Origin of the sequence: Schaalia naturae (assembly GCF_042665795.1) — a bacterium.
GTDB classification, from domain to species: Bacteria; Actinomycetota; Actinomycetes; order Actinomycetales; family Actinomycetaceae; genus Pauljensenia; species Pauljensenia naturae.
This window is the reverse complement of record NZ_JBHTEF010000001.1, coordinates 3,036,087-3,093,437: the sequence shown is the minus strand read 5'-3', so window position 1 is coordinate 3,093,437 and position 57,351 is coordinate 3,036,087. Positions and strand designations below refer to the sequence as shown.

Annotated in this window: 47 protein-coding genes and 1 tRNA gene (2 of these 48 running past the window's edge); 12 read left to right on the top strand and 36 right to left on the bottom strand. The window is 71.4% G+C overall.

The annotated features are described in order from the left end of the window. A protein-coding gene (locus tag ACFQWG_RS13565) for an FAD-dependent oxidoreductase (RefSeq protein WP_380971027.1) crosses the window boundary here: on the bottom strand, positions 1-1,299 show its 5' portion. Its footprint begins 225 nt before the window's first position; the window shows 1,299 of its 1,524 coding nt (coding positions 1-1,299); the start codon lies at positions 1,297-1,299; the stop codon falls past the left edge of the window. A gap of 337 nt (positions 1,300-1,636) precedes the next feature. On the opposite strand from ACFQWG_RS13565, the gene ACFQWG_RS13560 reads away from it, so the two are divergent. Then, positions 1,637-3,862, top strand: coding sequence for a bifunctional metallophosphatase/5'-nucleotidase (locus tag ACFQWG_RS13560; protein ID WP_380971025.1), 2,226 nt, complete (start codon positions 1,637-1,639; stop codon positions 3,860-3,862). A 262-nt stretch (positions 3,863-4,124) separates the two neighbouring features. On the opposite strand, the gene ACFQWG_RS13555 is transcribed toward ACFQWG_RS13560, so the two are convergent. The 17 genes from ACFQWG_RS13555 to ACFQWG_RS13475 all read right to left on the bottom strand — a co-directional run bounded on the left by ACFQWG_RS13555 (position 4,125) and on the right by ACFQWG_RS13475 (position 23,951). After that, complete coding sequence (locus tag ACFQWG_RS13555; protein ID WP_380971023.1) at positions 4,125-5,138, bottom strand: polyprenyl synthetase family protein; 1,014 nt, start codon at positions 5,136-5,138, stop codon at positions 4,125-4,127. Continuing rightward, positions 5,135-6,697, bottom strand: coding sequence for an NADH-quinone oxidoreductase subunit NuoN (nuoN, locus tag ACFQWG_RS13550; protein WP_380971022.1), 1,563 nt, complete (start codon positions 6,695-6,697; stop codon positions 5,135-5,137). Before nuoN ends, ACFQWG_RS13555 begins: the two co-directional genes overlap by 4 nt. Continuing rightward, on the bottom strand, positions 6,694-8,349 hold the full coding sequence (locus tag ACFQWG_RS13545; protein ID WP_380971020.1) for an NADH-quinone oxidoreductase subunit M: 1,656 nt from the start codon (positions 8,347-8,349) through the stop codon (positions 6,694-6,696). The genes nuoN and ACFQWG_RS13545 overlap by 4 nt, the downstream gene beginning before the upstream one ends. 17 nt (positions 8,350-8,366) lie before the next feature. Continuing rightward, entirely contained in the window at positions 8,367-10,358 is a 1,992-nt protein-coding gene (gene nuoL / locus ACFQWG_RS13540; RefSeq protein WP_380971018.1) for an NADH-quinone oxidoreductase subunit L, read from the bottom strand. Positions 10,359-10,371: 13 nt separating this feature from the next. Beyond that, positions 10,372-10,671: an NADH-quinone oxidoreductase subunit NuoK gene (gene nuoK / locus ACFQWG_RS13535; protein ID WP_291496058.1), complete on the bottom strand. Its 300-nt coding sequence runs from the start codon at positions 10,669-10,671 to the stop codon at positions 10,372-10,374. After that, the gene (locus ACFQWG_RS13530; protein WP_380971015.1) at positions 10,668-11,744 is read right to left on the bottom strand and encodes an NADH-quinone oxidoreductase subunit J; all 1,077 of its coding nucleotides are present in this window, start codon (positions 11,742-11,744) and stop codon (positions 10,668-10,670) included. The genes nuoK and ACFQWG_RS13530 overlap by 4 nt, the downstream gene beginning before the upstream one ends. Further along, positions 11,741-12,379 carry an NADH-quinone oxidoreductase subunit NuoI gene (gene nuoI, locus ACFQWG_RS13525; RefSeq protein WP_380976136.1) on the bottom strand — a complete coding sequence of 213 codons (639 nt, stop codon included), beginning with the start codon at positions 12,377-12,379 and terminating at the stop codon, positions 11,741-11,743. The genes ACFQWG_RS13530 and nuoI overlap by 4 nt, the downstream gene beginning before the upstream one ends. A 97-nt stretch (positions 12,380-12,476) precedes the next feature. Beyond that, positions 12,477-13,835: an NADH-quinone oxidoreductase subunit NuoH gene (gene nuoH, locus ACFQWG_RS13520; protein ID WP_380976134.1), complete on the bottom strand. Its 1,359-nt coding sequence runs from the start codon at positions 13,833-13,835 to the stop codon at positions 12,477-12,479. A 14-nt stretch (positions 13,836-13,849) separates the two neighbouring features. Then, complete coding sequence (locus ACFQWG_RS13515) at positions 13,850-16,426, bottom strand: NADH-quinone oxidoreductase subunit G (protein ID WP_380976125.1); 2,577 nt, start codon at positions 16,424-16,426, stop codon at positions 13,850-13,852. Next, complete coding sequence (gene nuoF / locus ACFQWG_RS13510) at positions 16,423-17,724, bottom strand: NADH-quinone oxidoreductase subunit NuoF (protein ID WP_380976123.1); 1,302 nt, start codon at positions 17,722-17,724, stop codon at positions 16,423-16,425. The genes ACFQWG_RS13515 and nuoF overlap by 4 nt, the downstream gene beginning before the upstream one ends. After that, entirely contained in the window at positions 17,721-18,464 is a 744-nt protein-coding gene (gene nuoE / locus ACFQWG_RS13505; RefSeq protein ID WP_380976121.1) for an NADH-quinone oxidoreductase subunit NuoE, read from the bottom strand. The genes nuoF and nuoE overlap by 4 nt, the downstream gene beginning before the upstream one ends. After that, complete coding sequence (locus ACFQWG_RS13500) at positions 18,461-19,813, bottom strand: NADH-quinone oxidoreductase subunit D (RefSeq protein ID WP_380976119.1); 1,353 nt, start codon at positions 19,811-19,813, stop codon at positions 18,461-18,463. Before ACFQWG_RS13500 ends, nuoE begins: the two co-directional genes overlap by 4 nt. Beyond that, positions 19,813-20,532, bottom strand: coding sequence for an NADH-quinone oxidoreductase subunit C (locus ACFQWG_RS13495; protein ID WP_380976117.1), 720 nt, complete (start codon positions 20,530-20,532; stop codon positions 19,813-19,815). Before ACFQWG_RS13495 ends, ACFQWG_RS13500 begins: the two co-directional genes overlap by 1 nt. After that, positions 20,529-21,083, bottom strand: coding sequence for an NADH-quinone oxidoreductase subunit B (locus ACFQWG_RS13490; protein WP_380976115.1), 555 nt, complete (start codon positions 21,081-21,083; stop codon positions 20,529-20,531). The genes ACFQWG_RS13495 and ACFQWG_RS13490 overlap by 4 nt, the downstream gene beginning before the upstream one ends. A 20-nt stretch (positions 21,084-21,103) precedes the next feature. Further along, positions 21,104-21,463, bottom strand: coding sequence for an NADH-quinone oxidoreductase subunit A (gene ndhC / locus ACFQWG_RS13485; RefSeq protein WP_291496044.1), 360 nt, complete (start codon positions 21,461-21,463; stop codon positions 21,104-21,106). A 79-nt stretch (positions 21,464-21,542) separates the two neighbouring features. Beyond that, complete coding sequence (locus tag ACFQWG_RS13480; RefSeq protein WP_380976112.1) at positions 21,543-22,826, bottom strand: geranylgeranyl reductase family protein; 1,284 nt, start codon at positions 22,824-22,826, stop codon at positions 21,543-21,545. A 471-nt stretch (positions 22,827-23,297) separates the two neighbouring features. Then, complete coding sequence (locus tag ACFQWG_RS13475) at positions 23,298-23,951, bottom strand: class I SAM-dependent methyltransferase (RefSeq protein WP_380976362.1); 654 nt, start codon at positions 23,949-23,951, stop codon at positions 23,298-23,300. Positions 23,952-24,068: 117 nt separating this feature from the next. On the opposite strand from ACFQWG_RS13475, the gene ACFQWG_RS13470 reads away from it, so the two are divergent. Continuing rightward, a complete protein-coding gene (locus ACFQWG_RS13470) occupies positions 24,069-25,379 on the top strand; it encodes an isochorismate synthase (RefSeq protein WP_380976110.1) in 1,311 nt (436 codons plus the stop codon). Positions 25,380-25,492: 113 nt separating this feature from the next. Here ACFQWG_RS13470 and ACFQWG_RS13465 read toward each other — a convergent pair whose 3' ends face one another. The 6 genes from ACFQWG_RS13465 to ACFQWG_RS13440 all read right to left on the bottom strand — a co-directional run bounded on the left by ACFQWG_RS13465 (position 25,493) and on the right by ACFQWG_RS13440 (position 34,264). After that, complete coding sequence (locus tag ACFQWG_RS13465; protein ID WP_380976109.1) at positions 25,493-27,247, bottom strand: trypsin-like peptidase domain-containing protein; 1,755 nt, start codon at positions 27,245-27,247, stop codon at positions 25,493-25,495. Positions 27,248-27,338: 91 nt separating this feature from the next. Then, positions 27,339-29,126, bottom strand: coding sequence for a thiamine pyrophosphate-binding protein (locus ACFQWG_RS13460; RefSeq protein ID WP_380976107.1), 1,788 nt, complete (start codon positions 29,124-29,126; stop codon positions 27,339-27,341). Then, a complete protein-coding gene (locus ACFQWG_RS13455) occupies positions 29,123-30,223 on the bottom strand; it encodes an o-succinylbenzoate synthase (RefSeq protein WP_380976105.1) in 1,101 nt (366 codons plus the stop codon). The genes ACFQWG_RS13460 and ACFQWG_RS13455 overlap by 4 nt, the downstream gene beginning before the upstream one ends. Positions 30,224-30,261: 38 nt before the next feature. Beyond that, positions 30,262-32,508, bottom strand: a complete 2,247-nt coding sequence (locus ACFQWG_RS13450; protein WP_380976103.1) for a beta-galactosidase — start codon at positions 32,506-32,508, stop codon at positions 30,262-30,264. Positions 32,509-32,629: 121 nt separating this feature from the next. Beyond that, a complete protein-coding gene (gene argF / locus ACFQWG_RS13445) occupies positions 32,630-33,676 on the bottom strand; it encodes an ornithine carbamoyltransferase (protein WP_380976101.1) in 1,047 nt (348 codons plus the stop codon). A 72-nt stretch (positions 33,677-33,748) separates the two neighbouring features. Beyond that, complete coding sequence (locus ACFQWG_RS13440) at positions 33,749-34,264, bottom strand: hypothetical protein (protein ID WP_380976099.1); 516 nt, start codon at positions 34,262-34,264, stop codon at positions 33,749-33,751. Positions 34,265-34,336: 72 nt separating this feature from the next. Between ACFQWG_RS13440 and ACFQWG_RS13435 the strand changes: the two genes are divergently transcribed. Next, positions 34,337-35,377, top strand: a complete 1,041-nt coding sequence (locus ACFQWG_RS13435) for a 1,4-dihydroxy-2-naphthoyl-CoA synthase (RefSeq protein WP_380976097.1) — start codon at positions 34,337-34,339, stop codon at positions 35,375-35,377. Between the two features lie 204 nt (positions 35,378-35,581). Here ACFQWG_RS13435 and ACFQWG_RS13430 read toward each other — a convergent pair whose 3' ends face one another. Continuing rightward, entirely contained in the window at positions 35,582-37,018 is a 1,437-nt protein-coding gene (locus ACFQWG_RS13430) for a L,D-transpeptidase family protein (protein ID WP_380976361.1), read from the bottom strand. A gap of 242 nt (positions 37,019-37,260) precedes the next feature. Here ACFQWG_RS13430 and ACFQWG_RS13425 point away from each other — a divergent pair, with 242 nt between their 5' ends. From ACFQWG_RS13425 to ACFQWG_RS13415, 3 genes are all read left to right on the top strand, one after another. Next, entirely contained in the window at positions 37,261-38,628 is a 1,368-nt protein-coding gene (locus tag ACFQWG_RS13425) for an AMP-binding protein (protein WP_380976095.1), read from the top strand. Positions 38,629-38,637: 9 nt separating this feature from the next. Further along, positions 38,638-39,534: a 1,4-dihydroxy-2-naphthoate polyprenyltransferase gene (locus ACFQWG_RS13420; RefSeq protein WP_380976093.1), complete on the top strand. Its 897-nt coding sequence runs from the start codon at positions 38,638-38,640 to the stop codon at positions 39,532-39,534. A gap of 98 nt (positions 39,535-39,632) precedes the next feature. Next, positions 39,633-40,151, top strand: coding sequence for a hypothetical protein (locus ACFQWG_RS13415; RefSeq protein WP_291496022.1), 519 nt, complete (start codon positions 39,633-39,635; stop codon positions 40,149-40,151). A gap of 93 nt (positions 40,152-40,244) precedes the next feature. Here ACFQWG_RS13415 and ACFQWG_RS13410 read toward each other — a convergent pair. Beyond that, a tRNA-Ser gene (locus ACFQWG_RS13410) sits at positions 40,245-40,329 on the bottom strand. 245 nt (positions 40,330-40,574) lie between these two features. Then, entirely contained in the window at positions 40,575-41,726 is a 1,152-nt protein-coding gene (locus tag ACFQWG_RS13405) for an acyl-CoA dehydrogenase family protein (protein ID WP_380976090.1), read from the bottom strand. Between the two features lie 219 nt (positions 41,727-41,945). Here ACFQWG_RS13405 and ACFQWG_RS13400 point away from each other — a divergent pair, with 219 nt between their 5' ends. Then, on the top strand, positions 41,946-42,599 hold the full coding sequence (locus tag ACFQWG_RS13400; RefSeq protein WP_380976088.1) for a LytR C-terminal domain-containing protein: 654 nt from the start codon (positions 41,946-41,948) through the stop codon (positions 42,597-42,599). Between the two features lie 26 nt (positions 42,600-42,625). On the opposite strand, the gene ACFQWG_RS13395 is transcribed toward ACFQWG_RS13400, so the two are convergent. After that, the gene (locus ACFQWG_RS13395) at positions 42,626-44,035 is read right to left on the bottom strand and encodes a uracil-xanthine permease family protein (protein WP_380976086.1); all 1,410 of its coding nucleotides are present in this window, start codon (positions 44,033-44,035) and stop codon (positions 42,626-42,628) included. 280 nt (positions 44,036-44,315) lie between these two features. Between ACFQWG_RS13395 and ACFQWG_RS13390 the strand changes: the two genes are divergently transcribed. Both ACFQWG_RS13390 and ACFQWG_RS13385 read left to right on the top strand, forming a co-directional pair. Further along, positions 44,316-44,681: a hypothetical protein gene (locus ACFQWG_RS13390; RefSeq protein WP_380976084.1), complete on the top strand. Its 366-nt coding sequence runs from the start codon at positions 44,316-44,318 to the stop codon at positions 44,679-44,681. Between the two features lie 113 nt (positions 44,682-44,794). Then, positions 44,795-45,529 carry a glutamine amidotransferase gene (locus tag ACFQWG_RS13385; RefSeq protein ID WP_380976082.1) on the top strand — a complete coding sequence of 245 codons (735 nt, stop codon included), beginning with the start codon at positions 44,795-44,797 and terminating at the stop codon, positions 45,527-45,529. Between the two features lie 16 nt (positions 45,530-45,545). Here the strand turns inward: ACFQWG_RS13385 and ACFQWG_RS13380 are convergent, their stop codons facing one another. The 6 genes from ACFQWG_RS13380 to ACFQWG_RS13355 form a co-directional block, all read right to left on the bottom strand. Then, complete coding sequence (locus ACFQWG_RS13380) at positions 45,546-46,343, bottom strand: hypothetical protein (protein ID WP_380976080.1); 798 nt, start codon at positions 46,341-46,343, stop codon at positions 45,546-45,548. Between the two features lie 100 nt (positions 46,344-46,443). Then, positions 46,444-47,406, bottom strand: coding sequence for a variant leucine-rich repeat-containing protein (locus ACFQWG_RS13375; protein ID WP_380976078.1), 963 nt, complete (start codon positions 47,404-47,406; stop codon positions 46,444-46,446). Between the two features lie 128 nt (positions 47,407-47,534). Beyond that, positions 47,535-48,299, bottom strand: coding sequence for an anaerobic ribonucleoside-triphosphate reductase activating protein (locus ACFQWG_RS13370; protein WP_380976359.1), 765 nt, complete (start codon positions 48,297-48,299; stop codon positions 47,535-47,537). Positions 48,300-48,326: 27 nt separating this feature from the next. Beyond that, a complete protein-coding gene (locus ACFQWG_RS13365) occupies positions 48,327-50,183 on the bottom strand; it encodes a ribonucleoside triphosphate reductase (RefSeq protein ID WP_380976076.1) in 1,857 nt (618 codons plus the stop codon). 346 nt (positions 50,184-50,529) lie between these two features. Further along, positions 50,530-51,102 carry a DoxX family protein gene (locus ACFQWG_RS13360; protein WP_380976074.1) on the bottom strand — a complete coding sequence of 191 codons (573 nt, stop codon included), beginning with the start codon at positions 51,100-51,102 and terminating at the stop codon, positions 50,530-50,532. Between the two features lie 745 nt (positions 51,103-51,847). Further along, a complete protein-coding gene (locus ACFQWG_RS13355; RefSeq protein WP_380976072.1) occupies positions 51,848-52,894 on the bottom strand; it encodes a phosphatase PAP2 family protein in 1,047 nt (348 codons plus the stop codon). A gap of 203 nt (positions 52,895-53,097) precedes the next feature. On the opposite strand from ACFQWG_RS13355, the gene ACFQWG_RS13350 reads away from it, so the two are divergent. Then, positions 53,098-53,604 (top strand): YbjN domain-containing protein, encoded by a 507-nt coding sequence (locus ACFQWG_RS13350; protein ID WP_380976070.1) that lies wholly within the window; start codon positions 53,098-53,100, stop codon positions 53,602-53,604. After that, entirely contained in the window at positions 53,601-54,098 is a 498-nt protein-coding gene (locus ACFQWG_RS13345; RefSeq protein WP_380976068.1) for a YbjN domain-containing protein, read from the top strand. The genes ACFQWG_RS13350 and ACFQWG_RS13345 overlap by 4 nt, the downstream gene beginning before the upstream one ends. Positions 54,099-54,152: 54 nt before the next feature. On the opposite strand, the gene ACFQWG_RS13340 is transcribed toward ACFQWG_RS13345, so the two are convergent. Further along, positions 54,153-54,824, bottom strand: a complete 672-nt coding sequence (locus tag ACFQWG_RS13340; RefSeq protein WP_380976066.1) for an ABC transporter ATP-binding protein — start codon at positions 54,822-54,824, stop codon at positions 54,153-54,155. Further along, positions 54,821-55,885, bottom strand: coding sequence for an FtsX-like permease family protein (locus ACFQWG_RS13335; RefSeq protein WP_380976065.1), 1,065 nt, complete (start codon positions 55,883-55,885; stop codon positions 54,821-54,823). The genes ACFQWG_RS13340 and ACFQWG_RS13335 overlap by 4 nt, the downstream gene beginning before the upstream one ends. 273 nt (positions 55,886-56,158) lie before the next feature. On the opposite strand from ACFQWG_RS13335, the gene ACFQWG_RS13330 reads away from it, so the two are divergent. Further along, a protein-coding gene (locus ACFQWG_RS13330) for a DEAD/DEAH box helicase (RefSeq protein ID WP_380976357.1) crosses the window boundary here: on the top strand, positions 56,159-57,351 show its beginning. The gene runs 1,273 nt beyond the window's last position; 1,193 of the gene's 2,466 nt are visible here — the first part of the coding sequence; the start codon lies at positions 56,159-56,161; its stop codon lies off the right edge, out of view.

Below are 57,351 nucleotides of genomic sequence, written 5' to 3'. Positions count from 1 at the left end.
CTGCTGCTCGTAGGCGTCCAGCAGCTCCCATCCCTGCCAGGTTGTGAAGGCGACGCCGCGCTCCTCCAGCAGACGGACCATGGCGTCGTGGCCCACCGCGGCGGTCCCGGCGTGCAGGCGACCCTGCTCCGCGTCCTCCACCAGGTGCGCGATCGTCTGCTGGGCGTCCGACTTCGTGGAGCCGATGAGGCCCACCGGTCCGCGTTTGACCCAGCCGGTGGCGTACAGGCCGGGGATGGCGTCCCCCGGGTCCGCGCCGGGCCGCCTGAGGACACGGCCCTCGGCGTTGGCGATGACGCCCCTGCGCTCGTCGAAGGGGACCCCCGGCACAGGGGAGGAGAAGTAGCCGACGGCCCGGTAGACGGCCTGGACGGGCCACGTCGTGCGCACGCCGGTGCCCCGGACGGACCCGTCCCCCGTGAGCTCCGTGCGCTCCGTGACGAGGGCGCGAACATGCCCGTCCTCGTCGGCGAGGACCTCGACCGGGGCTTGGAAGAGGTGGATGTGGATGCGGCGGCTCGCCGCGCGTTCGGAGGGATCGACAGAGGCGTAATTCGTCAGCGTCTTGACGACCTGGCGCTGCTGGTTGGACTCGCGCAGCGCCTTCTCGGAGCCCTCGTCGAACTCGAAGTCCTCCTCGTCGACGACGACGTCGACATCGGGGACCTTGCCGAGCTCCCGCAGCTCCAGGGGGGTGAACTTCACCTGCGCGGGCCCGCGCCGACCGAAGATATGGACGTCCGTGACCTGGTTGTCCGCGAGACCCTCGGCGACGTTGGCCGGAATCTCCGTGACCATCATGTCCTCCACGTGCTTCGACAGCACTCGCGAGATGTCGAGGGCGACGTTGCCGACCCCGACGACCGCCACCTCCCGCGCGGCCAGCGGCCAGGTGCGCGGATAGTCCGGGTTCCCGTCGTACCAGGAGACGAAGTCGGCTGCGCCGTAGCTCTCGGGCAGACCGATGCCGGGGATGCGCAGGGGAGCGTCCCGATCGGCGCCGGTGGCCAGGATGATCGCGTCGTAGTGGTCACGGAGGTCCTCGATCGAGACGTCACGTCCGATCTCGACGTTCCCCAGCAGACGGATGTCCCCGCGTTGGAGGATCTTGTACAGCGCCACGATGATCTGCTTGATGCGCGGGTGGTCGGGCGCCACACCGTATCTGACGAGTCCGTAGGGGGCGGGCAGCCGTTCGAACAGGTCGATGTTCACGTCCAGACCGGATTTAGACAGGATGTCCGAGGCGTAGATTCCGGCTGGGCCCGCGCCGATCACGGCGACGTTCAAAGTGGTCACGCGTCAGTTCCTCTGCTCGTACTCGATGCCGCCTCGGGGCCCTCCCCCGCCGCCCGGTGACAGATCCCCCGCGGGCGGCCGACACACAGCCCGTCCATTCTACCCAGGACCGGTCGCGCGCAGCCGAGGGCCGCCTCACCCTCTCGTCGCCGCCCGCATCGCCGCGCGTCCGCCTGCCCGTCCGGAACGAACAGGACAGAGACAGCGGGGACCAACGTCCCGACAATTCCTGAATGGCGCATGGGTCCGGCGACCGGGGATATAGGGTCGAGAATCACTCGTGACAGCGCAGATGCGCCACGAGTGATTCCCTCAACACCTGACGATCGGACACACAATGAGCGTCAAGAGCTGGAGAGCGCCCGCCACCGCGTGCGCTCTCCTGGCAGCAGCGGCAATGACGACGACGGGACTGACCCCCGCACTGGCCGCCGAGACAACCCCCACGGACACATCGCAGTCCGGCACCGTCGAGGTCTCGACGGACGCCGAGGCGCCGGAGTCCGGCCTCACCCAGGCCGCGCCCACCAATGCGCAGACGCCTGTCGCGCGGGCGAACGAAGACGTGGATCCCAACACACTGACGGTGCTCAGCACCACGGACACCCATGGTCACATCTATGACTGGGACTACTACACCGCACAGGTCCCGCAGCCGAAGAAGGGGGTCCGGCAGGACGTCGGCCTGGCGCGCCTGAGCACCGCGATCCAGCAGATCCGCGCCGACCGCGGCGCCGGCTCGGTCCTGCTCTACGACTCCGGCGACACGATCCAGGGCACGCCGCTCACCTACCTGGCGGCCATGCAGCCGGACAAGCTGGAGACGGCCTCAGGCTCCGACGTCCACCCGATGGCGCAGGCCTTCAACGACCTGGGCTACAACGCGGGATCTCTCGGCAACCACGAGTTCAACTACGGGCTGGACACGCTGCGCGCCTACGAGGAGGACCTCGACATGCCGCTGCTGGGCGCCAACGTCATCGACGACGCGACGGGCCAGCCGGCTTTCACCCCCTACGTCATCAACCACGCCACGGTCGCCGGCCACGACGTCAAGGTCGGCGTCCTGGGCCTGGTGACCCCCGGCGTGCGGATCTGGGACAAGGCGAACGTCTCCGGCAAGCTCCTCTTCGAGGATCCGACCGAGGTCGCCCTCAAGTACGTGCCCGAGATGAAGGCGGACGGCGCCGACATCGTCATCATCGCGACCCACACGGGCCACGGCGACGCGCAGGACTGGGAGCCCAGCGATCTCCAGGAGAACACCGCGCAGTTCCTCACGACGAAGGTCGACGGCGTCGACATCGTCCTGGGCGGGCACACCCACCAGGACGTCCCCGGCACCGTCACCCACTCGCCCGACGGGTCCCCGGTCCTCTACACCCAGTCGTGGATGTGGGCCCAGGTGCTCTCCGACATCAAGATCCCGCTGACGTTCTCCAGCGATGACGCGGACGCCACGGTCGGCATCGACTGGCCCACCAAAGCGGACGGCTCCTCCGACGATGCCGCCATCGCCAACTGGGTCTCGAAGGACTACGCCCGTGACCTCACCGACGACACGCTGCTCACCGATGATCCGATCCTCCAGGCGGATCACGGCGCCACTGTGGACTACGTCAACACGAAGGTCGCCACGGCGACGGAGGACATGTCCGGTGCGGACTCCCGCTGGAAGGACACTCCGATCATGGACTTCGTCGGCAAGGTGATGACGGACGTCGTCTCCGCCGACATCGCCGACGGCAAAGGCCTCACCGACGCCTTCCAGCCCTCGGACGCGAACCTGCCGGTCGTCGCGCAGGTGTCCCCCTTCTCCCGCGACGCGTTCTTCCCGAAGGGCGACGTCACGATCAAGGACATGGCCGGCCTCTACATCTACGAGAACACGTTGATGGCCTCCCGGATCACCGGCGCGCAGATGAAGGACTACCTCGAGTTCTCGGCGATGTACTTCTGCCGGACCGAGGTCGGCGCCACCTTCGACCCGGAGACGTGCACCGGTGCTCCGCGGCCCTCGCTCACGCGGGGTGCGGATCCCACTCAGGGGATCCCGGACTACAACTACGACGCCCTGACCGGGGTCGACTATCTCATCGACGTCTCCCAGCCGGTGGGTTCCCGCATCGAGAACCTCACGTATGAGGGAAAGCCGGTGGCCGACGACGATCAGTTCATCCTGGCCATCAACAACTACCGGCAGTCCGGTGGTGGCGACTACGTGAGCTACGTCGGCGACATGCCGCTCGTCTACGACGCCCAGAAGGAGATCCGCCAGGAGATGATCGAATACGCCCAGGACAAGGGTGTCATCGATCCTGCCGATTTCTTCGTCGACAACTGGCGGATCACGACCGCCCCCTACGTCGCCCCGACACCGGAGCCCTCCGACACGCCCACGGACCAGCCGACCACGCCGGCGCCGTCCACGTCCGGTTCGGCCTCTCCCGCCGGAGGGCTGGCCTCCACGGGCACGGATGCCGGAGTCCTGGCCATGCTCGCGGTGCTGGTGGCCGCGATCGGCGCCAGCGTGACCGTGTCCGTCCGCCGCCGCCGCAGCTGACGGCCCGTCGACGCAGGTGCGGGGTCCAAGTCGTGTCCGGGCATCGGGAACGCGCCCAGTCGAGTGCTGAGTCCGCGCCTCGCCGTCGGTGACGAGGGCGGCGCCCCCGGGAGGCTCGATCCCCCTGGGGGCGTCGTCCATTCCGGGCCCCCGCGAACGGGCGCGCGGTTCGAGCACCGACGGGCGTCCGCTTCGGGGCCAGCCCGGCCCAGCCATGCGGAGAACCTCGTCGATCCCGACTGGCGTGAACACGCGGGCCGCGTCAGGCCACGCGCTCGACCATGAGCCTCGCGAAGGAGATCAGCGCGGTCCGCGGCTCGCCCTCCGGCAGGGGGTCGAGGCTCTCCACGGCCGCCAAGGCCCACCCGCGCGCCATGCCGCGCGTCTCCGCCACGACGCCGTGGGTGCGCAGGCGCTCGACCACCGAGGCCAGCGCCTCATCGGAGTCCAGGTCCCCCTCGAGGTCCGACAGGATCGCGCGGCCCTCCGCGTCCAGCGTCCCCTCGCTCGCATGCCTGCGCAGCAACAGGACGGGCAGCGTGTCGACACCCTCGCGCAAGTCCGTGCCGGGGGTCTTCCCCGAGGTCTCGCCGGATGACACGAGGTCCAGCACGTCGTCGGCGATCTGGAAGGCGACGCCGACCTTCTCCCCGAAGTCCGCGACCACCTGCGCATACTCCCGCGGGGCATGCGCGTGGTACGCGCCGAAATGGGCCGCTGCGGACAGCAGGGACCCCGTCTTGTCCGCCAGCACCTGGACGTAGAAGTCGACCGGGTCGTCGCCGGGCCGGGGTCCGAAGGTCTCGTTGAGCTGGCCGAGGCACAGTCTCTCGAAGGTCCGCGAGTGGTGCGCCACGGACTCCGATCCCAGCGTCGCGATGAGCCGGGACGCCCGCGCGAAGAGGATGTCACCCGCCAAGATCGCGCGGTTGTTGCCCCACAGGTGCTGCGCCGAGGGGACGCCGCGCCGCGTCGGAGCGGAGTCCATGACGTCGTCGTGGTACAGGGACGCGATGTGCGTGAGCTCCATGGCGGTGGCGGCGGCGATGACCTGGTCGGACAGCGCCAACTCCGGCGATCCCAGCTGGGCGCACACGAGCGTGAGCAGCGGCCGGATCCTCTTTCCCCCGGCCTGCGCGAGGTGCGCCGTCAGGTCGTCGACGAGATCGCGGGAGCCCGCGACGGACCGGTGGAGCAGGGCCTCCACGGCATCGAGGCCGGGCGCGATCGCGGCCTCGAGGGCGGGGACGTGCAGATCGGGAGGAGTGAGTGTCACGGCAGGAGTATGACCACCTGATTCAGCAGGGATAGGACCGGGTTCGGGAAGACACCCAGCACGATCGTACCCACCGCGCACACCGCGATGGCAACTGCGGACAGCCCCTCCGACGTCACGACCACCGTGCGGCCCGTCGGCTCCGTGAAGAACATCAGGCGCACCAGGCGGAAGTAGAAGAACGCTGTGACCACCGAGCAGGCCAGGGCGATCCCCACCAGCCAGCCCAGCCCGCCGGCGAACCCGTCGGAGAAGATGACGAACTTGCCCACGAACCCGGCGGTCAGGGGGATCCCCGCGAAGGACAGCAGGAAGACGAGCATGGACCCCGCCACCCACGGGGAGCGCTTGCCCAGGCCCGCCCAGCGGTCCAGGGCGGTGACCTCTCCGCCGGTCGAGCCCTCGGCGTCCGCCGATCGCACGAGGGTCACGACGCCGAAGGCTCCGACCGTGGCCACCGCATACCCCAGCGCGTAGAACAGCACCGATCCGGCGGAGCCCTTCTGCAGGGACAGGATGCCGATGAGGATGAAGCCCGCGTGGGCGATCGAGGAGTACGCCAGCATGCGCTTGACGTCGTCCTGGACCACGCCGGCGAAGGTGCCGACGACGATGGTCAGCCCCGCGATGACGGCCAGGACGGGCAGCAGGTTCCAGGACAGGTTCCCGGCCACCACCTGGTAGAAGCGCAGCATCGCGGCGAACGCCGCCACCTTCACCGCGGCCGCCATGAAGCCCGTCACCGGCGTCGGAGCGCCGGTGTAGACATCGGGCGTCCAGGCGTGGAACGGCACCGCCGCCACCTTGAACAGCAGCCCGACCATCACCAGCAGGGAACCGGCGACGACCAGCCAGTCCATGCCGTTCGTCGTCGGCAGGGCGGTCGCGACCTCGGAGATCGTCAGGGACCCCGAGTACCCGTACAGCAGGGCGGAGCCCATGAGCAGGAAGGCGGAGGCGAAGGCGCCCAGCAGGAAGTACTTGAGGCCCGCCTCCTGCGACAGCTGCCGGCGCCGGCGGGCCGTGGCGGCCAGGATGTACAGGGGCAGCGACATGACCTCGAGGGCCACGAAGAGCGTGACGAAGGAGTCCGCCGCGGGGAACACCATCATGCCGCCCAGGCTGAACAGGGTCAGCGGGAACATCTCGGAGCGCTGGTAGCCCTTGGACAGGGTACGCTCCTCGTCTCCCGATCCCGGGCGGTCGGAGGGCTGGCCCGCGAAGGCGCCGTCGCCGACCTGCGTGCGGTCGGCCATGACGAGGATCGCGACGACGCCCACGACCGCCAGGATGAACTGCGCGGCGAGGGTGAGCGGATCCTCGACGTACTCCCCGAGGGTGGAGGGCTCGGCCTGGACCCATCGCACGGCGGCGGCGATCGCCGCCCCCAGCGTGGCGAGCAACGCGACGCCGATCCCGATCGGACGGCGCAGCCGCTGGGGCGCGAAGGACTCGACGAGGACGCCCACGACGGCAGCGCCCAGCACGATGAGGACCGGGGACAGCGACGCCCACCCGATCGTGGGCGTGGCGAAGTCGGCGGTGCTGAACAGGTTCACTTCGTGCTCCCTTCGCCAGCGCCCGCCTGGGTGCCGGCAGACTGTGCGTCGACGATCGTCCCGTCACCGACGAGGGCGGCTCCCGCGTGCGAGGCCACCGGCTCCGCCTGGGCGACGGCCGGCGTCTCGACGGCCGCGGCGGCCTCCTCGGCCACCGGCGTCAGCGACCCGACCAGCGGGGCCGACCAGATCCCCAGGACCGCCATCGCGGCGATCAGGGGGGTGGCGACGAGCTTCTCGCGCCCGTCCATGTCGGGCAGCGCGTCCACCCCGGGCTTCTTCGGTCCGGTGAAGATCTTCTGGTAGGGCAGCAGGATGTACAGGGCCGCCACGACGACGCCGAGGACCGCCAAGACGGCGAGCAGCACGTTGACCTTGTAGGTGCCCATGAGGACGAGGAACTCCGGCACGAACCCGGACAGTCCCGGCAGCGCGATCGACGCGAGCCCCGCGACCAGCCAAGTGCCGGCGATCAGCGGCGTCACGCGCTGCATGCCGCGGTAGTCCGCGATCTGGCGGGACCCGCCGCGCTCGGTCAGGAAACCGGAGATGAGGAACAGCGCAGCGATCGACACCCCATGGGCGACCATGTAGAACATCGCGCCGGTGAGGGCCACGGACGATCCGATGAAGATGCCCAGCACCATGAACCCGAAGTGGGACACGGAGGTGTAGGACACCAGGCGCATGACGTCCTTCTGCCCGATGGCGGCGAGCCCGCCCCAGAGGATCGACAGGACCGCCAGGGCGCACAGCACCCACTTCGCCGAGACCGCGGCATCAGGGAACAGGCGAAGGCACAGGGTGATCATCCCGAAGGTGCCGATCTTGTCCAGGACGCCGACCAGCAGCGTCGAGGTCCCCGGCCGCGAGACGGCGGCCGTGTCGGGCAGCCATGTGTGGACGGGGACCATCGGGGCCTTGATCGCGAAGGCGATGAGGAAGGACACGAAGATGCCCATCTGCAGGCCGGAGCCGAATCCGGGGGCCACCTGAGAGGCCGTGTCCAGGCGGAACAGGGTCTCGCCCGGGGCCGTGTCGGGGGCGTAGGCGGCGAACGCGACGAGCCCGCCCAGCATGGCCAGGCCGCCTGCCAGCGAGTACAGGAGGAACTTGATCGCCGCGTGGCGGCGGACCTCCGGGTCCCCCACCCCGTAGCGTCCGATCATGAAGTAGAGCGGGATCAGCATGCCCTCGAAGGCGATGTAGAACAGGACGATGTCGAAGGCGCCGAAGATCACGATCATGAAGGTCTCGAGGAGGAGCACCAGAGCCGAGTAGGCCCCGGCATCGCCGGGCGAGTCCGCGTCGTCCTTCCAGCCCGCCAGGAGCACCAGCGGCACCAGGGCGGCCGCGAGGATGATCATCACCAGGCCCAGGGCGTTGACGCCGAGCGCCCAGGACACCCCGATCTGGGGGATCCAGCGCGCCGACTCGACCATCTGGTAGGTGGAGGCCTGCGACCAGTCGAAGGCCGCGGCCGCCGCGACGATGACGAGCGCGAGCTCGACGACCGAGACCCCCAGGGCGATCTGGCGGCCCCGTCGGCGCAGAGCGGGCACGAGCCCCACCAGCGCCCCCGCGACCGCAGGCAGGGCGACGAGCAACGTCAGCCACGGGAAGGAGGCATCGGTGAATGCGGTGATTTCCATGAGTTCTCCTCCCGCCCTCACAGCATGAAGCTGAGGACGATGGCCAGGGCGACGACCACGCCGCCCAGGATGTAGGACGCGTAGGCGCGCACATACCCGGTCTGGGTCGCCGCAACCGCCTTGCCGGTGCCGCGGGCGACCGTCCCGAGCCCCTCGGCGGCGCCGTCGACGACCACGCGGTCCCCGACCGTCGCCGCCTCGACCAGGGCGACGCCGGGAGCCATGAACAGGCTCTCGTTGACCGCGTCCTGGTAGAGGTCGTTGCGCGCCGCGACCGTGAGCGCGTTGCCGGCGGGCACCGCGACCGGCACCTCGGAGGCCCCGTACCTGCGCCAGGCGATCCAGGCGCCGGCGAGCACGAGCACGAGCGTGGCGATCTGGATGACGATCTCGGGGAGGACGGGCTCCCCGTGCTGCAGGGTCCCGATCGCGGGCGTGAGCCAGTCCGTGAACGCCCCGCCGATCGACAGCGCCCCGCCGATGACGACCGCGCCGATCGCCAGGATGATCATCGGGACGGTCATCAGCGGCGAGGACTCGTGCGGGTGCACGGGAGCGCCCTCGGCCTCGGTGGTCCAGCGGGCCTTGCCGTGGAAGATCATGAAGAACAGGCGCGACATGTAGAACGCGGTGATCCCGGCGCCGGCCATCGCGACCAGGCCGTACACCCAGCCGATCCAGGGCGCGCTGGCATCGCCGAAGGTCGAGGCCGAGAACGCGGCCTCGATGATCTTGTCCTTGGAGAAGAACCCGGAGAACGGGGGCACCCCGAGGATCGCCAGCCAACCCATCATGAAGGTGATCCACGTGGTCGTCATGGCCGTGCGCAGCGCGCCGAAGCGGCGCATGTTGACCTGGTCGGACATCGCGTGCATGACGGAACCTGCTCCGAGGAACATCAGCGCCTTGAAGAAGCCGTGGGTGAACAGGTGGAAGATCGCGAACGCCCATCCGATCGGCCCGAGGCCCGCGCCCAGCATCATGTAGCCGATCTGGGACATCGTCGAGGCCGCGAGGACCTTCTTCATGTCGTCCTTCGCGGAGCCGATGATCGCCCCCAGGAGCAGGGTGATCGCGCCGACGATCGCGACGGCGGTGGCCGCCGCCGGGGCGGCCAGGTAGACCGCTCCCGAACGCACGATGAGATAGACGCCGGCGGTGACCATCGTCGCCGCGTGGATGAGCGCGGAGACCGGGGTGGGGCCCGCCATCGCGTCGCCGAGCCAGGCTTGGAGGGGGAACTGCGCGGACTTGCCGCAGGCGGCCACCAGCAGGAAGACGCCGATGATCGTCGCCTGGGCCTGCGGGAGCGAGCCGACGGACCCGGCGACGTCCGCCATGTCGAGCGTGCCCAGGGACGCCACCATCGCCATCATCGCGACCAGCAGGCCCATGTCGCCCACCCGGTTCATGATGAAAGCCTTCTTCGCGGCCGTGGCGTTCTCGGGAACCTGGTTCCAGAAGCCGATGAGCAGGTAGGACGCCAGGCCCACGCCCTCCCATCCGACGAAGAGGACCGCGTAGGAGTCCGCGAGGACCAGGGTGAGCATGGAGCCGATGAAGAAATTGAGGTAGGCGAAGAACCGGCGGCGGTCCTCGTCGTGCTCCATGTAGGCGACCGCGTACACGTGGATGAGGGAACCGACCAGGGTGACCAGCATGACGAAGGTCATCGACAGCGGATCGACCAGCAGCCCGACCTCGACGTGGACGTCTCCGGCGGGGATCCAGGTGAACAGGTGGGAGTCGAGGCGCCGCCCGGCGGGGTCCGCGCCCAGCAGCTGGACGAGGATGACGACGCCGATGACGAAGGACGCCCAGGACGCGGCGACGCCCAGCCAGTGGCCCCACCTGTCGGAGCGGCGCCCCAGCAGGAGCAGCACCAGCGCGGAAGCGAAGGGGATGGCGATCATCAGCCATGCCAGGGAGGCGGCTCCCGTGGCCGCTGTGAGATCCGCCGCACCGTCGACGGCAGGCGCACCCGCGAGGGGGAGGTTCAAGAGCGACATGTGTGTTCCTCCCTCAGTTCTTCAGCAGGTTGACGTCGTCGACGTTGGTCGTGTTGCGCGAGCGGAAGATCGTGACGATGATCGCCAGCCCGACGACGACCTCCGCCGCGGCCACGACCATGACGAAGAACGCCATGATCTCGCCCGCGACATCGCCGTTGATCCGTGCGAAGGTCACGAACACCAGGTTCGCGGAGTTGAGCATGAGCTCGACGCCCATCAGCGAGATCACCGCGGATTTGCGCACCAGGACGACGGCCGCCCCGATGGAGAACAGCACCGCGGCGAGCCCCAGGTACCAGCCCAGAGTCACTTCTCCTCCTCCTTCGCGTCCTCGGAGGGCACGGCCGTGTGCGCCGCGCTCGCCCCCGGTCCGCTCACGTGGTCGGTACCGGGCCGGCCGGCATCGAGATGCTCGTGCTCGTCCTCGGCGAGGATCGCGGGGCCGGTGGGCTCCGCGGACGTGAGGGGACGCGCGGCCGGCTGGCGCAGGCCGCCGGGAGCCGAGGGCCCGGGCATGCCCCAGGCACCCGAGCGCGGCACGGACTCCGTGGCGGCGGCGCCGTGCAGCGCTTCGCTGGTGTCCCCGGCGCGCTCCAGCTGCAGGGACTCCGCGACCTCGGGAGCCACCTGCGACAGGGACCGGTCCAGGCCGCGCACGCGCAGCACGCGCGGGACCGACTCCTCGACGGGGCCCATCGTGGCCCCGGAGATGGCCGGCACGTCGACGGCGTTCGTCTCCGCGTACACACCGGGGGCGGGCAGCTGCCCGATCCGGCGTCCGGATTCCTTGAAGGCGCGCATCTTCGCCTCGACCGTCGCCCGCTGGCTGATGGACGGGCCCAGGCGGTCGGTGTGGGTCAGCAGCATCGCGCCGATCGCGGCCGTGATGAGCAGGGTGCCCGCGAGCTCCATCGACAGCCAGTGCTTGGAGAACAGCGACGCCGCCAGCGAGGTCACCGGCTCGTTGGAGTAGGGGTCGCCGGACAGGCCGACGGCGCTGGAAACGGAGGTGTGGGCGAGGATCCCGATGAGGATGACAGCCAAGCCCAGCGCCCCGATGACGGCGCCGACGATGTTGCCACGGCGCTGGCGCTGATACTCATCGGAGGCCCCGACGCCGATCATCATGAGGACGAACAGGAACAGCATCATGATGGCGCCCGTGTAGACGACCACCTGGACGGCGCCCAGGAAGGGGGCGCCGAGCGCGAAGTAGAGGACGGCCAGGCCGAGCATGACGGTGATCATGCTGATCGCCGCGTAGGCGGCCTTCTTGAAGAAGAGCACGCCCAGAGCGCCGCCCACCATGAGGACCGCCACGCACCAGAACAGGATCACCTCCCCCGTGCTGCCCATCGCGGGCCAAGAGGCCATGGGGTTCACAGCTGAGCCTCCTCAGATGTCGTGGAGACGACCTCCGCGGTCGCCAGGGACGGGTCGTCGGGACGGTGCTCGCGCACCCAGTCGACCTGGGACTGCGTCACCCCGCGCACCGCGCCGCGGTAGTAGTCGCCGTCCGAGAGCCCCTCCGCCATCGGGTGGGGCGGGGCGAGCATGCCGTCGGACAGGGGGACCAGGAGGTCCTTCTTCTCGTAGATCTCGGTCTCGCGCGTGTACTCGGCCAGCTCGAAGTCGTGGCCCATGGTCAGCGCCCGGGTCGGGCATGCCTCGATGCAGAACCCGCAGAAGATGCAGCGCAGGTAGTTGATCTGGTACACGTTGCCGAAACGCTCGCCAGGGCTGTACTGGGCGTCCGGAGTGTTCGAGGCGGCCTCGACCAGGATCGCGTCCGCCGGGCACGCCCAGGCGCACAGCTCGCAGCCGATGCACTTCTCCAGTCCGTCCGCATAGCGGTTGAGCTGGTGGCGGCCGTGGAAGCGCGGCTGGACGAACGGCCCCTCGAAGGGGTACTGCTCGGTGACCGTCGGAGAGAAGAACGAGGTGATCGTCACGCCGTAGCCGGCCAACGGGGCGAGGAACTCGCCCAGCGGGCCGCGCGGGTCGTGCTCGTAGAGCATCTCGTCGCGCCCGGCGGAGGGCCGGTCGACCTCGGCGTCCCGGCTCGGGGAGCCGGCCACGTCCCGGCCCTTCCCCGCCTCGTCGCGCGTGGTGTCCTCAGTCATCGGAGTCCTCCTCAGTGACGGTGCCGGTCGTGTTCGCCGCCCCCGTCGTCTCCGTGGCCACGGCTGCCACCGGGGCCCGGCCCGCACGGGGGGAGGCCGGGAGCACCTGCCCGGGCAGCGGCGGCACCGGGAAGCCGCCGGCGAAGGGGTCGAAGGGCGCCTCCGCCTCGTCCTGCTCGGCTGCTTCCTCGGCCTCCTCCTTCTTCGCCTCGCCGCGGTCCCACAGCCACATGACGAGCATGACCACGATGAACAGCGCGACGATGACGCCGAGGAGCTGAGGAAGCGTCAGGCTCACCCAGGAGGTGACACCGCGCAGGAGCGCGACGGCCACCACCCAGGCGAGCGACACCGGGATGAGGCGCTTCCAGCCGAAGGCCATGAACTGGTCGTAGCGGATGCGCACGAGCGTGCCGCGGGTCCAGATGATGAGGAACATGAAGAACCACACCTTGAGGATGAACCACAGCATCCCCCACCAGCCATCGTTGATCGGGGCGATGTGGCTGAAGGGCCACGGGGCGTGCCAGCCGCCGAAGAACATCGTCGTGGCCACCGCGGAGACGTTGAGCATGTTGATGTACTCGGACAGGTAGTACCAGCCGAACTTCATGCCCGTGTACTCCGTTATGTGGCCGGCGACCAGCTCGCCCTCAGCCTCGGGGAGGTCGAAGGGAAGCCGGTTGATCTCGCCGACCGCCGAGATGCAGTAGATGACGAAGGCGGGGATCAGCGGGATGAACCACCACAGGCGCCCCTGGTCCGCCACGATCTCCGAGGTCGACATCGATCCCGTCATGAGGAAGACGGAGACCAGGGCCAGCCCCATCGACAGCTCGTAGGAGATCACCTGGGCGGAGGAGCGGACGGCGCCGTACAGGGGCAGGGTCGAGTGCGCCGACCAGCCGCCGAGCACGATGCCGTACAGGCCCAGCGAGGTGATCGCGAGGATATAGAGGGTCGCCACCGGCATGTCCGCCAGCTGCAGCGGCGTGGAGTGGCCGAACATCGAGACGTTCGGCCCCATCGGGATGACCGCCATCGTGGAGAAGGCGCAGAACGCGGCCAGCGTCGGCCCCAGCCAGTACAGGAACTTGTCGGCGCGCTCCGTGGAGCGGATGTCCTCCTTGAAGAGGAGCTTGACAGCGTCCGCGACCGCCTGGAACAGGCCCAGCGGGCCCGCGACGTTCGGGCCGGGGCGCGTCTGCATGCGGCCCAGGCCGCGGCGCTCGACCCACAGCGCCATGAGGACGCTGACGATGAGGTAGACGACGATGAAGACCGCCTTGATGAGGGTCAGCCACCACGTCTCCTGCGAGAAGTCCGCGACCGTGTAGTCGGGGACCGCCATGGGTTCGACGAGATTCACCGGGCCACCTCCGCTGTGGCACTCAATGCCACCAGGGACCCGGCGGCCCCCAGCGACTCATGGACGAACGATCCCTGCGAGCATTCGGGCACCCACACGACGTGGTCGGGCAGATCCGCTGGCTCCGCGGGGAGTGTGATCGAGCCGCGGTCGGTGGACACGGTCAGGCGGCCGCCCTCCTCGACCCCCGCCTCGGCCAGCGTCCGGCTCGAGGCCAGGGCCACCGGGCGGCGGGCCGATCCCGCCAGCCACGGCGCGCCGTCCTGGAGCCGTCCGGCGTCGAGCATGGGCTTGTGCGTGGCGAGCACGGCCTGGCCCTCCGCGATCGCGGCGGGAGGCCGGGCGTCGACCAGGTCGAACGCGGGACGCGCACCCGACCAGTCCATCAGGGGGTTGACCTCGTCGTACAGGTCGGTCAGCGTCTCGACCCCCAGGTCGACCCCGAACTCCCCGGCGAGGCGCGACAGGACGTCGCGGTCGGTCAGCGAACGGGCGGAGACAGCCTGGCCGAACGGGCGGAGACGGCCCTCCCAGTTGATGAAGGTCCCGTTCTTCTCCAGCGGCGGGGCCACCGGCAGCACGACGTCGGCCAGCTCCGTGACCTCGGAGGCGCGCACCTCCAGGGAGACCACGAACCCGGCGGCGCGGACCGCCTGGGCCGCGGCGGCGGGGTCCTCGAAGTCGCGCAGGTCCACGCCGCCGACCACGAGAGCACTGACATCGCCCGTCGCGGCGTCCGCGAGGATCTGGGCGGCGTCCCTCCCGCGTCCGGCGGGCAGGCCGTCCCAGCCGAGCGAGCCGCGGGCGTCCTCGTCGTCGAGGGGGCGTCCGAAGGGCAGCAGCCCCGGGAGCAGACCCGCCTCGACGGCGGCGCGGTCCCCGGAGCGGCGCGGCACCCACTGCAGGCGGGCGCCGCTGGCGTCGGCCAGGCGCGCTGCGGCGGACAGCAGGCCGGGCACGCGCGCGGCGCGCTCGCCGACCAGGATGACGCCGGAGTCGGACAGCGCCCCCAGGAGCGCCGCGTTGGCGCCGCCCTCGGCGATCGAGGCGACGACCTCGATCTCGGTGCCGGGAGCCGCGCGGAGGACCTCGGCGGACAGTTTCGCGGAGCCCGCGCTCGTGAAGGGCGCGACGGTGGCGACCTTCACGGAGCCGGCGAGCACGCCCTTGCGCAGGCGCAGGAAGATCGAGCCGCACTCGTCCTCGGGCTCCAGGGCGACGAGCAGCACCTGGCCCGTCCTCTCCAGGTCGGCATAGGTCACGCCCAGGCCGGAACCCGCGACGCGGGAGGCCAGGAATTGGCGCTCCTCCTCGCTGTGGGAGCGGGCGCGCGCGTCGACGGAGTCCGTGTGGAGGACGGTGCGCGCGAACTTCGACCATGCCCAGGCGTCCTCGAAGGTGAGGCGCCCGCCGGGCAGGAGGCCCGCGCCGCCCTTCGCGGCGGCTTCCTCCAGGCCGCGGCGGGCGCGGTCCAGGGCGTCGGACCACGAGGTCGAGACGAGCTCGCCGCCCTCGCGCACCAGAGGCATCGTCAGGCGGGACTCCTTGTCCCACTCGAAGGCGAAGCGGTCCTTGTCGGTGATCCACTCCTCGTTGACCTCCGGGTCGTTGCCCGCCATCCGCCGGACGACCTCGCCGCGCCGCACGTCGATGCGGATGGCGGAGCCGGAGGCGTCCTGCTCGCTCACCGAGGGCGTCGACACGAGGTCGAAGGGGCGCGAGCGGAACCGGTAGCTCGACGCCGTGAGCGCGCCGACCGGGCAGATCTGGATGACGTTGCCGGAGAAGTAGGAGGCGAAGGCGCGTCCCGACTGGTCCCTGGCCGACTCGGGGAGGTCCCCGCCGTCGAAGGAGTCGAGGATCCCGGCCTGGCCGAAGGGACCCGAGATCTCGGCGGCGCGCATGCCCTGCGCCTTCGGGTCGTGGAAGCCCAGGACCTGCGTGTCGAAGGCGCCGATCTGCTCGCCGACGAACACGTGGTCGTCCGTGGGGGCCGTCCCGCCGCCCCGGCCCTGGAGATCGATGAAGGCGTCGCCGGCGATCTCCTTGCCGAAGCGCACGCAGCGCTGGCACAGGATGCAGCGCTCCCGGTCCAGGAGGATCTGGCTGGTCAGGCGCATCGGCTTGGGGTAGGTGCGCTTGGCGTCCGCGAAGCGGGACGTCCCGCGCCCCTCGGTCATCGCCTGGTTCTGCAGCGGGCACTCCCCGCCCTTGTCGCAGATCGGGCAGTCCAGCGGGTGGTTGATGAGGAGGAACTCCATCACGCCGTGCTGGGCCTTGCGGGCCATCTCCGAGGTGTGCTGGGTGCGCACGACCATGCCCGGGCTGACGGTCTGCGCGCATGAGGGCTGGGGCTTCGGCATGAAGCGGAGCTCGCCCGTCTTGCGGTCGGGCATGCCGACCTCGACGAGGCATTGCCGGCAGGCGGCCACGGGCTTGAGCAACGGGTGGTCGCAGAAGCGCGGGATCCGGATCCCGGCCTGCTCGGCCGCCCGGATGACCAGCGTCCCCTTCGGGACGCTCAGGTGGACGTCGTCGATGGTGACGTCGACCAGATCGGCGGCCTCGCTCATCGGACACCTCCTCGCTGGTAGTTGGCGGACGCCTCGTAGGGGAACAGCTCGCGCGCGGGCGTGGTCAGCCCGGCCTCGAACTCGTCGCGGAACTTCGCGATGCCGGACCTCACCGGGGTGGCCGCGGCGTCCCCCAGAGCGCAGAAGCTGCGTCCGGCGATGTTGCCCGCGATCTCCTCCAGGAGGTCGACGTCGCCGGGAAGCCCCTGCCCCCTCTCCAGGCGCAGCAGAATCTGCTTGAGCCAGTAGGTCCCCTCACGGCACGGGGTGCATTTGCCGCAGGACTCGTGCTGGTAGAACTCCACCCATCGCGTCACCACGCGCACGACGGAGGTGGTCTCGTCGAAGACCTGCAGCGAGCGGGTGCCGAGCATGGATCCGGCGCCGACGACGGACTCATAGTCCAGGGGCACGTCCAGCTCCGCCTCCGTGAAGATCGGGCTGGAGGACCCGCCGGGCGTCCAGAACTTCAGATGGTGGCCCGGGCGGATGCCGCCGGCCATGTCGAGGATCTCGCGCATCGTGATGCCGAAGGGGGCCTCGAACTGGCCGGGGTGGGCGACGTGGCCGGAGAGGGAGAAGATGCCGTGGCCCTTCGACTTCTCCGTGCCCATCGAGGCGTACCACTCGGCCGACTCCCGGAAGATCTCGGGGACCTGGCTGATGGTCTCGACGTTGTTGACCGCGGTGGGACGGGCGTAGAGGCCCTCGGCCGCCGGGAAGGGGGGCTTGAGCCTGGGGTGTCCGCGGTGTCCCTCCAGGGAGTCCAGGAGCGCCGTCTCCTCGCCGCAGATGTAGGCTCCGGCGCCGGCGTGCGCGGTGATCCGCAGGCCGCCCAGAAGCCCGGCGTCCTCGGCCTCCTTGATGGCCGAGAGGAGCCGGCGGTAGGCGTGGGGGACCTCGCCCCGCAGGTAGACGAACGCGTGATGGCAGTTGAGCGCCCGCGACCCGATGATGACGCCCTCGACCAGGGCGTGGGGGTTCGCCATGAGCAGGGGGACATCCTTGCAGGCGCCCGGCTCGGACTCGTCGGAGTTGACCACGAGGTAGCGGGGCAGGCCGTCGTCGGGAGGCAGGAAGGACCATTTGAGGCCGGTCGGGAACCCGGCGCCTCCGCGACCGCGCAGGCCCGCGGCCTTGACGACGTCGATGATCTCGGCGGCCGTCATCGTGTTCGCGCGGGCCAGTCCCTCGTACCCGCCGCGGCTGCGGTACGACTCGAGCGTCCAGGACCGATCCTCGCCCCATCCGCGGGTGAGGATGGGCGTCAGGGTGGACGGTGCGGAGTAGGTGGTCACTTCTCCCCCTCCTTGGTGGTGGACGAGGGCGACGCCGTCTCGCCGGCGCCGGCCCCGGCGGTCGCCGCGGGTTCCTCGGCGGGCACGGGAGCCGTCCAGCCGTTCCCGTCGGCGATGCCCAGTCCCAGGGTGGAAGCCTCCCCGGCGCTCGGCCCCTCGTCGACGTGCCCGTCGAGGAATCCGGCGAGGACGTGTTCGTTGTGCCGGAAGGTCGGCACCGTCTCGGGGCCCCGGGTCGGTCGCAGCGGGCGCCCGGCCTCGATGTCGTCGACGAGGGCGACCGCCGAATCCGGCGTCTGATTGTCGAAGAACTCCCAGTTCACCATGACGACCGGCGCGTAGTCGCAAGCCGCATTGCATTCGAGGCGTTCCAGTGTGATCCTGCCGGACTCGCTGGTCTCATCCGTGCCGATGCCGAGGCGCTCGGAGACGGCCTCCCAGATGTCGTCGCCGCCCAGCACGGCGCACACGGCGTTCGTGCACACGCCGACCAGGTAGTCGCCGGTGGGATGGCGCTTGTACTGCGTGTAGAACGTCGCCACCGCCGAGACCTCGGGGCGGGTGATCCCCAGGATGCCCGCGCACAGCGCGATGCCGTCCGCGCTGACGTAGCCGTCCTCGGACTGGACCAGGTGGAGCATCGGCAGCAGGGCCGAGCGCTCGTGGCCGCTCGGGTACCGCGCGATGATCTCGGCGGCCTCACTGCGCAGGCGGGCCTCCGCCTCAGGGGTGTAGCTCATCGGTCGACGCCTCCCAGGACCGGGTCGATGCTGGCCAGACACATGATGAGATCGGCCAATTGACCGCCCTCGGCCATCATGGCCAGGGACTGCAGGTTGTGGAACGAGGGATCCCGGAAGTGCGCCCGGTAGGGGCGCGTCCCCCCGTCGGAGACCAGGTGGACGCCGGCGATCCCCTTCGCGTGCTCGACGAGTTGGTAGGCCTGCCCGGCGGGCACGTGGAAGCCCTCGGTGACCAGCTTGAAGTGGTGGATCAGGGACTCCATGGACTGCCCCATGATCGTCGAGATGTGCTCGAGCGAGTTCCCCTGCCCGTCCGTGGCGACGCTGAGCTGTGCGGGCCAGGCGATCGCCGGGTCGTCGACCATGACGGGCTGCCCCTCGGTGGCCTCGAGGCGGTCGAGGACCTGGTTGACGATGCGCAGCGACTGGTAGCACTCGTCGAAGCGGACCATCGCGCGGTTGTAGCAGTCGCTCTTGTCATAGGTCGGGACGTCGAACTCGTAGTCCTCGTACCCGCAGTAGGGCCTCGTCTTGCGCATGTCCAGCGGCAGGCCCGCGGCCTTCGCGATCGGGCCGGTCACGCCGAGCGCCGTGATCGCGGACAGCGGCAGGTAGCCGATGTCGATGAAGCGCTTCTTGAAGATCGGGTTCTGCAGGGCCAGGTCCTGGAGCTGCCCGACGTCGTGGCGGACCTTCGGCAGCTTCTCGCGGATGTAGTCGACCATGCCCTGGGGCAGGTCCTGGGCGACGCCGCCGGGGCGGATGTAGGCATGGTTCATGCGCAGGCCCGTGATGCGCTCGAAGATCCGCAGGATCTCCTCGCGCCCGCGGAAGCCGATCGTCATGAAGGTCGTGCCGCCCATCTCATTGCCCGTGGAGGCGATGGCCACGATGTGGGAGGCGATCCGGTTGAGCTCCATCATGAGCACGCGGATCAGCGTCGCCCGCTCCGGGACGTCGCCCGTGATCCCCAACAGCTTCTCGACCGCCAGGCAGTACTCGACCTCCTGGAAGAACGGGGCGACGTAGTCCATGCGGGTGCAGAACGTCACCCCCTGGGTCCACGTGCGGAACTCCATGTTCTTCTCGATGCCGGTGTGCAGGTAGCCCGTGTCGACGCGGACCTGTCGCACGACCTCGCCGTCGAGCTCGACGATCAGGCGCAGCACCCCGTGGGTCGAGGGGTGCACCGGACCGAGGTTGACGACGACTCTCTCGGTGGAGATCTTCTGGATCTCCGTGAGGACGTCCTCCCAGTCGCCGCCCTGGGCGAGGACCTCGGGGACCTCGTCGACGTCGATCGACCCCGTGCCCGGCGTCGCGTGGAATTGGTACTTCTCGCTCATCAGTTGTACGACCTCCGCGTGTCGGCCGGCGGGACGGTGGCGCCCTTGTACTCGACCGGGATTCCGCCCAGGGGATAGTCCTTGCGCTGGGGATGGCCGACCCAGTCGTCCGGCATGGCTGTGCGCGTCAGGCTCGGGTGCCCGTCGAAGACGATGCCGATGAGGTCCCAGGTCTCGCGTTCCTGCCAGTCGTTGCCCGGGTAGACGTCGACGATGGAGGGGATGTGCGGGTCGGAGTCCGGGCAGGTCACCTCCAGGCGCAGGAAGCGGTTGTGCGTCACGGACAGCAGCGGGTAGGTCGCGTGGAGCTCGCGCCCCGTGTCGGCCGGGTAGTGGACGCCGTCGGTCCCCAGGCAGAACTCGAAGCGCAGGTCCTGGTCGTCGCGCAGGTGGCGGGCGACGGTCGCCAAGTGCTCGCGGACGATGAAGAGGACGAGCTGGTCGCGGTCCACCACGACCTTCTCGATGACCTCACCCGGAGTGAGGCCGTCGGCGCTGAGCAGCTCCTCAAGGATATCGACCACGCCGTCGAACCATCCGCCGTAGGGCCGGCCCGTCTCCCCTGGCAGCGTGAAGGCCTGCTGGAGGCCGCCGAATCCCGTGGTGTCCCCGGCGTCGTGGACGCCGAAGCTGCCGTGGCGCACGGCGATCGTCTCCGGGGCGGCGGGGGATCCGGGAGCGGCCGGGCCGGCCGAGGATGCGGGGAGGTTGTCGCTCATGCGAGCAGTCCCTTCATCTGATGGGTCGGGGTGGCGGCCAGGGCCGCGGCCTCGGCCTTGCGGGCGATGGCGGCGCGGTCGGCGCCCAACGGCTCCTTGGCGATCTGCTCGCGCAGGGTCAGGACGGCGTGGATGAGAGCCTCGGGCCGGGGGGGGCATCCAGGCAGGTAGACATCGACGGGCACGATATGGTCGCACCCCTGGACGATCGCGTAGTTGTTGAACATCCCGCCTGAGGAGGCGCAGGCACCCATCGAGATCACCCACTTCGGCTCCGGCATGGCGTCGTAGGTGCGCCGGATGACCGGAGCCATCTTGTGGGACACGCGGCCCGACACGATCATGAGGTCGGAGTGGCGCGGCGAGGCGCGGAAGACCTCCAGCCCGAAGCGCGACATGTCGAAACGCGGGGTCCCGGCGGCCATCATCTCGATGGCGCAGCACGCGAGCCCCATGGTGACGGGCCACTGGCTGTGCTTGCGCGCCAGCCCGAGCACCTTCTCCACACTCGTCAGCGCCACACCCGAAGGAAGGCTCTCCTCAATGCCCATGTCCGTTCCTCCCCTCCTTCTCAGTAGTCCAGGCCGCCGCGACGCCACTCGTAGACGTACGGCACGGTGATCAGCGCGATGAACGTCAGCATCGCGCCGAGCCCGAAGGGGCCGACCTGGTCGAAGCTGACCGCCCACGGGTACATGAAGACGACCTCGATGTCGAAGATGATGAACGTCATCGCCACCAGGTAGTAGCGGACCGGGAAGCGGCCCTCCTCGATGTGCTGGGGGCCAGGGTCGATCCCGCACTCGTAGTTCTGGCTCTTGTACTTGTTGCGAACCTGGGGGCCGATGATCGTCGACAGCCCCAGCCCGCCGATCGCCACGACCAGCGCGGCCGCCAGCATGATCAGCAACGGCACATAGGGATTGGTCATCGTTCCTCCCGTGACAATCGGTTGGGCTCCGGGGCAGTGGCTGCGGCGGGCGGACGGCCCGCGCGACGGATGCGCGGCCTCATGCTTTGGGCACCAGCTTCGCCAGCGTCGTGATGAGACGGTCGTCGATGTCCCCGCCCCTGCGCTCGAACCCGTCGGACAGCAGCTTGTTCACCAGTTTCATCAGGCGCGGGTGGGGCAGCCCGTAATAGGTGCACAGATGCATGATCTGCGGGTTCTCGATGAGGCGGACGAAGATCCGGCCCAGCGAGTAGTAGCCGCCGTACTCCTGGCGCAACTGCTCCGGATAGGCGGATAGCGCCCGGTCCACGCCGGCCCGGGAGGTCCGCGCCAGCCCCTGCGCAATCGCCGCGGCGGCCAGGCGCCCGGCCTTGAGCGCCGGAGCGATCCCCTCGCCGTTGAACGGGGAGACCATGCCCCCGGCGTCGCCGACGACCACCAGCCCCTCGATGTAGTGGGGTTTGCGGTTGAAGCTCATCGGCAGTGCGGCGCTGCGCAGCGGGCCGACTTGGTTCGCGGGGGTGAAGCCCCACTCCTCGGGCAGATGCGAGGTCCATTGCGCGAAGACCTTGCGGTAGGACAGGGCCGTGGCGCGGGCCGTGGAGGACACGGAGCCCAGACCGACGTTGACCGTGCCGTCGCCCATCGGGAAGATCCACCCGTAGCCGGGCAGCAGGTCCGACCGGCCCGGCTCGCCGCTCCACAACTCGAGATGGGAGACCATCCACTCTTCGTCGGACCGCGGTGAGCGGAAGTAGGTGCGGGCGGCGACCCCCATCGGGCGGCGTTCGTTCTTCTCGAGCCCCAGAGAGGTCGCCAGGCGCGCCGAGACGCCCCCGGCCTCGACGACAATCTTCGCGCGCGCCGTGACCTCCCGGGCCTGGTCGCCCCGGCCCGTGCGGGCGCGCACCCCGACGACGCGGCCGTCGCCGTCCGTGAGCGCGCCGGTCACCGCGCATCCCTCGTGCAGGTGAGCGCCGGCGGCCACCGCGTGGCGGATGAGGTCGTGGTCCAGGCGCATGCGGGCCCGCGTCATGCCGTATCCGGGCAGCGAGGCCCCGTCCGGCCACTCCATCTGGATCGTGTGACCGCCGCCGTGGACCGTCAGCCCACGGTTGCGCGTCCAGCCCGCGGTGTCCATGCCCATGAGGACCAGCTCGTGGACGGCGGCGGGGGTCAGGCCGTCGCCGCAGATCTTGTCGCGGGGGAACTCGGACTTCTCCAGCACCGCGACATCGAGGCCCAGGGCCGCCAGGTGGTAGGCGGTGGATGCCCCGGCGGGCCCGGCGCCGACGACGATGACATCGGCCGCGATGTCGCGCGCCATGTCGTCCGTCACCATGTCTCCTCCGGTCATCACACATCCCGCGGAGCCGCGGCACGACGCGCCGCAGTCCACCCCGCAGGTTAGCCCGCGGGCATCGGGACGGATGACCATCCGAGCCTTGACCTGCCGTTCGCCCCAATTGTCCCGGTCCGGGCACCGGATCGGGGTCCCGATTTCAGCAAGGCGCGAATTGCCTAATTCCCCTCGCTTGCGCGGGTCACGGGAACATCTTCTCACCCGCGCTCCGCGCGCGGGCACGAATGCGCAGGAGCTCGGAGACGCGCCGCAGCCCAGCGCAACCGACGCGCTCCGAGGCGCACGTGAACTTCCCGCCCAACTGTGGCTTTTTCACCGAGCCGTGGAGTTCTCACCGAACTGAAGACACGTAACGCCTCAGTTCGGTGAGAACTCCACGGCTCAACGGCAGCACCGGGCGGCTCTGCGGCGGAGAAGGGGTCAGAGCCCCGTCCAGTGCCCGGCGCCGGCTCAGCTCCGGGGCTTGTACGCGCGGTGAAGGGCGACGATGCCGCCGGTGAGGTCCTTGTACTCGACGCGCTCCCACCCGCTGCGGGCGATCAGCCGTCCGAGGTCCTCCTGGGGATGCCACGCCAGGATCGACTCGACCAGGTAGTCGTAGGCGACCTCGTCGGAGGAGGCGACGCGGGCCAGGGTCCCGATGACGGCCCCCAGGTAGAAGCGGTACAGGCGCCGGAAGGCGGGATTCGGCGGGGTCGAGAACTCGCAGACGACGAGCCGTCCGCCCGGCTTGGTCACGCGCGCCATCTCGCTCAGGGCGGCCCGCGTGTCCACGACGTTGCGCAGCCCGTAGGAGATCGTCACCGCGTCAAAGGAGTCGTCGGGGAAGCCGAGGTCGGTCGCGTCCCCCTGGACGAACTCGATGCCGGGATGGCGGCGCCGTCCGACCTCGATCATGCCCTCGGACAGGTCGCAGGCGACGACGCGGGCGCCGCTGCGGGCCAGAGAGGCCGAGGAGGCGCCAGTCCCGGCCGCCAGGTCCAGGATGGTCTCGCCGGGCACCGCGCCGACCGCGGTCCGCATGGCCGCACTCCACAGACGGTCCATGCCCCCGCTCATCAACGCGTTCATGAGGTCGTAGCGCGAGGCGACATGGTCGAACATCGACGCGACCTCCTCGGGCTGCTTGTCCAGGTCGGCGCGCAGGGTGTCATTCGTCTCGCTCACGCACGCATTCTCCCATCCCGGCCGGCCGGCGCGCCCGCCGTTACCATGGGCGCCATGCCGACTCCGCCCCCGACTCCTCCCGACGACGCGCCCGAGGACCTGCCTCCTCTGCGCGTGCGCACAGCCCGCCTCCCCGCGGATCATCCCGCCGCCAGCGCCCCCCTGACCGATCTGCTTCCCGATCCGTCCGGGACCGCCGCCTGGCTGGGCGCGCGCGTGCGGATGGTGGGCTGGGACGAGGCCCTGCGCCTCGAGGTCCAGGGCCGCCACGCGATCCGGTCGGCGGCGCGCGCCTGGGGGCAGGCGCGCCGGCGCGCCCTCGTCGAGGTCGAGGACGCCGCGGGCGGGCCCGCTCCCGGCCCCGCGGCCCCGATCGCCCTGGGCTCCTTCGGCTTCGCGGAGGCGACGCCGGGCATGCTCGTGGTCCCCTCCGTCCTGGTGGTCGAGGACGACTCCGGCCGCAGCGTCATCACGGCGGCGTCCGGCGCCAGGCCGGAGGCCCCCCTGGAGGCGCTGGAGCGCGCCGCCGGGCGCCGCGCCGCGCAGCCGGTGGAGGCGCCGCGCGGCCTGTGGACTCAGACGGGGCGGATGACCCAGACCCAGTGGATGGAATCGGTGCGCCGCCTCATCGCCCGCCTGCGCGGGGGGGCGGCCTCGAAGGTCGTGATGAGCCGCGACATGGTCGTCTCCGCGGCGCGGCCCGTCGACCAGCGCCACTTGCTGTCCCGCCTCCACGAGCTCTACCCCACCACCTGGGCATACGCCGTCGACGGCCTGATCGGCGCGACCCCCGAGATGCTGGCCTCGATGAGCGGGGCGCGCGTCTCCTCGCGCGTCCTGGCGGGCACGGCCGGGCCCGGCGAGGGGCAGAGCCTCATGGCGTCCCTCAAGGACCGCACGGAGCACATGCTGGCCGTCGAGTCCGTCGCCCGGGCGCTGGCCCCCATCGCGGAGACCCTGGAGGTCCCGGAGCATCCGTCGGTCCTGGACCTGCCGAATGTCTCGCACCTGGCCACCGAGGTGACGGCGACCCTGGGGACCAGCGACGTCCTGGACGTCGTCGCCGCCCTGCACCCCACCGCGGCCGTGTGCGGAACGCCGACGGCCCTGGCGCTGGACCTGCTGGAGACCTTCGAGTCCACCCGGCGGGGCCGCTATTCCGGGCCCGTCGGCTGGGTCGACGCCTCCGGCCAGGGCGAGTTCGGCATCGCGCTGCGCTGCGGGCAGGTCAGCGGGGACGGCCGCTCCGTGCGCGTCTACGCCGGAGGCGGCATCATGCCCGACTCAGTCCCCGAGGTCGAGCTGGCGGAGACGCGCGCCAAGATGGAACCCGTGCTGCAGGCCCTGGGCGTCGCCCAGGCCTGAGCCCGCCCACCGGACGCGAGACGAGGGCGGCCCCGGCGTCCGACACGACCGGATGACCGATCGTCACGGCCGCGGAACCGCCCTCGTCGAGTGCCGGCGGGGCGACGCCCCGCTCAGTCCTGCTGGGAGTCGAGCGTGACGGTGACGGTCTGCGTCTTCCCGTCGCGGGCGAACTCCACCTGGACCTGGCTGCCGCCCGTGTAGGTGCGCACGTAGCCGGACAGCGCCTTGCCGGAGGTGACGGCGTCGCCATCGATGGAGAGGATGATGTCGCCCTCCTGGAGGCCCGCCTCAGCCGCCGCTCCCCCGTCGTTGACGGAGACGACCTGCGCGCCAAGCCTCGTCGTCCCGTCCACCGTGGCCGTGCCCGATTGGATGGTGACGCCGAGGACCGCGTGGTCGACCGAGCCGGTCGAGATCAGCTGGTCGGCGACGGAGACCACCAGATCCGCGGGGATCGCGAATCCCAGGCCGATCGAGCCGGAGGACGAGGATGAGGAGTCCGACATCGAGGCGATCGAGGAGTTGATGCCGATCACGGAGCCCGAGGAGTCGAAGAGCGGCCCGCCGGAGTTGCCGGGGTTGATCGAGGCGTCCACCTGGATCGCGTTCGTGATCACCGAGGAGCTGGCCGTCGAGGACTGGTTCTCATTGCCCTGGAGCTGGCCGAAGGGGTCGTTGGGGTCGACCTGCTGCTCGTTCTGGCTCTCGGTGGCCACCTCGACGGGACGGTCGAGGGCGGAGACGATGCCCGTGGTCACCGTCGCGGACAGGCCCAGCGGGGAGCCGATCGCCATGACGGACTGGCCGACCGTGAGATCGGCGGAGGAGCCGAAGCGGGCGACCGTGAGATCCGAGGGAGGGTTCTCCAGCTGGAGAACCGCCAGGTCCGTCGTCTGGTCGTAGCCGACGACCGTGGCCGTGTAGAGCGTCGAGTCCGACATCGTCACCGTGATCTTCGCTCCGGTGCCGCCCACCGCGGAGGAGATCACGTGGTAGTTCGTCACGATGTGCCCGTCCGCGTCGTAGACGACGCCCGAGCCGATCTCCTCGCTGGAGTTCGAGTCCACCGTGATCGTCACCGTCGCGGGCCCGACCGCATCCGCGACGGCCTCCCAGTCGACGGCGTCGCCCGAGGAGGTCACCTGCGGCACGGACTGGGTGGTCTGCGCCCCGGTGGAGCCTCCGGTCGTCGACGAGGAGTCGCCGCTGGATCGCCCGCCGACCAGCGCGTAGGTGCCACCGACCGCGATGAGGGCCGTCACGACCATCGCGACGAGCAGGGCGAGCCACCCGGGGGCGCCGTGGCTCCTGGCCGGGCGCGTGCGCGTCGCGGTGGCGAACGGGGAGGAGGGCGCCGCCGCCTGCTGGTACTGCTGGTAGGACGCGCCCGGCCAGGTCTGCTGGCCCGGGGCGGGCTGGGCGGCGTCCGGCTGGCCGGACGACCATCCCCCCGAGGAGACGTGCGGCGCGGAGGCGTCCTGCGGGTAGGCGTCGCCCCCGTCCGCCGGGGGCCGGGGAGGCTGGGCGCTTGGGCGTGCGTCGCCGGTGCTCCCGGATGGCTGCGAGGGCGCGGCCCACGGATTCGCCGGGCGGGCGGACCAGGTGGCGCCGGTGTCGCCGGGCCCCCAGGCGCGCGAGTACGTGGAGGAGTCCGGGGCCTGCGGAGCCGGCTGTCCTCCCGGTGAGGACGGCTGGGGCGGCTGCTGGTCGGGCCTGGCCGGCCGCGCCTCGGGGGCGGGACCGGCGGCGGGGGGTTCGGCCGGATGGTCGCCGGGCTGGCCGGCAGACGGGTCGGCGGGGCGCCAGGCGTCATCCGGGTGGGGCGCCGGCTGCTGCGAAGGGTCGTTCGCACGGTTGTCGCTCATGAGATCCTTCTTCCGAGGTTTCGCTGATGCCCCCCAGTGTGCTCGGGAGAATTCGCCGTGGACTGGGTGTCTTCTGGGTGTTTCCTGTGAGTCAGTGTCCCGCGCGGCAGGCCAGGCGCACCCGGGCCAGGAGCTCCGGGTCCCGGGGGATCGGCACGTGGACGACCTCGCGTCCGCGCACCGGGCGCGCCAGGCGGGCGCGCAGCTGCCCGATGGTCCTCGCCGTCGTCGCCCGCGCCCCATGGGCCCGGGCGATCCCGACGATCGAGGAGGCCTGGGCGGTGCCGAAGAATGTCTCGAAGGCGCCGGCCAGGGCCGGGTCCCCGTGCTCGAGCCCCGCGAAGATCCCACCCCCCTGGTCGTCGAGGACGACGATCTGGGCATCCGGCTCCGTGTCAGACGCCGAGAGCATGAGGGAGGAGGCGTCGTGGAGGAAGGTGAGGTCGCCCATCACGGCGCGGACCGGGCCGCCGCTCCCCCACGCCAGGCCGAGCGCCGTCGCGATCGTCCCGTCGATGCCGGCCAGGCCGCGGTTCGACACGACATCCGCCCGGCCCCGCCCCGAGGCGACAAGGTCCACCGCGCGCACCGTGTTCGACGCCCCGAGCAGCAGGGTCCCCGTCCCGGCGTTCCACACGGCGCGCGCGGCGGAGACCAGGGTCGGCGCAGCGTCGTCGGCCGGTTCCGTGAGCGGGAGCAGGGCGCGGGTGACGGACTCGGCGCTCCGCGCCCACTCCTCCGTCCATCTCGCGTCCCTGTGACGGGCCGTGGCCGCCCCCAACGCGGGGACCACCAGCTCCGCCTGGCCCGCGACATCGGTCCACGGCAGGTCCCCGGACTGGACGACGATGCGGATGTCGCCGCGGGCCAGCAGCGCGCCGACTGGGCGCGAGAGGGTCGGACGCCCCGTGACGACGACCTGCTGGACGCCCGGCCCCAGGGGGCCGCTCAAGAGCGTCTGCTGATGCGCGGTCCATGCGCCCGACGTCGTGGCGCCGCTGGTCGGCTCGGCCAGCAGGGGGATGCCGGCGGCGAGCGCCCAATGCCCGGCTTCCGGATCCGCCCCGTCGCCGGCCACCAGCACGGTGCGCAGGTCGGGATCCACCGCGTCCTCCCACCGCCAAGGACGCGGCTCGGCTCGGGCGACCCTCGTGACCCGGACCGGGGCGGAGGCGCCTGGCGCGCGCGTCGCCGCACCGTCGCCCGCCGGAGCGGGGGGCACCGCGACCCGAGGGACCAATGGGTCGCGGAACCCGATGTTGACATGGACCGGGCCGGGCGCGCCCGCGGGCAGCCCGCAGGCCGTGGCCACCGCGCGGGCGACCAGGGCCGTGAGCCGGCCGTCCGGCGCCGTGCCCGCGGGGATGTCCCACACGCCGCGGACGTGCGGGGTGAGCAGCCCGGGCTGGTCCGTCGTCTGGGAGGCGCCGACGCCCCGCATCTCGACGGGCCGGTCGGCGCTGACGACGATCAGCGGGACGCCCGAATGGGCCGCCTCGGCGACGCCGGCGTGCAGCTCGGCCACGGCGCCTCCGGAGGTCGTCACGACGGCCACGGGCCTCATGCCCGCCGCCTGGCGCATGGAGCCGCCCCGGGACGGGTCGGCGGCCGGGGCGGAGCCGCCCTCGTCGGAGCCGGGGAGCGCGCCTGCGCGGGAGATCCCCACCGCGAGGAAGGCGGCGCCCCGCTCGTCCAGGCGGACGCGCGCGCGGAGGACCCCCGCGCGCACGGCGCGGTCGAGCGCGTACGCCATCGGCGCGCTGCGGGAGCCGGGGCAGTAGACGACGTCGCGGACGCCGCAGGCGGCCAGGGCGGCGACCACCGCCTCGGCGAGGGCCTCGGAGGGATGGGGACCGGGGCCACCGGGGCCGGGCGTCATCGCAGGCCTCCCCTCTCCGGACCGGGGAGGGCCGTCATCGCCTGGCACATGAGGTCCAGGCGCTGCCTCCATCGCGCCACGAGCCCGCCGGGGACCGTCGAGGCGGCGGAGATCGCCTCCGGGTCGGGGGCGGTCGGAAGCCCGGGAAGGGGGATGGCGCCGCCGACGGGAGCCAGAGGGCGCGCTACGACGTCCTGGACGAGCAGCTGGGCGGTGGCGAGGCCGCAGGCGTGGGGCAGGTCCGGCAGGCAGGCGGCGGCCCGCACGCCGAGGTCGAGCCCCACCGAGGTCTCGATCGCGGAGGAGACGACGATCTCCAGGCCGGTGCGAGAGGCGACCTCCAGCGCGCGCCGCAGCCCGCCAAGGGGGGCGACCTTGACCACGGCCACATCCGCGGCCTCCGACTGCGCCACCGCGTCGACGGCCGCCAGAGGGTCGTCGGCGCGCCGGATCGACTCGTCCGCCGCGACCGGCACGCCGACCGCGCGACGCACCGCGGCCATCCCCTCCAGGTCGGGGCACGGCTGCTCGACGTACTCCAGGCCGCCGACGGCGGCGGCCGCCCGGTCGAGCTCGGCGACGGCCTGGATGGCCTGGTCGGGCGTCCACGCCGCATTCGCGTCGACGCGCAGACGGGCGCACCCGGCCCCGACCTCGTCCGCCAGGGCGTCGGCGACGGCCTGGACGCGCTCGATGTCGGCGGACAGCGGCTGGCCGGGATCGGCCACCTTGACCTTTGCGGTCCGGCACCCCCCGGAGGCCCGGACCCGACGAGCCGCCTCCTCAGGCCCCGACACCGGGATCGTGACGTTGACGGGGACCTCGCGACGCAGCGGCGCGGGCGGCGTCGTCGTGGCCGCCTCCAGGGCCGAGCGGAGCCACCTGCTGGACTCCAGGGGACCGTAGTCCCAGAATGGCGCGGCCTCGCCCCATCCGGACTCCCCGTGGACCAGCAGCCCGTCGCGACTGGTCACGCCCCGGAAACGGGTGACCAAGGGCGTGCGGTGGATCAGGAGGCGGTCGATTCCCGCGAGCGCCTCCCGCGTCGCGGCCGGCAGGGCGGCGATGTCGAGTTCGGTGATCTCCAGTCCGCGCACACCCCCATTGTGCCTGTCCTCCTGGATCCCGCCGGATCTCACTCGGCCTGGCGCACGGCGATCCCCGAGCGCGGCGCGATGACGACGTGCCCCGTGCATGCCGCGCCTGAGACCAGGTCGGCGCCCACGACGCCCGCGACCTCCGCTGCGGAGTCGGAGTGGTTGAGCAGGAAGAGCACGTCGCCGCGCCGCTGCGCCTCGACTCCGTCCGGAAGGCCGGCCATGACGGGCTGCACCCGGGCGTGGGCGGTCAGCACGGCCAGCAGCGCCGCGCGGCCCACAGCGTCCAGGTCGCTGGCCGCATACCAGGCGGCGCCCCCCTGGGCGCCTGCGGCCCGTCGCGTGATGGCGGCGCGTCCGGCCAGGTCTGCCGCTCCGCCGCGCCCGTCGAAGACGGCGACCACCTCCACGGAGCTGCGGGCGAACGACAGGGGGTCGGCCTCGTCGATCTCCCCGGGGAGGGCGGGTCCGATCTCCTCCGCCCACATCCCCCCGCGCAGGTCGGGGGCGGGCGTGCCGATGCGGTCCAGCGCGCGACGCAGCGAGGGCGACACGGCCTCGAGACCGCACCAGGTCTGGCGCGCGGGCGCGGACACCGCGCGGGTGAGGCGGTCGACGAGGGCGGCGCCGGGATCCTCCTCGACGCCGGCGTCCTCCCAGCCGGAGGGGAGGGAGCCGGTGAGGGGCGCGTGGTCCACGACGCGCACGCCGAGCAGCTCGCGCAGGCCGCCCAGGTAGCCGCCGAGGACGGCCCGCATGTCGGTGTCGACGACGCCGGTGGGCGCCGTGACCAGCACCTGGGCACCGGATTCGACGGCCCGCCTCAGCGCGGAGGCGACCTCGGGGAGGTCGGTGAACTGCTCGGCGACGATGATCAGGCGGTGGCCGCCGGCGGCCAGGTCGCTGTCCGGGAAGACGATGTCGGAGGCGATCCCGGCCTCCCACAGGGTGCGGTGCCAGGCGTGGGCGGCGGCGAAGGGGGCGCCCGGTTCCGTGGGGCCGATGGCGGAGTGCCGGGCCCACTGTGCCTCCCAGTCGAGGAGGATCGCGACGTCGGCGTGGACGCGCGTGCCGGCGACCGGCGCCAGGGCGCGGAGCACGCGGCCGGTCCCGACGGCCTCGCGCCAGGTCCGCGAGGCGCGCCCGGAGTGGGGGATCATGCCGGAGTGGAAGGCCTCCGACCCGCCGCGGGACTGGCGCCACTGGAACTGCAGGATGCCGTCGGCGCCATGGGCGACGCGCTCGAGCGACCACAGCAGGAACTGCCCCGGGCGCTTCCGGCTGTTGCGGGGGCGCCACTGGACGGCGCCAGGCGTCTGCTCCATGAGCAGCCACGGCGCACCGTCGCCCAGACCCCGCATGAGGTCGCCGGCCCAGGCGATCTCATGGGCCGAGGCAGGATCGGCCGGGTCGGGGTAGGAGTCGTCGGCGATGAGGTCGAGCCGGGATGCCCACCGCCGGTAGTCGAGCCACGGGAAGGACCCCATGAAGTTCGTCGTCACCGGCCGGTCGGAGTGGGCGCGGATCGCCTGGATCTCGCCCTCCATGCAGGCGAGGATCTGCTCGTTGCAGAAGCGCCGCCAGTCGAGGACCTGGGCCGGGTTGTGGAAGGTCGGCATTGATCGCGGAGGACGGATCTGGTCGAAGGAGCTGTAGCGCTGCGACCAGAAGTCGGTGCTCCACGCCTCGTTGAGCGACTCGATGTCACCCCCGTGCCGGGCGGCCAGCCACTCCTGGAAGTCGGCGGCGCTCTGGTCGCTGAAGCACTCGTGGACGTGGCAGCCGTACTCGTTGCCGACGTGCCACAGGACGACGCCGGGGTGGTGCCCGAACCGCCGGGCGAGTTCCTCGGCCAGGGCCTGGGAGCGCTCCCGATAGACACGCGATGAGGGGCTGTACTGCTGGCGCGACCCGAATCCCAGGCGCGTGCCATCGGCGGCGACCGGCAGGCTCTCCGGGTGGTTGACGGCCATCCACGCGGGAGGAGAGGCCGTGCCCGTGGCCAGGTCGACGTCGATGCCCGCGTCATGCAGCCGGTCGATGAGGTCTCCGAGCCAGTCGAGGTCGTAGCGCCCCTCCTCCGGTTCGAGCCGCGCCCAGGAGAAGATCCCCAGCGACACGAGCGTCACCCCGGCCTCCCGCATCATCGCGATGTCCTGGTCGACGGTGGCGGCGTCCCATTGCTCGGGGTTCCAGTCCCCCCCATAGGCGAGAGCGGAGGCGGTGGGGAGGGCTGCCGGCCGCACGGGCCGGCCGCCGTCGGAGCGTCGGGGCGTCGTTGTCATGGCACCAGCATACGAGGAGAAGAGCCCTTGTGGTCACGCAAACATGCCGGAGACCGCCACACTGGCCGCTCGGGGGCGGAGCGCGCGGCCGGGAACCGCTGCCCTTCCGCGGACTCGAGGCTCAGGCCCGTCCGAGCGCGGAGACCATCGCCGCCTTGATCGTCGGCATGCGGTTCGCGGCCTGGTCGAAGACGATCGATCGGGGCCCCTCGAAAACCTCGTCCGAGACCTCGATGCCCTCCAGCCCGAACTGCTCGTGGATGCGCAGGCCCACCTCCGTCCCCAGATCGTGGAAGGACGGCAGGCAGTGCATGAACTTCGCGTCGGGCCCCGCGGCGTCCATCAGCGCGGCGTCGACCCGGTAATCGCGCAGGAGCTCGATGCGTTCGGCCCACGCCTCGGCCGGCTCCCCCATCGACACCCAGATGTCCGTGTGGACGAAGCCGGCGCCCTCGACGGCCCCGGTGTCCTCGGTCAGCGTGATCCGGGCTCCGGTCTCCGCAGCGCGGCCCCGGGCCGCGGCGACCACGTCCTCTGCGGGCCACAGCTCGCGCGGCGCGATGATCCTCACGTCCATCCCCAGGATCGCGCCGTTGACCAGGAGCGACCGCCCCATGTTGAAGCGGGCGTCCCCGATGTAGGCGTAGGAGATCTCGGAGTCGGGGCGCCCGGCGCTGTGCTCGCGCATGGTGAGCGTGTCGGCGAGCATCTGGGTGGGATGCCAGTCGTCGGTGAGGCCGTTGAAGACCGGGACGCCCGACCTCTCCGCCAGGATCTCGACGTTGGACTGGAGGTCCCCTCGGTACTCGATGCCGTCGAACATGCCGCCGAGCACCCGGGCGGTGTCGGCCACCGACTCCTTGTGCCCCATCTGGGAGCCCTGCGGATCCAGGTACACGGTGTGCGCCCCCTGGTCGGCGGCCGCCACCTCGAAGGCGCAACGCGTGCGGGTCGACGTCTTCGCGAACAGCAAGGCGATATTGCGCCCTCGCAGGTAGGGGACCTCCCGGCCCTCGCGTTTGGCGGCCTTGAGGCCGGCCGCCAGGTCGAGCAGGTCCCGCCACTCACGCTGGGCGAAGTCGAGTTCCTTGAGCAGGTGCTGGCCGGGGCGGAACAGGGCGGGCAGCCCGTCGCCCGCGGTTGCGGGGGACGCGGTCGGGGAGGTCATGGGGAGATGCTACCGGCACCCGCGCGCGGCACGGCGGAGCGTCCGCCTGCCAGCCGCCACTCGGAGGGACGGCTATCCGTCGGGCCAGTGGAAGCGCGGCATCGGCCCCAGCCCGGAATCGTCATCGGGCCCCGACGGGTCCGATCCGCCGGAGGACAGCGCCCTGTCCATCTCCCACTCCATGCGGGCGAGATCGCTCATCGCCTCCAGGGCCGGGACGCCCTCGTCGCCGGGACGGAGGAGCGCGCGCACCGAGCACACCGCGACCACGGCCGCCACCGCCACTCCGAGGACGCCCGGATGGGCGAGCACGGACCAGAAGACGACCACCGCGTAGACGGCTGAGAAGACGACGATGACGCGGCGCGCGGGGGTGCGCCGAGGGAACAGGTCCGCCACGCGGCGGAAGGCGACCAGGCACACCGGGAGGAGGAACATGCTCAACGAGGCCAGCCCGAGGCCCATCCCGTGGACCAGCAGCAGCACCGCCACCGGCCACAGTCCGAAGGAGAGCAGCACGGTGCGCGGCGGCGTCCCTCCCTCGGGAGGGAGGAGCCGGTCGAGCGGTTGCCGGCGGTCCTGTGCCATCGGGGTGTCCTTGCCGGGAGAAGAGCGCGTCTGGGCGTCTCTCCAGACTAGCCGCGCACGTACCCTGTGGGCATGACCGCGTCTCATCGTTCCGCCTCGGCCCTGCCCTTCGTCTCCGACGCCTTCGACCCGGCCCGCTGGCGCGAGGTCGGGGGCTTCGGCTTCACCGACCTCACCTACCACCGGGGGGTCTCTCGAGGGGAGGAGCTGGACGGCGCGCCCGCCGGCGAGGATCTGCCCTGGGTGCGCATCGCCTTCGACCGGCCCGACATCCGCAACGCCTTCCGACCGCTCACCGTCGACGAGCTGTTCCGCGCCCTGGACCACGCGCGGCTGAGCGGGGATGTCGGCGCCGTCATCCTCACGGGCAACGGGCCCTCCGCGCGTGACGGCGGGCACAGCTTCTGCTCGGGGGGCGACCAGCGGGTTCGCGGCTCCGACGGGTACCGGTACGAGGTGGCGTCCGGGGCAGGGGCGGCCGCGGGGCGCGGGGCGATCGCGGACGACTCGGACACCGCCGACACGGCCACCCGCCGTGAGCGCATCGACCCGGCGCGGGCCGGCCGCCTCCACATCCTCGAGGTCCAGCGCCTCATCCGCACGATGCCGAAGGTCGTCATCGCCGCCGTCCCGGGATGGGCGGCCGGCGGGGGGCACAGCCTCAACGTCGTGTGCGACCTGTCCGTGGCGTCCCTCGAGCACGCCCGCTTCAAACAGACCGATGCGAACGTGGGGTCCTTCGACGCGGGCTACGGGTCGGCGCTGCTGGCCCGCCAGGTCGGCGACAAGCGGGCGCGCGAGATCTTCTTCCTGGCCGAGACCTACGACGCGGCCACAGCCGAGCGGTGGGGCGTCGTCAACCGCGCCGTCCCCCACGCCGAGCTGGAGAACACGGCGATCGAATGGGCGCGGACGGTCGTGGGCAAGTCGCCGCAGGCGATCCGGATGTTGAAGTTCGCGTTCAACCTCGCCGACGACGGCCTGGCCGGCCAGCAGGTCTTCGCCGGGGAGGCGACGCGCTTGGCCTACATGACGCCGGAGGCGCAGGAGGGCCGTGACGCCTTCCTCGAGCACCGCTCCCCCGACTGGTCGGGGTACCCCTACTACTTCTGAGGGCGGCACCTGGTGTGTGCCGGGCCGAGCCGGGCCCGTCGTCTGGGGAGGCCGGCGACGCCGGACCGCACCGACGCCGTCAGTCCGGGAACATCAGCGCGATCGCCACGGCGACGACGCTCACCGGGCCGAGGGACGGCCATCCCGTCGTGATCACCACGCCGCCCCGGCGCCCGGAAGCTCCGTTCCTCACGGCATGGACCCTCAGTAGTGGCTGACGACCGGAGTGCCGACCTCATCCCAGCCGAAGATCCACTTGGCGTCCGCGACCGCCATGTTGACGCAGCCGTGGGACCCGGCGGCTCCGGCGAACCCGAAGGAATTCCTCCAAGGCGCTCCATGCAGCGCGTAGCCGCCCGTGAAGTAGCTGATCCAGGGCACATCCGGCGTCTCATAGTTCGAGCCGTCGGCGTTCTCGCCCTTCATCGTCTGCGTCTCGTACTTGAGGTAGACGTGGAAGGTCCCCGTCACCGTCGGAGTGGCGTCGGCGCCGTTGACCATGGACACCGGCCCGTACACCACGTCGGCGCCCTCATAGGCCGTCACCGTGTGGTTCGACAGGTTGACGTCGATCCACTTCTCCCCGGCGTGGGGCGAATAGACGAGGCCCTCGGCCCCGTCGACCACGGGCTTCTGGTCGTAGGACGGCGCGACCTCGTCGTAGGTGAAGGTCCCCGAGTAGGACGTCCCCGCCGTCAGCGCGGCGACAGCCTCGGAGGCGATCGCGTCGGCGTTGTTCACCGTGTACCCCGCCTTCCCCTCGGAGGCGGTGACGACGACCTTGCCGGAGGCGTCGACGTTCTGGATGCCGTTGACGGGCTTGTCGTTCGTGGACTCGGCGGCCTTCTGGACCCATGCGGTCACCTTGGCCGGGTCGAACGCCGGTGCGCCCAGCCCGTCCTCGGTGGTCGGGATTGTGACCCAGGCCGCCTTGTCGGCCTGCGTCGCCGAGTTCTCCGAGACCGTCCCATACAGGGTGACATCGAGGTCGAGCAGGGCGTTCGCGGCGGCCGCCACCTGCTGGGCGGCCTCGGTGGACACCGTGGGCTCGATCTCGGTCGCGGTGACGTCGACCGCCTGGGACTCCAGGGCGGACACCGCTTTCGCGACGACGCCGGTCAGCTGCGAGATGTCGACGCCCATGCCGGAACTCGCCTCGGTGGCGATGAACTGCGTGCCGTCCTCGGACAGGGCGACGGAGCCGTTGCGCACCGGGGTCCCCGCCGCGGCGGCCACCTGGTCGGAGAAATCCGCGAGCGCCGCGTCGTCCGTGGTGGAGACGACCGGGACCTCGTTGTGACGGAACAGGGCCGCGATCCGCGACGCCAGCGAGGCGTTCGGCTCGAAGGCCTTCGCCGCCGTGGCCTCCGGGTCCACCGAGACGCCCAGATCAGCCAGCTTCGCCGTGGTGGGCTTGCCGTCGACGTTGACTGTCACCGTGATGTCGGAGGCGCGCTGGCCCACGGCCGAGGCGACCTCCTCCTGCGTCTGCCCGGTGACAGAGGTGCCGGCGACGGACACGCCCGGCAGCGCCACGTCCGAAAAGTGCGCGGCATAACCCGCCGTCGCACCGGTGACAACCAGCACGATCGCGAGCGCGCCGCCCAGCGCCAGCTTCCATCGGGCGGATTTGCGTTTCATCACACTCCGATGGTAACCGGTGGTGTCCCCACAGCACGAGAGCGCCACGGGATGAGGCGTCCCACACCTTCCCACCGTCTCACGCCCCGTGGTTTCGCAGCCTCCGCCCAGGGCGCGTAATCTGAACGATCGCCCCGTCCTCCCCAGGTCCGACGAGGGCGGCCCCGGCTCCGCCAGGGCAGGCGCCGGCCTCCAGGGCGGTGCCCCGACCGCACCGCCGACAGGAAGAACCGCACGACATCATGGCCTCGGAGGGTCCACGTATCCTGACCGTCCCCGGAGGGACGTCGCCCGGCGCAGCGGCGATGGCCTTCGCCTCGCTGCACAAGCTCGTCGAGCTCCACGAGGCCCGGGAGGCCCACGCGAGCGGGGACGCGGCCGACGCGCCGTCCCCCTCCGCCCCGCACACCGTCGTGGTGCTTCGGCCCCCGGCCTCCGTCGCCCACCAGTCGCTCCGCCAGGCGGCGGAGTCGCCCTCGTCCCCCTTCCCGGAGCTCCCCGACGACCAGGCGGCGGATCCCCACCTGCTGGACGGGGTGGACCTCGTGGTACCGACCTCCGGCTCCTCGACGGGCACCCCCCACCTGGTCGGCCTGTCCGTCGAGGCGATGCTCGCCTCGGCGCGGGCCACCCATGACGTGCTGGGCGGACCGGGCAATTGGATCCTGGCCCTGCCCGCTCACCACATCGCGGGCGCGCAGGTGCTGTTCCGCGCGGCGGTGTCGGGCACCGACCCCTTCATCGTCGACATGACCGGCGGGTTCTCCCCCGCCCGCCTGCTGCCCGCGATCGCCGGGGCCACCGCCGAGGCCGACGCGCCCGGCTACCTCTCTCTGGTCCCGGTGCAGCTGAGGGCCTGCCTGGAGGCGGGCGGCGACGTCGTCGCGGCCCTCACCCGGCTGTCGGCCGTGCTGGTCGGCGGGTCGTCGGTCGACCGCGCCCTGGTGGAGGCGGCCCGCGAGCGCGGCATCCCCGTCGTCACCACCTACGGCATGACGGAGACCTGCGGCGGATGCGTCTACGACGCGCTCCCCCTGCCAGGGGTGTCCGTGCGCTCCGTGGACGTCGACGGGCAGCAGCGCCTGGCCGTCGCGGGCGCGGTGCTGCTCACCCGTTACCTCGACGGCCCCGCTCCCTTCATCGACGAGGGCGGCGTCCGCTGGCTGCTCACCGGCGACCTCGGACTCATCACACCGGCGCGCACCGTCGAGGTCCTCGGCCGCGCCGACGACGTCATCGTCTCCGGGGGCCTGTCGATCGCGCCGGCCCCCGTGCGCCAGGCCGTCCTGTCCACCCCGGGCGTCGCCGACGCCTGGATCCTGGGGTTGCCCGACCCGAAGTGGGAGTCGGTGGTGGCCGCCGCGGTCGTCCCCGATCCCGCGCTGGGGGTCTCCGCGGCGCCGACGGGCAGCGCGCCGTCTCCCGCCCTCAGAGCCCTGTCGGCCTCCATCAGGGACCACGTCGGACGCGAGCTCGGTCGCGCTCAGTCCCCGCGGGTCGTGGTGGCGCTGGAACGGCTGCCCCTCCTGGACAGCGGAAAGACGAATCCACGGGCCGTCCTAGAGGCCGTCAGAGCCCGTCTGGGCACGGCCGCGGCCTGGCAGCGGTGAGGAGGACCCATGGCAACGGCTCGCGACTGGGTGGAGGGGGCGCGCCTGCGCACCCTGCCTGCGGCGACGGCGCCCGTGATCGTCGGAACCGCGGCGGCGGCGCGTCTGGGAGCCTGGTCGCCCGGCCGCGCTCTGCTGGCCCTCGCCGTCGCGTTGCTGCTCCAGATCGGGGTCAACTTCTCCAATGACTATTCCGACGGCGTCCGCGGCGCCGACGACGACCGCCAGGGACCTCCGCGCCTGACCGGTGGCGGCTTGGCCGCCCCGCGCACCGTGCTGGCGGCGGCGGCGGCCTGTTTCGCGGCCGCCGGGGTGCTGGGCCTGATCCTGGTCCAGTTGTCGGGCCAATGGGCTCTGGCCGCGGTCGGGGTCCTCGCCGTGGCGGCCGCCTGGTTTTACACCGGGGGGAAGCACCCCTACGGCTACATGGGGATCGGCCTGTCCGAGCTCATGGTCTTCGTCTTCTTCGGCCTGGTCGCCATGGTCGGCACGACGTGGACGCAGGCGCTGAGCTCGCCGTGGTGGGTGTGGACGCTGGCTTGCGGGATGGGTCTGATCAGCGTCGACCTGCTCATGGTCAACAACATCCGCGATCTGCCCTCGGACGCCAGGGTGGGCAAGCGCACCGTGCCGGTCCGGCTGGGGGATCGCGGGTCGCGCCTGGTCTACGCCCTGGTCATGGTTCTCGCGGTGGCGGCCGCCGTGGCCGGCGTCGCCGGGTCGGGCGTGTCGGCGGCGGTGTGCGCGATCGTCGGGGTGCTGTGCGCGGCTGGGGCGCTCGCGCCGTTGCTGCCCGTGGTCCGCGGCGCCGTCGGACGCGCCCTCATCCCCTCCCTGCGCGACACCGGCCTGTACGCCCTGGCGTGGGCGGGCGTCGTCTCCGTGGCGCTGGTTCTCGCCGCCTGAGGCGTCCCAGCGTCCCAGGCCGCGGCCGGGCGGAGCTGGCGGACCGCGCGGCGGGCGCCCGGGAGGAGGTTCCACCGCGGTCCCCGTAGACTGATGCCGTGTTCCGCGTACTCCTCATCATCGCCTGGCTGGCCGTCACCGTGTACGCCATCGCCGACTGGGCCCGCACGCCCGAGGAGGAGATGCCGGGGCGGATCCCTCGGATTCTGTGGCTGATCATCCTGCTGCTGACCATCCCGTCGTTCTCCATCGGCTCGATCGTGTGGCTCATCGTGCGTTCCGTGGCCCGCGCGGAGGCCGGCGGCTCAGGATCCGGCGGGGTCGCGGGCGGGCGGCCGATCCTGCCCCGCCCCCAGCGCGCCGCCCGCCCCACCGCGCCCCCGCCGCCTGTGGCTCCCGACGACGACCCCGAGTTCCTGTTCAAACTGGAGCGGGACATCCGACGCCGGCGCGCCGAGGAGGACCGCCGGGACAAGCGCGAGGGCGGTCCGTCGGCCGACGACTCGCCGTCAGACCCCGGGACGGGCCCGGATCGCTCTCCTGGGCCGGACTCGCCCGGCCCCGCCGATCCGTCCGACTCGTCGGATCCCTCCGACTCGCCCACCGACCCGCGCTGATCCTGCCGTTGCCCGAATACCGCCGGATGCTCGTCGGGCCGCCTGATTGCAAGGGAGAACCCCGGAGCCGTGCGGTTCCGGGGCATCCAAGGGCGGAGGATGGGGGATTCGAACCCCCGAGGGCTTGCACCCAACACGCTTTCCAAGCGTGCGCCATAGGCCACTAGGCGAATCCTCCAGGACACGCGACGTGCGCGTGCCTGCCCATGCTAGCGGGCCGCCCGTCGCCTTGGCGAACCGGCGGAGGCGCCCGCACCGTGGCATCGCTCACCCCCGCCTCGCGAGTTCCCCGCCTGATCTGCGCGGCCCGCGGCTCTCCCGAGACAGGGCAGCGGGCCGCGCCCGGGCGGATCCGCAGCCGGCTCCCGGCCGGAGCCAACTGGCCGGGCCCCGTCCTCGGCCCCGGCCCTGGACCGGGCAGCCCTACTTCTGGACCGGGCCGAGGATCGCGTTCGCCCACGCCCCGTGCAGGGACTCCTGGTCGGAGGGCTGGAACAGCCCGGCCACGACGTCGCGGGACAGGCGCGAGAGCTCGTGCCTCGTGTAATAAGACGACCCGCCGCAGGCGCGCAGCGCCTGCTCGACCGCGCGCAGAGAGGCCTCGGCGGCCGCGTTCTTCGCCGCGGACAGCTGCGGCATCCACATCGACCCGCGGTCCACGCCGTCCTCGACGTCGCGGGCGAGTTCGCGGATCTGGGGGCCGACCGCGTTCATCGTCAGGGCGGCCTCGGCGATCCTCCAGCGGATGTCGGGGTCGTTGGCGTAGACCGTCTGGTTCTTGACGGACTTGCGGGTGCGGACGTGCTCGGCGGCGACCTCGACGGCCCGCTCCCCCACCCCCTGGTACGTGGCGCCCAGCAGGATCTCGAAGTGCGAGAAGATCCCGAAGACCACCGGATCCTCGGACGGTCCGGGAGTGGTGCGCGTGAGGATCTGGGCCTCGGGAGCGTGTGCGCCCTCCAGGAGCGTCGTGTTGGACTGCGTCGCGCGCATCCCCAGCGTGTCCCAGTCGTCCTTGATGGTGAACCCGCCGTCCTCGCGGTGCAGGATGGCGAAGACCGAATGGGGGCCGTCCTGGCCCGAGTCGTCGCGCCCGAAGACGAGCAATCGCGTCCATGCGGGGGCGAGGGAGGTGAAGATCTTGGTGCCGGTGAACGCGTACCCGCCGCCGCCATCCGCATCCGGCACCGCCTGGGTGATCGAGCCGAAGAGGACGAGGTCGTTCCCGGGCTCCGAGATGCCGAAGCCGAAGAGCTCCCCGGCGGCCGCGTCGCGCAGGATCTGCCCGCCGCGCGGATTCCCGTTGCGGACGAGGTGGCGGCCCAGTCCGACGATGATCTGGTGCATGTTGACGCCGAGAGCCGTGCCCGGCGAGGCGGCCGCCAGGCGCGTCTGCTCGGCGGCGATCTCCGGCAACGTCAGGCCCGAGCCGCCGAACTCCTGGGGGACGAACGCCCCCAGGTACCCGCCGGCCCGCAGATCATCGAGGTCGTCGAAGGGGAACGAGTTCTCGGCGTCGTGACGCGCCGCCCGGCCTCGGACGGTGGACAGGAGCTGCTCGCTGAGGAATCCCACTGGTCACTCCCTGGAGTCGTGGTTGTTCATGGGCGTCCGCGCATCGGGCGGCGGGCCGGCGGGGCCCGCCGCGCGCGACATCGGACCTGTCCACGGTATCGACCCGTCGGGCTGCCCGCACGGCACGCGCCGATCCGCCTCCCGATCGGGGCCGATGTGGGAGCGATCGCACCGGCGAGCTGACGCCGAGCCCCCGCTGCGTCGAGTAGGTTGGATGACGTGACTGACCAACCACCCCGGCAGACGCCCCGCCAGCGCTACCTCGAGCACCGCCAGCGCACGCAGAGCCTGACGTTCTCCATCACCGCCATGGTGATGTCGCTGCTGGTCATCGTCAGCCTGCTGGTCCTCATGGGCATCGTCAAGCTGCCGTTCGGCGATGAGTTCTCCGCTGGGGTGGACTACGCGGAGGTCGGCGACACCCCGTGCCCCTCGTCCGGTTCCTCGATCCCGGATCCCTCGACGGTCACCGTCCAGGTCCTCAACGCCTCCTCCCGGCAGGGCGTCGCGGGCGCGGCCACGTCCATGCTCCAGGGCGCGGGTTTCACGACGCTGGATCCCGGCAACGCGGACGCGGCCGTGATCAGCGCCGTTGAGATCGACGCGGGGCCGCGCGCCGTCGACGCCGCCTACGCGGTCGCCCGCTTCTTCCCCGACTCGCGTGTGACGCTGACCAGCTCGACGGACACGACGGTCACGGTCGTCCTGGGCACGTTCTACGAGGGCGCGCTCTCCACGGAGGAGGCCCAGTCCGCTGCGTCGGACACCGCGATGTCCGGCGGCGGGACGTGCCTGCCCGTCGACCCCGGCATGCTCGCGAAGCTCACGGCCGACCAGTCCGGTCAGTCGGGCGCCACGCAGTCCGGCGAGTAGACCGGGCCCCTCCCTGGGCGCTGCGCTCAGCTGCGGCCGGTCGGCGCGGCGCCGTCCGGCTCGGCACCCGCCGTCTCCTGCGGGGCCGATCCGCGGCGCGTCGCATAGGCCGCCGACTCCAGATCCGCGCCTGCCGGAGCCGACGCCGGGGAGGCCGCCTCGAGGTTCGTGCCGCGCAGCTTCGAGATCCATCGCATGCCGTGGTAGACGAGCAGCGCGGATCCCGTGCCCAGCGCGATGCCCTCGAAGGACATGCCCAGCGGGTTCCACGTGAAGTTCGCGATCGCGACGATGAGGGAGACGGCCGCCGTGTTGAGGTTGACGGGATCGGAGAAGTCCACGCGGTTCTGCACCCAGATGCGCACGCCGAGCATGCCGATCATGCCGTACAGCACGGTGGCGGCCCCACCCAGGACGCCGTCGGGGATCGTCGCGATCACCGCACCGAACTTCGGCATGAGGGAGAGGATCAGGGCGGTGAGGGCCGCCACGACGTAGGAGGCCGTCGAGTAGACGCGCGTGGCGGCCATGACCCCGATGTTCTCCGCGTAGGTGGTCGTTCCCGATCCGCCTCCGGCGCCCGCGACCATCGTCGACAGGCCGTCGGAGAACAGGGCCCGCCCGATCATGCCGTCGAGGTTCCTGCCGGTCATGGCCGCCACGGACTTGACGTGGCCGACGTTCTCCGCGATGAGGACGAAGACGACGGGGACGAACAGGCCCAGCGTCGAGGGATCGAAGGACGGCGAGTGGAACTCGGGCAGACCGATCCACGCCGCCTGCTCGATGGCGGAGAAGTCGACCTGTCCCTGGATGACGGCCGCGAGGTAGCCGATGAGGACGCCGAAGAGGATGGACAGGCGCCCGATGATGCCCTTGAACAGGACGGTGATCACGCAGATCGAGACGATGGTGACCAGCGCGGTCACCGGTCCGCCCTTCACCCAGTTCCACGCGGCGGGAGCTAGGTTGAGGCCGATGAGCGCCACGATCGCGCCCGTGACGACCGGGGGCATGACCACATCGATCCAGCGCGCGCCCGCGACCATGACGATGCCGCCCACGATGGCCAGCGTGGCCCCCGTCGCGATGATGCCGCCCAGCGCGTAGGACTGCCCCAGGCTGGCGGACACGGCCGTGATCGGCGCGATGAGCGCGAAGGAGGACCCCAGGTAGGAGGGGAGCTTGCCGGCCGTGATGAGGAAGAAGAGCAGGGTCCCCACAGCCGTGAAGAACAGGGTCGTGTTGGGCGGGAACCCGGTGATGAGGGGCACCAGGAAGGTCGCGCCGAACATCGCGACGACGTGCTGGGCTCCGATGCCGATGGTGCGCGGCCAGGAGAGGCGCTCGTCCGGGGCGACGACCTCTCCGGGTGCGATGTGGGTGCCGTCGCCGTGAAGCTTCCAGCGGAAGAGGGCGTGACTGGGCTCGCTCATGCGGGCGTCTCCGATCAGTCGATGGGCTGGGCCGATGAACCGGTCGGGACACCAGACTACCGCTCGGATCCTCCCCTCCCCACAGGCGTGCCACGTCGTGGTCATGTTGTGGTCATCGTCTCGTCAATCTCCGCTGCCGGACGACGAGGACCGCCCTGCCCCGGGAGGCCGGCCGGCGACGGGGCCGGAGGCGCTGTGGCATGCTGGGGGCGACCCGGCGGGGAGACGCGCCGACCGGCCGCCCGGGCCCCGACGCGCGGACGATGGAGGAGGACCAGGGATGGGCACTGCTGGCATGGGTCCCCGAGCCGCCGGTACGACTGTGGGGACGCCCCCGTCCCTCGCGCCCCTCCCCTTCCCCGGCACGGACGAGGTCGACCCGGCCCGGGTCTTCCGAGCCTCCGGCTATACCTCGCCCGCGCCGTCGCGGAACGGAGTGGCGCAGGTCGCGCTGTGGCTGTCCGTCGCCTTCCTGGTGCCGCTGCCGCCCCTGCTGGCGGTCAGCGCCGCGCTCGGCGGCATCGCCTGGATCCGCGCGGGCGGCAGGGGCGGGGCGGGGCTGCGGGCCGCGCGGGGCGCCGTCGCGATCTCCGTCTCGGGGATCGCGCTGTGGGGGCTGCTGGCCCTGCTCATCTGGACGGCGTGACCGATCTCTTCTCCGGTCTCGGACCGGGGGCCGGGTGCACCGCACGCCGTGTGCGGACGTCCATCCCCGCTGCTCGACCGGTGCCCGCGGCCTCCGATGCCTAGAGTTGACGCATGCGTCCATTTCTTCTTGTCTCCACGCGCCCGGAGGACGAGGCCATCGAGGCCGAGTACCGGTCCTTCCAGCGCGCGTCGGGCCGAAGCCCCGACGCCCTCGAACAGGTGCGCTCCGACATGCTCGGACTGCCGGAGATCGACGTCCAGGCCTACTCGGGCATCATCGTCGCCGGCTCCCCCTACGGGACGACCACCCCGGAGGACCGCAAGTCGCCCACCCAGAAGCGCACCGAGCAGGAGCTCACCCGCCTGCTCGCGGAGATCGTCGCGGCCGGCGCACCGTGCCTGACCACCGGGTACGGCACGGAGGTCGCCACCGTGCTGCGCGGGGGCGTCGTGACGACGAAGTGGGCGGAGCTGCCCTCCATCGTGGAGATCGAGCTCACCCCCGAGGGGAGGGAGGATCCGCTCCTCGCCGACTTCCCGCCGAGCTTCCACACCTACGTCGGTCACCACGAGGCCGTCGAAGCCCCGCCCGAGGGAGCCGTGGTCCTGGCCAGGTCGATGACCTGCCCCGTCCAGATGATGCGGCTGGGACCGACCTTCTACGCGACGCAGTTCAATCCCGAGCTGGACTCGGACGCCATCCGCAGCCGCCTGTCCACCTACGCCGACGCCGGGTACTCCGGCACCGACGACATGGACTCCCTGGTCCTCCTCGGCCGCGACGGCCCCGGCGGGCACCAGGCAGGCGTGGTCGTGCGGCATTTCGTGGACATGTTCGCCCACTGAGCCCGGGTCGACGGGGTCAGCGGTCCGAGGCGACCTCGTCGGCGGCGGCCTGCTCCTGAGGATCCGCATACTCATAGGCCGGATCGTCCAGCGGCGGCTGGACCAGCCGCAGGACCCAGTCCGAGGGCGTCGGGACGCTCACGGACCATCCCCATGACTGCTCGGTCAGGGAGACGTCCAGGCCCTCGTCCGCCAGCCGGTCGCATTCGGTGCGCGGCGTGTCCGTCTCCAGCGCCAGGATCGCGGTCGCGTCGCGTCCGACGGTCGGCAGCGGCGCCTCGCGGCGCGAGACCGCCATCAGCCCGTCGGAGGCGAGCTCGGCATACGTCCCGTCGACAGCCCAGAACCTCGGCTCCCACCCCAAGGCCTCCAGACCCTGGCGGACCGCGTCCACCTCGATCGCGTTGACACGGGCGAGGACGCGCAGGGACGGCGCCCCGGGGTTCCCGTCGTCCGCGGCCTCCCCGCCCGCGTCCTCCGTGACCGTCACCCATCCCAGGTCGGGGACCTCGACGCGCAACTCGTCCCCGAACGCCTGACGCGCCAGCCGGGTGGCGAGGCCCGCGGCGTCCGCATCGCGGCGGAAGGCCTCGAGGCCGGGCACCGTCCACGCGAGTTTCACCGTGCCCTCGGGCAGGCCCGGGGACTCGTGGGCCGCGTGCAGGGCGACCGAGCCGGCCTCCCCCCGGTAGACGGTGAAGACGTCGTCACCGGACTCGCGCCGCAGCCCGATGGTCTCCAGCAGGTCCCTCCACAGGGCGATGCGCCCCGTGAAGATGATCGGCTGGACGCGCAGAGTATGCGAGCCGTCCATCACGTGTCCTCCCTCTCCGGCGGGTCCGCGCCCGGCCTCTCCTGCCCTCCGGTCGGGCCCTCGGGACCAACCTAGCGCCGGGAGGCCGCGATGTCCGCGCTCACCACCGGAAGTCGTCGGGGGAGATCTGACCCTCCGTGCCCGTCTGCCATCCGCCGCGCGCCAGCGCGAAGCTCCTCCCGCTCGCCGTGTTCCAGCAGGAGACCCCGTCCTGGGTCGACACGCACGCCGAGTGCCCGTTCGTCGCGGACGACCCGTAGGCCAGCGGGCTTCCGCCGCCACTGACGGCGGATCCGCAGCTCAGACCCGCCGACTCCCCCGTCGCGGTGATCGTCGTCGTCGTGCCGCAGCTCTCGAACCCCGCGGTCGCGTAGCTCTGCTCGAGGATCGAGCACGTCACGACGTCCTCGCCCAGGTCGCACAGGATATTGCCCGAGGGCGCCGTGAACGACTGCGCCAGCACCGCGCCGTCCGGTGCGGGGTACTTCTCCGACTCCGCCGCCGATGCGCTGGGGGTGGGGGACGAGGGCGGCTCTGTCGACGGGGCGGTCGTCGAGGGCTGCGGCGAGGTCGATGGCTGCGATTGGGCGGCGCCGTCGCCGCCGAAGGCGCCCGAGAAGATCGCGATGACGATCCCCGCCAGAGCCAGGGCGACGACCAGCAGGAGCGCGAGCGCCGCTTTCATCCCCGTCGAGCTCTTCCTCGCCGGGGGCTCGCCGTCCGCCTGGCGAAGGCCCTGGGCCGGTGTCTCCCCGGCCGCGGCGACCGGCAAGAAGACGGGAGCGGGTCCCGCAGAGCCGGTGGCCGGCCCCGTCTGCGGGGCAAGGACGATCGTCCGATCGGGCGCGGACTCGAACCGCGCCCGATCGGCCAGGGCCTCGTTGACGGCGGCGTCCCCCAGGGCGCGCAGCCAGTCGAGCAGTCCCTGGTAGGCGGAGGGGTTCGCGGCGACCGCTGCGCGCAGCTGCGGGTAGTGGAAGGCGATCTGGCGCAGCGTCTCCTGGTCGGTGGCAGGATTCGAGGCCGCTGCGGCCAGCCCCTGCGGGATCTCTGCACCCGGCATCTTCGGCACCTTTCGATGGACAGCGCGGGGACTCCCATAATCTACGCGGGTCCGTCGCCGGCCCCACATCAAAGGCGCGACGGGTGACGCCCGTCACTCCCGACGCGCAGGCCTCCGCGGCAGGACCGTCACGCCGGGCGGAAGGCGAAGGACTCGAATCCCAGGGCGCCGATGTCGCGGGCCAGGGCGCGAACCTGGTCATCCCACCCCACCGCGCCCGCGCGGAAGCCCTGAGGGGCGCCGAGGCCGCGCGCCTGCTGCAGCGCGAAGACCGGCATGCCCATCGCGCGGACCGCCGCGGCCACCGCGAGGCCGTCCGCGGGCCCGTCCGGGTAGACGGTGAGCCGCACCTCGCAGTCGACCTCCGGGTGCTCCGCCATCACGCGCAGGGACGCCCAGGCCTTCTCCCCGGCGCCCGGGCGACCGGCCACCTGCTCGTAGTCCCCGCCGGGCAGCGCCTTGACGTCGAGACCCACCCAGTCCACGAGCCCCGCCTCCACCAGTTCGCGCAGGCGCCGGGGGTAGGGGCCCGCCGTGTGGAGGCCCACCAGGTACCCGGCCCCGCGGACCCGGCGGGCGGCGGCGGCGAGGGCGGGCTGGCGAGTGGCCTCGCCGCCGGAGAAGACGACGCCGTCGAGCAGCCCGTGGCGGCGCGCCATGAGGTCCTCGACCCGCCCCCAGTCGACGACGCCGGGGATCCTCGGATCGATGATCGCGTGGTTCTGGCAGTAGGGGCACAGCCAGGGGCATCCCTGGCAGAAGACGGTGGCCACCAGCCGGCCCGGCCAGTCGACGCTGGACATCGGTGTGAGGCCGGCGATCTGGAGGTCCTCGGCCGCGGGCCCTCCGCCGGCGCGCCGCCCGCGCGCGGGGGCGGGGCCGCCCTCGTCAATGGGGCCGGAGGATCCCTCCACGCCGGTTCACGCCCCGACGGGAGGGAACGCGCTGACCAGCTCCCCATGCCGGTCGGCGGCTTGTTCGGAGAACATCTCCCGCTCGTGGTACTCGCCCTTCTTGCCGATGTTGAAGGACTGGACCGGACGGAAGTAGCCCATCACCCGCGTCCAGACCTCGCAGGGCTGGGGATCGCGGTCGGGGTGGGCCTCGGCGCACTTCTCGCACTCGAAGTGCTCGCCCGCCAGGTATCCGTGGACCGGGCAGATCGAGAACGTCGGCGTGATCGTGATGTAGGGGACCTTGAAGGCGGTGAGCGAGCGGCGCACCATCTGCTTGCAGGCCTCCCCGGAACTCATCCGCTCGCCCATGTAGAGGTGGAGGACGGTGCCGCCCGTGTACTTGCCCTGGAGGACCTCCTGCTCCTCCAGCGCCTGGAACGGGTCGTCGGTGTAGCCGACCGGCAGCTGCGAGGAGTTCGTGTAGTAGGGCTCGTCCGCGGTGCCGGCGCGCAGGATGCCGGGGAAACGCTTCCCGTCCTCCTTGGCGAAACGGTAGGTCGTGCCCTCGGCCGGGGTGGCCTCGAGGTTGTACATGTGGCCCGTGGCCTCCTGCAGCTCCACCATGCGGGCGCGGACGTGGTCGAGGAGGCGCTCGCACATCTGGCGCCCCTCGGAGGAGGAGATGTCCGCGCGGTCGTCGGTGTAGTTGCGGACCATCTCGTTCATGCCGTTGACGCCGACGGTGGAGAAATGGTTGTCGAGGGTCCCGAGGTAACGCCTCGTGTAGGGGAACAGGCCGCGGTCCATGTGGAGCTGGATGACCGCCCGCTTCCTCTCCAGCGTGTCGGAGGCCAGGTCGATGAGGCGGTCCAGGTGGGCCAGCAGGGCCGGCATGTCGCCCTTGTGCTCATAGCCCAGCCGCGCCATGTTGATCGTCACGACGCCCACCGAGCCCGTCAGCTCCGCGGAGCCGAACAGCCCGTTCCCTCGCTTGAGCAGTTCGCGCAGGTCGAGCTGGAGACGGCAGCACATGGAGCGGATCATGTGGGGATCCAGGTCGGAGTTGATGAAGTTCTGGAAGTAGGGCAGGCCGTACTTCGCGGTCATCTCGAACAACCGGTTCGCGTTGTCGGCGTCCCAGTCGAAGTCGGGTGTGATGTTGTAGGTGGGGATCGGGAAGGTGAACACGCGCCCGTCCGCGTCGCCGCCGCTCATCACCTCGATGAACGCCCGGTTGATGAGGTCCATCTCCTTCTGGAGGTCACCGTAGGAGAAGTCCATGATCTCGTCCCCGATGAGCGGATGCTCGTCGGCCAGGTCGTCCGGGCAGGTCCAGTCGAAGGTGAGATTGGTGAACGGGCATTGCGAGCCCCACCGGCTGGGCACGTTGAGGTTGAAGATCAGCTCCTGCATGCACTGGACGATGTCCTCATAGCCCATGTGGTCCAGGCGCACGAACGGCGCCATGTAGGTGTCGAAGGAGCTGAACGCCTGGGCGCCGGCCCACTCGTTCTGCAGGGTGCCGAGGAAGTTGACGATCTGCCCGCACGCGGAGGAGAAGTGCTTCGGCGGGGCGGAGGAGATGGCTCCGGCCACCCCGTTGAAGCCCTCCTGGATGAGGCGCTTGAGGGACCATCCCGCGCAGTACCCCGCGAACATGTCGAGGTCGTGGATGTGCAGGTCCCCCTCGCGGTGGGCGGTGGCGGCCTCGGGGCTGTAGATGCGCTCGAGCCAGTAGTTCGCGACCATCTTGCCCGACGTGTTGAGGATGAGGCCCCCCAGCGAGTAGCCCTGGTTCGCGTTGGCATTGACACGCCAGTCGGAACGGTCGAGGTACTCCTCGATCGTGCTGATAGCGTCGACGTCATAGCGGGCGTTCATCGGAGGCTCCTTCATCGCATGGCCGGCTGTGGGCTGCAGGCTGGGACTGCGCGAGTCCACCGGCCCAGGCACTACATCTTGTGTTTTCCTCGCTGCCCGGACACTGTATCTAGTTCTCTTTGTCGATGGGATCGACGCGCGGCGTGTCGTCGCGGCCCCAACGGGTCCGGCTCACAGCCCTCCACAGACCTGGGCCCTTGGTCCCAGGGGAGTCCTCTGGGGGAAACGGGCTCCGGACGGGGCGGGGACGACCGCGCCGGCACGCGCCCCGGAGCATGCGGAAGGGGCCGGCCCGGCCGTCCGGCGTGGACGGTCGGACCGGCCCCCGAAGCCGGTCAGCGAGAGATCAGATCAGCCAGCGGTTCTTCTGGACGATGTCGAGCGACTTCCACCACTTGCCCAGGCCCCAGGTGTCGCCGGCGTAGGTCAGGGCCACCAGGATGAGGACCAGCGCGTAGGCCCAGTGGTAGTCGACCAGAGGGTTCGTTCCGGCCTCGGCGCCCTTGACGGGCGGGAACTCCGCCAACCACATGAGGAGCATGATGATCGAGCCGGACACCGCGGCGACGCGGGTGCCGATGCCGAGCATCACGGCCAGGCCGACGCCGAGCATGCCGAGCATGAACAACCAGTCCGCCACGGGGGAGGCGATGCCGGCGAAGAGCCCGGTGAAGGGTTTGGCCTCGTCCAGGTGGCCGAGGAATCCCTGGGCCGGCGTGCCGCCGCGGATCCACGCTTTGTCGGCGGCCGTGGAGTACCCCAGACCGAAGGCCTTGTCCAGGAAGGCCCACAGGAAGATGAAGCCCACGGCCAGACGGAGCACCGCGAGCACCTTGCGGGCGGCGGGGGAGGTGAGGATCGATTCCTCCGAGTCGGCGGGCGCGACGGCGCCCACCGAGGATGTGGTGGCTGCACTCATGGTGAGGATCTCCTGTCACAGCGGTCAGACCGCGTCATGGTTGTGGGTCGGGCGGCGCGGAGCCCCCGGGACCAGTGAGTCCCGTGCGCTCCGGCTTCCGTTGACTGAAATCCTACCGACCTGTCGATGTCTGGTCACATTGTTTCGGCCGTTATTGGACTTCTCATGTCGGACGCGGCGATCTCCATATCTCTAGTGGTCTCTGACCTGCGAATAATTGGACTCACGCACGATCTCCCGGCCCATCACCGATCGGTCAGCCATTGCGAAAAAGGAGGAGCCGCGCCTCAATCACCGGCCGGTCACAGGCCAACGGACCAGCGGACAGCGACCATTTGTGACCCGATCAGAGAATTCCATCCACCCCCGGAACCCGCCTCCGTATCCGCCTCATATCGGCCAGAACCCAACGAAAAACAGCCATCTCCCCTCCTCATTCGGCGGTCCAGCCCCGCCGAGCCGACGGCCGCGACTCCGTCTTCGTCGGCAGGCCACAACCGCGCTCCCGGACTCGATGGACCAAAGTCCCACGGCGAGCGTGAACTTTCATCATCTCAACGTGATGTACCTCACATAAAGGTCGGAAAATCAGCATCTGCGGCTCCAGCCTTCGAATTGCCCGCCCCATGGGCGCCCGAAACGCCGACCAATCGGTCAGTCAAGACTCCTATCGGGCCTACGGCCTGCGGAGAAACCACCATCCATCCGGTCAGACATCTCAGCCGACCGTCCCCGAGCCCTCCGATCAGGACCAGCTCAGGCGGTCGACCTCGTGAATGACGATGCCGGCCACGCCCACGACTCCTGCGGCGGCGGAGACGGACAACAGCCGCGTGCGCCATCCCCCGTGGGCCAGGAAGTCCGCGAAGCCGTAGTTCCCCACGCCGCCGCCCGGGGCGGCGGCGCCGACCAGGTCCACCCCAGCGGTCGCGGCCAGGGTCCCGGCGACCCCCAGGACCAGCAGCACCAGCGCCGCGATCCCCATGACTCTCTGGGCCACGGCCGCGTGGCGATCGCGCTGCTCGAGAGGCGTCAGGGCCAGCGCCCACACGCCCGTCACCAGCAGCGCCGTCACAACGTCGGAGGGCCGGTGCCACGCGGAGACCATGACCGTCACGCCCGTCACCGAGGCCCATCCCCATCCCGCCCACGCCGCCGGCTCGCGGAACCACATGGGCGCGACCATGACGAGGGCGAGCGCCACCGACATCGCGACCGTCGTGTGCCCCGAGGGCAGGGAGTTGGCCACCGCCGTCGTCACCCCCAGGTCCGGTCGATCCAGGACATGCTGAAGCAACTGCGTCGTCGCGTTGGCCCCCGCCACCATGGCGACCGCCCGCCCGGCCAGAGTCGGACGCCGCCTGAGGAGGGCGACGGCCGCCACGATCGCGGAGACGATGACCAGCGCGGGCACGGAGATGATCCCCTCGACCACCGACTCGAGCGCACCCAGCGCCCCGTCCCAGGTCATCGCCGACTCCATGAGCATCGTGTCGATCGCCTGCCCCCAGGTGGTGGACAGCGCGACGCGCATGACCACGACGGTGGCCACCACGAAGGCCAGCACCATCGCGACCCGCCGGACCAATCGCGCGGAGTACCCGGGCGGGCGGGGGGCGTAGGCGCGGGGGCCCTGGGCGTGCGAATCGCCCCCGCCCGCCGCGCCTGGCCCTCCCGCACCCGCGCGCGACGACGAGGACGCGGCGGCCTTCCGCCGGCCCTCCCCCGAGGCCGGATCGTCGTGGGGACGGCGGTCGTGCGCGGCCCCGCCCCCATGGGATGTGCCCGACATGCGCCTCCCCGCCTCCGGTCGCCCCATGCGCCGCCGATGTGCGGACGCACGCACACTGTAATGCGGGACCGGCCGGCGTCCGCGGTGAGGCGGGCCACCGCCCGGGACCGACAGCCCGCGCCGCGCCCGGACCTCTCGGCTAGTGTGGGGCCGTCGAGACGGCGAGACGCCTCGGCCCATCCACGTCGCAGGAGGGAGCACCCGTGTCAGGTCCGACACCGGTCGACGTCGAGCGGATCCGGTCGCTGCTCAACCGCGGCGACGTCGCCTTCGACGACTACCAGGACTGCGAGCTGGTCGTCCCGACGACCAACGCCGTCTACTTCTGGAACACGTCGAATCCCCAGATCCTGCAGTTGCGCGGACAGTGGCGGGGCGTTGCCGGCGATGACCGGCAGTTCGGCGCCCTCGCCGAGCAGGTCGCCCAGTGCAACGCCACGCGCACCGGCCCGAAGGCCTTCCTGGCCCCGCTGGACGACGGGTTGCGCTACGGGCTGGTCGCCGAATGCAATGCCGTCGCGATCTCCGGATTGACCGAGGACCAGCTCTCCTGCTTCTGCGAGACTTCGATGGGCATGATCATGTCCTTCTTCCATGACATCGAGGAGGCACTGCCCGAGCTCGTCACCTGGGAGGATGCGCCGCGCGCGATCGCTGATCCAGCGGAGGGCGCCGCGGCCCCGGTCCGCCGGGCGGGGGGCGCGCGATGACCCATGCCCCCTATGCCGTCCCGGAGGACGGCGTCACCCCCTATCCCGTCGACCTCGACCGGCTGATGCGGGTCTTCCGCCAGATGGGCGACACGGTCGACACCCTGGTGGAGGGCCGCGCCGCAGGAGCCGTCTTCGAGGGCGTCCCCTTCCTGTTCACCTTCGACTCCCAGGGGCGGTTCCTGTCCGTGCGCGCCGTGTGGGACACGGGCCTGGATCCGGCGTCCTGCGCCCAGGCCCTGTTCGCCGCCGCGGACGGGTGGAACCGGGAGAAGTACTTCCCCACCGTCTACTGGATGGCCTCAGAGACCGGGAGCGCACAGGTGTGCGCGGACTTCGTCCTGGACACCCGCCCGGGCGTGACGGACTCCCAGCTTGCCGACAATCTGCGGGCCGGCATCTCCACCGGCGTCAGCGCCATCGGGTACATGAAGCAGGCCGCCGGGCAGGCCCTGGGATGGAGGCCCGGCTCGGGGACGCCGCACCGCGGGTGATCCTGAGGACGCAGGTCGGCCGTCGAGCGGGCGCTGACCGCTCGGGCCAGGGGTTCAGCGCTGTGTGAGCGTGCCGTCCTCCATCGACAGCACCCGGTCGCACACGCCGAGGAGCCGCTCGTCGTGGGTCACCATGACGGTCGCCTTCCCGCGTCCGTGAGTCTGCTCGGCGAGGATCCGGGCGACGTCGAGGGCGCGGTGCGTGTCGAGCGCCGCAGTCGGCTCGTCCGCCAGGACCACCTGGGGGTCGTGGTACAGCGCCACGGCGATCGCGGCGCGCTGGCGTTCGCCCCCGGAGAGGTCACTGGGGTATTTTCCCGCCAGGGAGCGGATGCCGAGTTCGTCGAGCAGGTCGTCGCGCGCGGCGGTGCGAGCGGCGGCGCGGGCCGCATGGTCGTGCAGGGCGAACTGGTCGGCGATGGCGAGGAAGGGGACCAGGCTCGCGGCCTGGAGGATGAACCCCATCCGGCGCAGGCGCACCCGGGAACGCTGCCTCTCGGGGAGCTCGGAGAAGGGCTCGCCCTCGATCGTCACCGTCCCCCTCGTGGGCCGGCGAAGGCCGCCCATGATGGTGAGCAGGGTGGACTTGCCGGATCCCGAGGGGCCGATCACCCCGACGAACTCGCCGGCGTCCACCGTGAGGTCGGTCGATGTGAGGGCGTGGACGACCTCGTCCCCCTGGACGAAGTCCCGGGAGACGCCGCTCAACGCGAGGACCGCCGTCATGAGATGGCCTCCACCGGATCGATGCGCGAGACGACACGGACGGAGATCAGGCCGCCCACCACCGCGAACAGGACGAAGGCTGCGGTGATGGCGGCATCCATCGGGGCGTCGACGCGGAAGGGCACCGCCGGGGGCAGGACCAGCGCGCTGATCGACGTCAGGACCAGGCCGATGGCGACCCCGACGGCCGAGAGCAGGGCCGTCTGCGCGGCGCCGGAGACGATGAGGTAGCCCGTCGGCACGCCGCGGGCCTTGAGTATCCCGAGAACCGGACGTTTCTGGAGGGTGAGCACGTAGATGAAGATCCCGAGCACGAAGGAGGCGATGACGATCAGGGAACCGATCATCAGGGAGAACGTCAGCACCTGCGCGCTGTAGCCGGGCAGGGTGTTGACGAAGGCCGAGGAGTCCAGCACCTCCAGCCCCGCGTCGGCGATCCCCGCGTCGCCGACGAGGTCCGCGCGCGAGACGACGGCGTTGGGTGTGGAGGACACGCTGGAAGGGCCGTTGTCGATGAGGGCCTGGTCCTGGAAGAAGACGACGGGCAGGGCCTGGAAGGACTGGTCGTGGGCGAATCCGGTCACTTCCCACTCGTGGTCGGAACCGGTGAGGATGAAGGTCTGCCCGACCTCCCAGCCCTCGTCCCTGAGCGAGTCATCGGCGATCACCTGACGGCTGAGGTCGGTGGGCGCCTCGCCCTCGACGAGGGCGGGGGCGAGGAAGGACCCGTCGGGAATGCCGAATCCGGAGGCGTCGAGCTTGGTGCCTGCCGCATCCTCCAGGACGACGGGCGTCGTCAAGAGCGTCGAGGTGTCGGGGGAGGCGGGCACGGCGGCGAGCTGGCCCTCGGAGAGGCGGGACGCGGAGATGTTGTCGTTGGAGGCCTCCGTCAACACGATGCTCGTCGCCCTCCAGTCGTCCACGGCGGAGCGGTAGGAATGGGCGAGGCCGCCGGCGAGTGCCGCCAGGAAGAAGGTCAGGTAGCCGACCAGGGCGATCACCGCGATGATCAGGGCGAACTTGGTGGGTTGGTGCCGGATCTCGCGAAGGGCGAGGAACACGGGCCTCCTCCGGGTCAGGTCGGGGCCACCCGGGCAGGTGTCCCGCAGGGATCTGCCACGGTACCAGCCGGTGAGGCCCCGGGGACGCGGGTCCGTCCGACGGGGGCCGTCCGGACCGGATCACGGGACGCCGCACGGGGACGCCGGGCTGGACAGCCGGGACCCCGCCGCTACCCTGGGCGCGTGCCCTCCGACCTCTCGACCGCAGCCGCGGACCTTCCCGTCCCCGGCGGGCCCGCCTCGCCCTCGTCGATGGTCGGGATGCTGGAACGGATGGGCGCGCGCGACGGCCGCCTGGTGCACATGCATGTCGTTCCCGCCCGCCCCGAGGTGGCGGCCGCCTGGCCCGGATGGGTGGACCCCCGGGTCGTCGCGCTCTACGCGGCTCAGGGCATCGACCATCTGTGGCGCCACCAGCGAGTCGCGCTCGACGCCATCCGCGCGGGATCCGACACCGTGGTGGCCACGGGGACGGGAACGGGGAAGTCCCTGGCGGCGTGGGCGCCGATCCTCTCCGATCTGGCTCAGACGGCTGTGACGACGCGCATCTCGCAGATCCACCGCCGCCCGACCCTGTTGTACATGGCCCCCACGAAGGCGCTGGCCGCCGACCAGCTGGCCGCGCTGGAACGCCTGCTGGCCGGCGCGCGGGGCGCCGGGCCCGGGACGCCGGCCGGGCGGGAGGTGCGCGCCTCCACCGCCGACGGGGACACGCCGCGGGAAGCCAAGGACTGGGCGCGCGCCAACGCCGACATCCTGCTGTCGAACCCCGACTACCTCCATTACGTGATGCTGCCCGGCCACGAGCGCTGGACGCGTTTCCTGGCCTCGTTGCGCTACGTCGTCATCGACGAGCTCCACTACTGGCGCGGCGTCACCGGGTCCCACATCGCCCTGGTCGTGCGCAGGCTGCTGCGCATCGCCCATCACTTGGGCGCCGACCCGGTCGTCATCATGCTCTCGGCGACCGTGCGGGATCCGGCGCGCGTCGCCGAGGCCATGACCGGCCGTCCGGGCGCGGTCGCCGTCGGGGAGGACGAGGACGGCGCCCCTGCCGGGGCGCACCACCTTGCCCTGTGGCAGGGCGGTGTGATCCGCGACGAGTCGGACGTGTCCATCGAGTCCTTCCTGGCGGCCGTCGCGGGCGAGGACGTCGTCCTGGAGGCCCCCGAACGCCGGGTCAGCGCCCAGACAGAGGCCGCCCACCTCACCGCGGCCCTGATGGAGCAGGGCGCGCGCGTCCTCACCTTCGTCCGCTCCCGGGCCGGGGCGGAGACGGTCGCCGCGCAGGTCAGGGACGCCCTGTCATCGCATGGCTCGGCCCTGGCCGGCCGTGTCGCGGCCTACCGCGGCGGCTATCTGCCCGAGGAGCGGCGCACCCTCGAGCATGAGCTGCGCGCCGGCGGTCTGCGCGCGCTGGCCACCACGAGCGCGCTGGAGCTCGGCGTCGACGTCTCCGGCCTCGA

Bases quoted from the DNA above. Each gene is read 5' to 3' on its own strand.
- ACFQWG_RS13560 (WP_380971025.1), top strand. From the start codon at position 1,637: ATGAGCGTCAAGAGCTGGAGAGCGCCCGCCACCGCGTGCGCTCTCCTG.
- ACFQWG_RS13545 (WP_380971020.1), bottom strand. From the start codon at position 8,349: ATGGAAATCACCGCATTCACCGATGCCTCCTTCCCGTGGCTGACGTTG.
- nuoL (WP_380971018.1), bottom strand. From the start codon at position 10,358: ATGTCGCTCTTGAACCTCCCCCTCGCGGGTGCGCCTGCCGTCGACGGT.
- nuoI (WP_380976136.1), bottom strand. From the start codon at position 12,379: ATGCTCTACGAGCACGACCCGCGCGGCCCGCTGGGCGAGTTCCTCGCC.
- nuoH (WP_380976134.1), bottom strand. From the start codon at position 13,835: ATGGCGGTCCCCGACTACACGGTCGCGGACTTCTCGCAGGAGACGTGG.
- ACFQWG_RS13515 (WP_380976125.1), bottom strand. From the start codon at position 16,426: ATGAGCGAGGCCGCCGATCTGGTCGACGTCACCATCGACGACGTCCAC.
- nuoE (WP_380976121.1), bottom strand. From the start codon at position 18,464: ATGAGCTACACCCCTGAGGCGGAGGCCCGCCTGCGCAGTGAGGCCGCC.
- ACFQWG_RS13500 (WP_380976119.1), bottom strand. From the start codon at position 19,813: ATGAGCGAGAAGTACCAATTCCACGCGACGCCGGGCACGGGGTCGATC.
- ACFQWG_RS13495 (WP_380976117.1), bottom strand. From the start codon at position 20,532: ATGAGCGACAACCTCCCCGCATCCTCGGCCGGCCCGGCCGCTCCCGGA.
- ACFQWG_RS13490 (WP_380976115.1), bottom strand. From the start codon at position 21,083: ATGGGCATTGAGGAGAGCCTTCCTTCGGGTGTGGCGCTGACGAGTGTG.
- ndhC (WP_291496044.1), bottom strand. From the start codon at position 21,463: ATGACCAATCCCTATGTGCCGTTGCTGATCATGCTGGCGGCCGCGCTG.
- ACFQWG_RS13480 (WP_380976112.1), bottom strand. From the start codon at position 22,826: ATGGTGACGGACGACATGGCGCGCGACATCGCGGCCGATGTCATCGTC.
- ACFQWG_RS13475 (WP_380976362.1), bottom strand. From the start codon at position 23,951: ATGTTCGACCATGTCGCCTCGCGCTACGACCTCATGAACGCGTTGATG.
- ACFQWG_RS13470 (WP_380976110.1), top strand. From the start codon at position 24,069: ATGCCGACTCCGCCCCCGACTCCTCCCGACGACGCGCCCGAGGACCTG.
- ACFQWG_RS13465 (WP_380976109.1), bottom strand. From the start codon at position 27,247: ATGAGCGACAACCGTGCGAACGACCCTTCGCAGCAGCCGGCGCCCCAC.
- ACFQWG_RS13460 (WP_380976107.1), bottom strand. From the start codon at position 29,126: ATGACGCCCGGCCCCGGTGGCCCCGGTCCCCATCCCTCCGAGGCCCTC.
- ACFQWG_RS13450 (WP_380976103.1), bottom strand. From the start codon at position 32,508: ATGACAACGACGCCCCGACGCTCCGACGGCGGCCGGCCCGTGCGGCCG.
- argF (WP_380976101.1), bottom strand. From the start codon at position 33,676: ATGACCTCCCCGACCGCGTCCCCCGCAACCGCGGGCGACGGGCTGCCC.
- ACFQWG_RS13440 (WP_380976099.1), bottom strand. From the start codon at position 34,264: ATGGCACAGGACCGCCGGCAACCGCTCGACCGGCTCCTCCCTCCCGAG.
- ACFQWG_RS13435 (WP_380976097.1), top strand. From the start codon at position 34,337: ATGACCGCGTCTCATCGTTCCGCCTCGGCCCTGCCCTTCGTCTCCGAC.
- ACFQWG_RS13430 (WP_380976361.1), bottom strand. From the start codon at position 37,018: ATGAAACGCAAATCCGCCCGATGGAAGCTGGCGCTGGGCGGCGCGCTC.
- ACFQWG_RS13425 (WP_380976095.1), top strand. From the start codon at position 37,261: ATGGCCTCGGAGGGTCCACGTATCCTGACCGTCCCCGGAGGGACGTCG.
- ACFQWG_RS13420 (WP_380976093.1), top strand. From the start codon at position 38,638: ATGGCAACGGCTCGCGACTGGGTGGAGGGGGCGCGCCTGCGCACCCTG.
- ACFQWG_RS13395 (WP_380976086.1), bottom strand. From the start codon at position 44,035: ATGAGCGAGCCCAGTCACGCCCTCTTCCGCTGGAAGCTTCACGGCGAC.
- ACFQWG_RS13390 (WP_380976084.1), top strand. From the start codon at position 44,316: ATGGGCACTGCTGGCATGGGTCCCCGAGCCGCCGGTACGACTGTGGGG.
- ACFQWG_RS13385 (WP_380976082.1), top strand. From the start codon at position 44,795: ATGCGTCCATTTCTTCTTGTCTCCACGCGCCCGGAGGACGAGGCCATC.
- ACFQWG_RS13380 (WP_380976080.1), bottom strand. From the start codon at position 46,343: ATGGACGGCTCGCATACTCTGCGCGTCCAGCCGATCATCTTCACGGGG.
- ACFQWG_RS13375 (WP_380976078.1), bottom strand. From the start codon at position 47,406: ATGCCGGGTGCAGAGATCCCGCAGGGGCTGGCCGCAGCGGCCTCGAAT.
- ACFQWG_RS13365 (WP_380976076.1), bottom strand. From the start codon at position 50,183: ATGAACGCCCGCTATGACGTCGACGCTATCAGCACGATCGAGGAGTAC.
- ACFQWG_RS13360 (WP_380976074.1), bottom strand. From the start codon at position 51,102: ATGAGTGCAGCCACCACATCCTCGGTGGGCGCCGTCGCGCCCGCCGAC.
- ACFQWG_RS13355 (WP_380976072.1), bottom strand. From the start codon at position 52,894: ATGTCGGGCACATCCCATGGGGGCGGGGCCGCGCACGACCGCCGTCCC.
- ACFQWG_RS13345 (WP_380976068.1), top strand. From the start codon at position 53,601: ATGACCCATGCCCCCTATGCCGTCCCGGAGGACGGCGTCACCCCCTAT.
- ACFQWG_RS13340 (WP_380976066.1), bottom strand. From the start codon at position 54,824: ATGACGGCGGTCCTCGCGTTGAGCGGCGTCTCCCGGGACTTCGTCCAG.